Below are 57,671 nucleotides of genomic sequence, written 5' to 3' on the forward strand. Positions count from 1 at the left end.
TCACCGGGGTCCAGGTGTTCCTCGTCGTTCCGCAGACCACGGAACAGGCGTACGTCGACGCCCTGGTCACCGCGGTCGAACGGGCCATGGTGGCGGCCCTCGCGCTCGCTGTGGTGCTCGCGCTTCTCGCCGCCCGCGGGGTGCTGGTGCCGGTGCGGAAACTGCGGCTCGCCACCCGCAGGATCGCCGAAGGGCGCCTGGACACCCGGCTCGCGGTCAACGGCTCGGACGAACTCGCCGACCTGTCCCACACGTTCAACGAGACGGCCGCCGCGCTGGAGGCGTCGGTCGCCGAGTTGCGCGAGATGGAGTCCCGGGCCCGCCGTTTCGCCGCCGACGTCTCGCACGAACTGCGCACCCCGCTCGCCGCCATGTCCGCGGTCACCGACGTCCTCGACGAGGACGCCGCCCGACTGGACCCGGACACGGCCACCGCGGTCCGGCTCATCAGCGAGGAGACCGTCAAACTCGCCCGTCTCGTCGACGACCTGATGGAGATCTCCCGCTTCGACGCGGGCGCGGCGGTGCTGCACCTGGACGAGATCGACCTCGCCGAGTCGATCCGCCGCACCCTCGCCTCCCGCGGCTGGACCGACACGGTGGAGACCGACCTGCCGCCACCGGACGCGGTCCGCGGCAGCGTCGACCCGCGCCGCCTCGACGTGGTCGTCGCCAACCTGGTCGGCAACGCGCTCAAGCACGGCGGCCGTCCGGTGCGGGTACGCCTGAGCGCAGGTGACGCGGTGGCCGTCATCGAGGTGCGGGACAGCGGACCCGGCATCCCGGCCCACGTCCTGCCCCATGTCTTCGAGCGGTTCTACAAGTCGGACACCGCCCGGATCCGCTCCGAGGGCAGCGGCCTGGGTCTCGCCATCACCGCCGAGAACGTCCGCATCCACGGCGGCACCGTCCACGCGGCCAACCACCCGGCGGGCGGCGCCGTCTTCACCGTAGAACTTCCGCTGCGGCGGGACGAGTCCCCCGAGGAGAACCCGTCATGAAGGCCCTGCGCCGCGTGCCGCTGCTGGCGCTCCTCGCGCTCACCTCCTGCGGGATCCCCGCGACCGGGGTGGTGCAGGCCGGCGGCCCCGCGAGCGGGACCCTCCCGCAGACGCCGGTCTACTTCGTCGAGAAGAACGGCGCCCTCGCCGCGGTGCCCCGCACGACCGAGCTGCCCGGTGATCCCGAGGCGGCGCTGCGGCTGCTGATGGCCGGCCCGCTGGAGGGGGAGGGGCGCCTGGGCGGCCTGCTCACCGACGTACCGGGCCTGCCGACCTCCGCCGCCCTCCCCACGGCCACCGCCGAAGCGCCCGGCGAGCCCTCGTCGGACGCCCCGACGGTGACCGTCGAGGGGAGCACGATGACGATCGAACTCCCTCCGGGCATGGACACGTTGAGCGACACCGGGGTGCGGCAGATGATCTGCACGGCCGCCGCCGCGTACCGCCTCACGCGCCCGTCGGTCGACGCGGTCACCGCGGAGGTGGCCGACGGTGCCGGACGGCGGGTCAGGGGGTCGGACGAGGGCTGCCCCGATCGGTGAGGAGTCTTCCCGTCGCGGGAGTTTCCGTCTCGGTGGTGTCGGCCTCCTGGAGCTGGCTCAGGAGCTGGTTCTGGCCCGCCAGCAGTTCCGTGAGGATGCGGCGGGCGGCGCGCAGGAGTTCGGCGACGTCCCCGCCGGCGAGGGCGTAACTCACCGTGGAGCCCTCGCGGGTGGACACGACGATGCCCGAGCGCCGCAGCACGGCCAGCTGCTGGGAGAGGCTGGAGGGCTCGATGTCGATGTCGGCGAGCAGGTCGCGGACCGGCACGGGCCCGTGCTGGAGCAGTTCCAGGACGCGGATGCGCACGGGGTGGCCGAGCATGCGGAAGAAGTCCGCCTTGGCCTGGTAGAGGGGGACGTGCATGGGCGGCGCTCGCTCCCTGCCGGACGGTACGGGGTCGTCGGTGCCGATCCTGCTGGGCAGGGACGCCGGGCGGCCACGGATTGGGCTCATGTGGATGTGGTGACTTGAAGAAGTCTTCACATCGTGGGCGCACGGCGTCCCGGCCAGAAGCCGCGCTAGATCTCCAACTGCTCCTCCACGCGCTTGAGTTGGTGCCGGGCCATCGCCAGGTTCGAGCGGGACTTGTCGAGGACCAGGTAGAGGAACAGCCCGTTGCCGGTGCGGCCGGTCACCAGGCGGATGAGGTGGTACTGGTTCTCGAGCGTGATCAGGATGTCCTCGATGGCGCTCTTGAGCCCCAGCTGTTCCATGGTGCGGACCTTGGCGCGGATGACGTCGGTGTTGCCGGCCGCCGCGACCGTCGGGTCCAGGTCCTTGCCGCCGCCCAGGGTGCCCAGCGCCATTCCGCTGGTGTAGTCGACGACCGCGGCCGCCACCGCCCCTTCGGTCCCGGCCATCATCTCCTTCAGCGACACTTCCACACTCGCCACGGTGCCTCCCCTTGTGCCTGTGGGTCGCGGCGGACCCGTGCTCGGGCCCGTCCGCCGGATTCCGGGACCGTATGCGCGGAGCGGCGGGCCGGGCGCGGGGGTCTTCGGGACTGCCTCCCGTTGACCGATCGCCATACCGAGAGGACCGCCTGCGGGGCCACAACTGGCCTTCCAGGGGCGGAAGATGACGCCTGGAGCGGACTCCGCGCTTCCTGGGTCTTTACAGGGTGCGGGCCGCCAGGAGCGTGACGTCGTCCTCGGACTTGGCGGGGGCCAGCCGGTCGAGGACGGTGTTCAGGATGTCCGGCAGGGGATGCCCGGCCGCGATGGGCGTGCCGGCCAGTGCGGCGAGGCTCGTGTCGATGTCCTCGCCGCGCCGCTCCACGAGCCCGTCGGTGTAGGCCAGCAGCAGGGTGCCCGCCGGCATCGGACAGTGCCGGCTCTCGTATCCGCCGGACCCCGTGCCCAGGGGAGGGCCGACCGGCAGGTCCGCGAGCTCGGGGAGGGCGCCGGGCCGGACCAGCAGGGGCGGGACATGGCCGGCGGTGGCCAGGACTGCGTGTCCGGCGGCGGGGTCCAGGAGGGCCAGCACACAGGTGGCGACACGGTCCAGGTCGAGCGCGTGGGCGGTGCGGTCCGCCTCGGTGAGCAACCGGTCGGGGGCGAGCCCCTGCAGGGCCAGCGCGCGCAGCAGCGAACGGTACTCGCTCATGGCCGCGGCGGCCCGCACCCCGTGCCCCATGACGTCCCCGACCACGAGCAGGGTGCGTCCGGAGGGCAGCGCCACGGCGTCGAACCAGTCGCCGCCCACCTCGGCGCCCCGCCCGGCGGGCAGATAACGGCTGGCGATCTCCACGCCAGGGCCCGGTATGTGCGGGGTGGCCAGGAAGGCGCGCTGCATCTCCAGCGCGGTCTCGTGCTCGTGGGTGTAGCGCAGGGCGTGCCCGATGCCGGTCGCGGCCCGCGCGGTCAGCAGCTCCAGCAGTTCGACGTCGTCCGGCGTGAACTCGGGGGAGTGCGCCCTGCGGCCGAGCATGACCGCCCCGACGGGCTCGCCGCCGACCATGAGGGGCAGACAGGCCACGGAGTGCAGTTCCAGGGCGCGGTAGCGCTCCAGCCGCTGCCGGGTGGGGGCGAACATGCGCAGGGTGTCGTCGTCGGGCCGGTTGAGCACCACGGGCTTGTGTGCGGTCAGCACCTGGGACATCGACGAACTGGCCTGGTGGAAGATCACCTCGCCGCTTCTGGTCGCCGGGGTGAGCGGCTCGGGCAGACCGGGAGCGGCGGCCACCGCCATGCGCCGCAGCCGCACCGGGACGGGGGTGGCAGGGGCTCTGCGCGTGCCCTCGGGGTCGAGCACGTCCACGGCGGCGTAGTCGGCGAACCGCGGCACCAGCAGGTCGGTCAGGGCCCGGCAGGCCTCCGCCGCGTCGAGCGTGCCGCCGACCCGGGCGGCGGTCTCCTCCAGCAGCTCCAGACGCTCCCGGGCCCGACTGAGCGACTCGCGCTGCCGGATGCCCTCGGTGATCTCCATGACGACCGCGGCGACCCCGAGGATCTCGCCGTCCTCACCGTCGAGCCGGTGGAAGGCGCCGAGCCACCAGCGCGGCACGTCCACCGTGGGGTCGGGCACCCGGCCGTCGAACACGACCGTCTGCGGCCGTCCGGTACGGAGTACTTCGCGGGCCACCTCCGCCGAGGGCCCGGAGCCGGGGATCACCTCCGGCATGGGGCGGCCGAGGTGCTCGTCGACGGGCAGCCCGTTGAACTCGGCCAGGGTGTCGTTGAGGTACAGATAGCGCAGGTCGGCGTCCAGGACCGCGACGGCCGCCGGTGTCCCGTCCAGGAACCGGCGGGCCGTCCACAACTCGTCCAGTACCTGCCCCGTCCCCGCCGCCCGGGCCGCCTCCGACAGCTCCCGCAGCGTCCCCGAGGACAGGAAGGGGGCGGATCGCGCGGACGAGCGGGGGTGGGTCATCTGGTGTGATTCCTCGAAGATCCGGAGTCCGATTCGTCATACTTATGGCGTATTGGACCACATTCCGAGGTGTCACGGCTATGAGCTGTGTCTCATCCGCCGCTCACCAGCTTCTCGAAGAAGAACTCGTGCTTGAGGAACGACGTCTCGTGCTCCGTCCCCGGATAGGGCGGGACGAGCTGCGCGGCCTGGAAGAGCCGCCAGCCGTCCTCCAGGGCGGCGACACCCGTCTCGTACGGCGGCTCGTCGCTGTCCCCGGTCGTGGGACGGGTGGCGCCCGTGCCGTCGTAGCGGGCCCAGCCGACGACCCGCGAGTCGAGCGCGGAGGTGTCCAGGTACAGGACGAGAACCTGCTGGCGCACGGTGGTGGACATGGTCACGCCTGGCTCCTTCGTGCGGCGGGCCGGTTGGCGATACGGGTGGCCCAGTACTCGATGTCGAACGCGGGATCACCGGACAGGGCCCGCCACAGCCTGATCCGGTTGAGGATCTCCAGTCGACCGGTGGCCTGCTCGTACCAGGGGAAACCGCGCCCCAGCTCCTCCCGGACGGCGGGCGCGTCCAGGTCCGCCGTGTCCCACAGCCGCACCTGGGGCACGGTCGGATTGAAGCGGATCTTGTACATGTGGCGGACGATGTCGCTGTCGTTGCGCCGCCCGCCGTGCCAGATCCCGTGGTGCAGCAGCACGACCGTGCCGGCCGGGCAGGTCAGCCGGGTCTGGCCGCGCAGGTTCTGGTAGCGGCCGGTGTCGGACTCGTTGGTGCGGCGCAGATGGCTGCCGGGCACGATGAGCGTGCCACCCATCTCGGCGGTGACCTCCTGCGGGTAGTACATGAGCTGGACGTCGAACGCGTCGGGCCGCAGATCGATGACGGCGTCCCCGTGCAGCGGCTGCGCGCTGCCCTCGCGCGGCTCACGGATGTGCACGTAATGGTGGTCGACGGTCGGATCCGGGCCCACCAGACTCTCCAACGCCCCCGCGACGGCGGGCAGTTCGACGAGCCGGCGGGCGAAGGAACCCTCGGGGAACGCCTTCGGCACGGGAGTGCCGTACGGCACGGAGGGCAGCCCGGCGGTGAAGACCGCGAGTGCCTCCTCGTTCATCTCCGGGGGCACGATGCCGTCCAGGCGCAGAAAGCCGTGGGCCACGAACCGCGCCACCTGGGTGGAGTTCAGCAGCTGTCGTGTGGTTGACATACGGCAACCGTAGGAACAGCCGCCCGGATGGTCGTGGGCTGTAATCGACGACCACTGGTAATTTTCCACCATGACCCGCCACGTCGACCTGGCCCTCGACCTGCCCCCGCACGTGGAGAACGCGGGCATCGGCGTACACGGCTCCGCGGGCCCCCACGACGTGTTCCGCCTCCCGCGCCTGTGGCAGCTCCATCTCTACGGCTACTCGGGCGCCCTGGAGCTCGGCGGCTCCCGGCACCCGATCCGCCCCGGCCATGTGAGCCTCGTCCCGCCCGACACCGAGGTGCACTTCCACTACGACGCCACGCGCTGCGAGCACCTGTACGCCCACTTCAGGCTGCCGGGCGGGGGCGAGCGGCGCCGGGTCCCGGTGATGCAGGACGCCGGCGCGGACGCGGCCGTACTGACCGGGCTGCTGCGGCAGACGGTCGCGGCGAGCACGCAGTCCCCGGCCCGGGCCTCCGCCGAGCTGTGGACGGTGCTGTGGCGCACGACCGGCCTGGCCGGCACCGGTGAGGACCGGGCCCGGCACCCCGCGCTGCGGACGGCGATCGCGCACATCGAGGAGCACCTGGCCGGCCCCCTGACCGTGCCCGGCATCGCCCGTGCCGCCGGGGTCTCGCACACCCACCTGACCCGGCTGTTCCGCGAGGACACCGGACACACCGTCGTCGCCTACATCCGGCGCCGTCGCATGGAACGCGCGCGGCACCTGCTCATCGCCTCGACGCTGGCCATCCCGGCGATCGCGGCGACCGTCGGCATCCCCGATCTCCAGGCCTTCAACAAGACCTGCCGCAAGGAGCTGGGGGCCTCGCCACGGGCCGTACGGGAGCGGCACGGCTAGAGAACGGCGCGCTCCGCTCGAGAACGCGCCGCGCCGTCATTCCTTCCCGGTGAGCAGTCGCCGGGGGTTGGCGATCCGGAAGGCGTAGGCCGCCGCTCCGCCGAGCCCGTGGCCGGGGTGCTGCGGCGGCTCCGCGTACGGCCGGTCCGAGCCCTGGACCACGGCTTCCACGCCCAGGGCGCGCACGACGGACTCGACCGCGCGCGGCCCGTACGAGGACGTCTCGACGAACACCGACGGGTCCGGCTGTGTCCCGCCGCCCCCGCGCGCGGCGAACCGCTCCCCGTGCAGCGGCGCGAGCCCGGCCAGCAGCGCGAAGCAGACCCGCAGCCGTGGGTGGCGGGGGCGGCCGTAGGCGCGGAAGGCGAACCAGGCGGCGTGCATCTGCTGGACGTAGGGGACCATCGCGGGCCACCACCCGGGCCCCTCGGAGCCACCGGCCGCGGGTCCGGGGTGGACGAACAGCGGCAGGTCGCGCTCCTCCAGCAGATCCAGCAGGGGCGCACACCGGGCGTAACCGGCCGCGTCCATCAGGGCGTTGGCGGGCAGCTGGAGGCCGACGAACCCCTGGTCGAGGTGACCGGCCGTCGCCCTGGCATCGATGTCCCGCACACAGGCGGCGGCCCACGCCCCGAACGGCTCGGGCAGCGCGGCCGCGCCCTCGTGATAGGCGTCGAGCAGCGGCCGCGCCTCGGCCCCGGGCAGCCACTCCACGCCGATCGGCGCCGAGAGGGAGACGAGCGCGAGGCCGAGGCCGTCGGTGGCGGCGAGTTCCGCGCGCAGGGCCACGTCGTGGTCGGCGGGCGGCAGGTCGTAGGGCGGCTCACCGTCCAGGTACAGCGTCCAGCCGTCCAGGTACGGCGGCTCGCGACGCGCCCTCAAGGCCGTCACCAGCGACGGGCTCCACAGATGCTGGTGCACGTCGACATTGGTCATGGCGCTCCTCCCACCCAGGCCCGCGATGTGCTCCGACTCCGCGGACCCCCATGATCTCGTGGGCCACCGCCCCCACGTCCACCCCGCGGGGGTTTGTGGTTCAGCGAGTTCCGGATGCCGAGCCGATCTCCACCACGCGGGCCCAGGCGGGCGGTGAGTCCGGTTCGTACTCGGGATTGTTCTCGCGTCGCGGCCGGCTCCTTACCGGCCGGGGGAACAGACCGATGACGGTACGGCATGAGGGCTGTGCGGCCGGCCAGGGTGTCTGTCCGTCGGTCAGGGCCACGACGACGTCCGGCCGGGGTCGCGAGCGCAGCGCCTTCTCGAAGCCCGTGCGCAGGTCGGTGCCCCCACCGCCGACCAGCGGGATGCCCTCGGCCCGGCACAGCGGACGGACCACCCCGGCCGCCGCGTCGCACGAGAGGACGTGGACCAGGTCACGGCGGCCGCCCACGGCACGGGAGATCGCGGCGACCTCCAGGAGCGCACTGCCCAGTTCTCCGTCGCTGACCGAGCCGGAGGTGTCGATGATCACGCAGACCCGGGGCGGCCGGCGCCGCAGGCTCGGCAGGACCGCGCCGGGCACCCCGGCCGAGCGCCGCGACGGACGGCCGTAGCTGTAGTCGTCGCCCGAGCCGGACCCCGAGACCGCCGAGCGAAGCGCCGCGCCCAGCAGGTCCCGCCACGGCTGGGACGGATGGAACGCCTCTTCCGCCCACCGCTGCCAGCCCTGCGGGGTGCTCCCCGGACGCGCCTTGATGCCCTGCGCCACCCGGAAGCGGACCGCGTCCCGCTCCTGCTCGCTCAGCCCGTCCGCCCCGTCGGGGCCCAGGTCCCACGCGCGCTCCAGACCGTCGGCACCGCTGCCGCAGTCCAGCCAGGACAGGTCAAGGGTGAGCGCACCGAGGCTGATCCCGCCCACGTACTCCTCCATGAGCTGACCCTCGGGCAGCTTCAACCGCCACGGCCGCACGGCACCTTCGGGCTGAACCAGGCCGTCGCCGTACACGTCGTCGTTGATCTCGCAGTCCGCGGCGATGTTCATCCGCAGCCGGTCCCCGACCCCGGTCAGCCCGCGCTCCCGGGCGAGGCGGTCACCGCGCCCGTGGTGGTCGCGCAGCAGGTGGGACACCTCGTGCACCCACACGCCCGCCAACTCCTCCACCGGCATCCGGTCCACGAAGGCCGGGGAGACGTAGCACCGCCAGTGCCGGTCGACGGCCATCGTCGGCACCCGCTTCGACTCGACGGTGTGCAGGGCGAACAGCGCGGTGGCGAGGTACGGGCGGGCCCGGGCGGCGTGGAGACGGGCGGCGAACAGCTTGTCGCGGTCCAGGCGGCCCCCCTCCTCGGACGGGTGAGCGCTCATCTCCTCGGACGTGCTGGTGTTCATCTCTTCGGGGGTGTTCATGGTCATCGCCGGCCCTTGGAGGCGGCCGCCGCCCGGTCCGCCCGCCGGGACAGCGCCACCGTTCCGGCGAGCCTCTCGATCGTGGCCGGCACGTCCCAGTCCTGCTGCCGCAGCGAGGCGAGCGTGGTCGCGGGCACGACCACCAGGTCCGGGGCCCCGGTCTCCAGCGCCCGGACCAGCACCGCCCACGCCGCGTCCCAGCGGCCACGGTCCGGACGCGCGCGTACGGCCGCCACCACACCGTCGAGCACGGCCTGCCGCAGGTCGCCCCGCTCGGGCAGGACAGCCCCCGCCGGGTCGGCGAGCACGTCCTCCGGGTCCGGGAGGTCGAGCCGGTCCAGGCTCGCCAGCAGCTCCAGGCCCGGGCCGTCGCCCACCGTGCCCCGGACCAGCAGGGAGAGCACGTCCCGCGCGGAGCCGGCCGCGGTCGCGAAGGCGACCAGGGACAGCGTCATGTCCCAGCTTCGCGGTGACGGCCAGGGACCGCCCCGCCGGGTCTCGTTGGTGGGCAGCCGGTGCACGAGCGTGGGCCGCGCGGCGAGCAGTCCGCACACCGCGCGGCGGGCGAACTCCACGGCCTCCGGCAGCTTCCGCGGATCGAGCCGCGGCAGGGTGGCCCGCGGCCAGGTCCCGCCGAGGCCGCGGACGACGACCTCGTGGTCGTGGGTCCACTGGAGATGGACGAACCGGTTGGCCAGCGGCGGGCTCAGTTCCCAGCCGTCGGCCGCCGAGGACCGGGGGTTGGCGGCGGCCACGATCCGTACCCCGGGCGGCAGTCGGAGCGCGCCGATCCGCCGTTCCAGGACGAGCCTGAGCAGCGCGGCCTGGACGGCGGGCGGCGCGGTGGACAACTCGTCCAGGAACAGCAGTCCCCGGCCGGCCCGCACCAGCCGCACCGCCCAGTCCGGCGGGGCCATCGGAACGCCCTGGGTCGCGGGATCGTCCCCGACCACGGGCAGCCCCGAGAAGTCGGACGGCTCGTGCACGCTGGCGATCACCGTGGTCAGCGGCAGGTCCAGTGCGGTGGCGAGCTGGGTCAGGGCCGCGGTCTTGCCGATGCCCGGCTCACCCCACAGCAGCACCGGCAGATCCGCGGCCACGGCCAGCGTGAGGGCCTCCAGCTGGGAGTCGGGGCGCGGTTCGGTGGTGGAGTCGCGCAGGAGGGTCAACAGGTCGGCGGCGATGTCGAGTTGGGAGGCGGGGGCAGGGCCGGTCATGGGCATGAGTGATCACCTGTGGGCTAGGAGTGAGTGGGTGAGAGAGCGCGGGGCGGCTTTCCCCGGCCGGGGAATCAGTTCGCGTGCCGCGGATGGGTACGCCGGTTCCGGGAGTCGCGTCCGCTCGGACGCGGGCGGAACCAGGCGGGCCCGGGTCCTGTCAGGCCCGCCCTGAACAGGCCGTAGGTGATGCGCTGCAGCGCGGCCGCCTCCAGTGCGTCCCGTAGGGGACCGGTGCGCAGCAGCGCCTCGGGCCCGAGCAGTCCCTCCACGACGGCCAGCGCGCCGGCGGTGTCGCCGTGCACGAGACGTTCGCGCACGCCGTCCAGACAGTGCGGACGGCGGTGTGCCTCGTCGATCGCCTGGAGGCAGGGGAGCGGGGTGCCGGTCAGCGCGACCAGCAGTTCCTCCCGCCGGATCTCGTCCGGGTCGTGGTCCAGCGGGGCCAGCACCCCGTCGACCAGGCCGATCCGGTGGCGGGCCCCCCGGCACTCCACGAGACGCGGTCCGGCCCGGTCGGGGGCGCGGGGCGGTCCGGTGGCCGTGCGGTCCGGTGCCAGCGCGGCGGCGACCAGGGGGTGCAGGCGATCCGCCGAGATCGCACCGGCGCGCAGCAGCCGGAGGTCGGGCAGCACCCAGGTCGCCGCGTCGGGCAGGACGGGAAGCGCGGAGACGACATCGGCCGAGGGTGCCGACACGGGACGGATCAGGTCGTCGTCCGTGGCGAGCTCCAGCACCAGCCGGTGCCGTCCGCCCCACCGCACCAACAGACAACCAGCGGCCCGGCCTTCGGCTGAGAGCAGTATCCGCGCCTCGGCCCCCCAACGGTCGACGGCACAGTCGGGCGGTACGGCCAACTCCGGTGCAGTCAGGGATGGTTGACGGGTAGCCGACCCGAAGGAGGGCTCACCGGCTCCCGACCGCGCCCGCAACTCCCCGGCGCGGCCCGCATCCCACAGATGCCGGTGCAGGTCCAGGCGGAACCGTCGGTTCGGACGCGGATGCGGATGCCCTACGGCGTCGGCGGTGGACCGGGACCACAGGGCGAGGCTGATCCGCTGCCCGGCATCCGCCCAGGCGGGCGCGGTCCTGGCCACGAGATGCACAGGGCCCTCGACGGCCTCGTACCGCGCCAGGGTCAGGGTCACCCCGGGCCGCAGCAGCCCGTCAGGAGCGATCCTCGGCAGGTGCCAGCGCAGCAGGTCGGGAGCGAGGGCGCGGAGATCGGACCGGACCCGGGACGCGAGCTCCCGGCCGTGATCGCGTGCCGTCGCACGGAGGTTGAGATCGACGTCGAAGCCCGCGGCGGCACACGCCCCCGACCAGTCCCCGGTGAGGCGACGGGCGGTCGCGGTCTCGATCATGGAGGCCGGCACGGCGAACTCGCGCACGCGCGGCCAGAAGGACGTACGGATGTCCTCGTTCGCGGTCGAAGTGAGCATCAGCGCTCACCTTGCGCGGACGGGACCCCCCATCGTTCAGGAGTGTGAGTCGTCATCGTCGAGCAGCGTAGGCCGCCCCGCGCGCATCCTCCATCGGTTTTCCGCCGGGTTAGCCTGGGGCGTGATCGCATTCCTGCTCGGCGCAGCCACCACGTCGGCCGAACTCGCCGGTGACCCCCACCCGCGCCTGGCCGACCTCCGCGCGCACGAACCCGTGTCCTGGCTGCCCGCGCTGAACGGCTGGCTGGTGACCCGGCGCGATCTCGCGCTCGACGTGATGCGGGACGCCGAGACCTTCACCGTCGACGACCCCCGCTTCTCGACCGCCCGGATCGTCGGCCCGAGCATGCTCTCCCTGGACGGCGACGAACACACCCGCCACCGCGAGCCGTTCACCGCGCCCTTTCGCCCGCGTGCGGTGCGGGACGGATTCGTCGAGTTCATCGAGCGGGAGACCGACCGGCTCGTCACCGGACTCGAAGCGGCGGGCGCCGCCGAACTGCGCCGCGCCTTCGCCGGCCCGCTCGCCGTCGCCGTCGTCACCGAGGCGCTCGGACTGGTGGACGCCGGCACGGACACGGTGCTCGCCTGGTACGACGCCATCGTGCGGTCGGTCTCGGACATCACGGAGGGCCGCCCGGCGGAACCCGCGGGCCCGGAGGCGTACGCACAGCTGCGGCGAGCGGTCGAGGCCACCGTCGCGCAAGGGGCCGACTCCTCGCTCCTGACCTCCGCCGCCGGCCGGCTGGCGCTGCCGGAGGTCGCCTCCAACGCCGCCGTGCTGATGTTCGGCGGCATAGAGACCACCGAGGCGATGATCACCAACGCGCTGCTGCACCTCCTCCGGCACCCCGACCAACTCGCGCTCGTCCAGGCCGACTTCGCCCTGCTGGACAACGCGATCGAGGAGTCGCTGCGCCTCGAACCCGGCGCGGCCGTCGTGGACCGCTACGCCACCCGTGACCTCACCCTCGGCCCGGCCGCGATCCGCCGGGGCGACCTCGTCACCGTCTCCCTGACCGGCGCCAACCGGGACCCCGCGGTCTTCCCCGACCCCGACCGCTTCGACGTCCGCCGCCCGAACGCCCGCCTCCAACTGGCCTTCGCGCACGGCCCCCACTACTGCCTCGCCGCCCACCTGGCCCGTCTGGAGACCCGCATCGCGCTGCGGCACCTGCTCGACCGTCTCCCCGCCCTCCGCCTCGACCCGGACCATCCGGCCGCCCCCCACGGCCTGGTCTTCCGCAAGCCACCCACGCTGCATGTGCTCTGGGGCTGATCCGCGGCGGGAGTGACACTCAGCCGGTCCGCTTCACCTCCAGGGACAGATCGTTGTCGACCGTGTAGTACGGGCGCACGAGGACTTCGCCGGCCATGGCGCCGGGATAGACGTGGACATGCTTGCGGTCCGCCACGTCGTCCAGGAGGCGGGCGAGCCGGATCATCGGGGCTCCGGGAGCGGGTCGTACGAACATGTCCCAGATACCGCTGTCGAGGGTCTCGTCGTCAACCGTGAAGGAGAAGCTCCGGCCGTCCTCCGCGACCAGTGGTTCCACCGTGCGCACGGTCCCTTCGCCCCCTCGCAGCCGCAGCCGCACCTCGGCGCCGTCCACCAGCGAGGCGCCGTGCAGCCGGGCCGCGACCCTCAGCGTCGCGCCCGTGATGTCGACGCGGCCGGCCTCCGCGTGCGCGGGCCGCAGCCAGGTCCGCACCGCGAGGTAGCCGTCCTTGGTGACATAGGGGACCCGCACGGCCAGCGGCCCGCGCCGCTCACGCAGGTGTCCGTCGACGAGGACCCGCAGGTCACGGGGGCCCGGACGCAGACGCGTGCGCTCGGACCCGTCCAGCAGAAACACGTCCCACCGCCCCTCCGCGAGCACGGGTTCCGCGCCCAGTACGGCCTGGGTGCGGCCCTCGTCGGCGGAGTCCAGGTCGAGGACGTGCAGGGTCTCCTCGGGCTGCCCCTTCTTCGGGCGCAGCCGCAGCAGCAGTCCGTGCCCGTGGCCCGCGGGCAGCGCGAAGGTGATCCGGCCCTCCGCGTCGATCGCGCATCCGGCGCGTGGCGTCGTCATGACCGTCCCTTCCGTACGAGGCGCAGCGCGCCGCTCGCCGCGATCAGCGCGGTGTCCCTGGCGGCGGAGCCCCGGGCGGTCAGCGCTCCGCCCTGGCGCTGCCGCACGACCCGCCGGCCCGCCCGCCGCGCCGACACGGCCTCCGCGATGAGCCGCTCGGCCTGCTCGACCACGGGACCGGGAGCGAACCGGCGCGCGTTCTCCAGGGCCGCCCGGCCCATACGGCGGCGCAGCTCGGCGTCCCCGACCAGTTCCAGCAGGGCGGCGGCCAGCGCGTCCCGGTCCCCGACCGGCACCAGCCGGCCGTCGACCCGGTCCGCGATGATCTCGGCGGGCCCGTGCGGGCAGTCGGTGCTCACCACGGGCAGCCCGCAGCGCATCGCCTCGACGATGGTCATGCCGAAGGGCTCGAAGTCGGAGGTGGCCGCCCCGATCGAGCCCTTCACCCACTCCGCCTCCATGGGGGCCGCGGCCCCCATCAGGAAGACGTTGTTCCACAGGCCCAGGTCGGTGATGAGCCGCCGCAGCCGGTCCTGTTCCTCGCCCTTGCCGTAGATGCGCAGCTGCCAGTCCGGATGCTCGGCGGCGACCGCGGCGAAGGCCTCGACGAGAAGGTCGTACCGCTTCACCGGAACCAGCCGTCCGGCCGCGACCACCACCTTGGCGGAGCCGTCCGCGGCCGGCAGTCCGGGGTCCGGCACACTGTTGGGCAGTGCTTCCACCCGTACCCCGGGCAGCCGCATCCTGCGCCGGTAGGCGGCAGCGTCCGCCTCGGTGACCGTGGTGAGCACGTCGAGCCCCCGGTAGGCCCGGCGCAGCGCGGTACGCAGCCGGGGCGAGTGGTTGTCGAGGGTGAGGTGCTCCTGGCCGATGCGGGCCACCTGGGGTGGCGCCTGGCCGGCGAGATGCACGTTGAGCCCGGGGCGGGTGCCTATCACCGCGTCCGCGTCGATGGTGGCGAGGGCCTCCGCTATGCGCTGGTCGGTCAGTTCGCTGTACTGCCCGTACCGGTATTCCGAGCGCGGGAACACTTGCGCCGGTCTCTGATGCAACGGGTGATCCTTCTCCTGCCTCAGATCGACCAGCGGCCGCAGCGAAACCCGGGGATCCAGCACGAAGTTGGGCAGCTCCCGGTGCCGCAGCACGGAGACGATCTCCACCTCGTGCCGTTCGGCCAGGGCCTGGGCCAGGTTGAACGTGGTGGTGATCGTGCCTCCGATCGCGTAGGCGTTGTGGAGCAGGAAAGAGATCTTCATGCCGGGCTAGACCACCCGGCGTTGCCTACGGTTGACCCCCGTTACCCATTCGTGGTGTCCCCGCCACCGGGACGTCATGCCGTGTACTGGTATGCGGGATAAGTCAGATAGCCGTTGTCACCGCCCTGGAAGTACGTGGCCTCGTCGGCGGGGGCGATCGGCAGGTCGGTGCGCAGCCGTTCGACCAGGTCGGGGTTGGCGATGAAGGCGCGGCCGAAGCTGATGAGATCGGCGCCGAGCCCCAGCCAGTGGTCGGCCTCGGAGCGGCCGGTCTGCTTGGCGCCCATCGGCAGCACCGGGTTCATGACGAGCGCGCCCGGCCAGGCCCGGCGCAGGTCGAGAAGCGTCTCCTCGGGCGCGGTGGCCTCCAGATGGACGTAGGCCAGTCCCAGCCCGGCCAGCTCGGTCAGGAGCGCGGTGTACAGCTCGGGGACGTCCGACTCCTCGACTCCCCAGAAGCCGCCGCCCGGTGAGAGCCGGATCCCGGTCCGCTCCGCGCCCACGGCGTCCACGGTCGCGGCGGCCGCCTCGACGGCGAACCGGATCCGGCCGGCCACCGAGCCGCCGTAACGGTCCGTGCGCAGATTGGCGTTGGAGGACAGGAACTGCGAGATCAAGTAGCCGTTGGCGCCGTGCAGTTCCACCCCGTCGAACCCGGCGTCGACGGCGCGGCGCGCGGCCTCGGCGTACGACACGGCATGCTCGGGCACCTCCGCGGTGTCCAACGCCCGCGGAACCGGAGCGGGCTGCGGTCCGGTGGGTGTGAACACCTCGCCGGTGGCGGGGACGGCCGAGGGCCCGACGGGCCGCAGTCCGTTGGTGTCCGGGTGCGAGACCCGCCCGCCGTGCATGATCTGCGCGAAGACCCGGCCCCCGTTGGTGTGCACGGCCTCGGTCACTTGGCGCCACGAGGCCACCTGCTCGTCGGTGTGCAGCCCCGGTGTGCCCGGATTGGACTGACCGATCAGGCTCGGCTGCACCCCCTCGGTGACGATCAGGCCGGCCGTGGCCCGCTGGGCGTAGTAGCGCGCCATCGACGGCGTCGCCAGACCGCCCTCTGCGGCCCGCACGCGGGACATCGGGGCCATGACCACCCGGTTGGGCAGCTGCAGTCCGCCGAGCCGGAAACCGGTGAATAGCGTCGTCACGTCACATCTCCTTCGTGATCCGTCGTGCCCGTGTCCCGGGCACGCGGTTACGCTAAAACCTGACGTCGACGTGAGGGTCAAGTCCGTCAGGGAGGAACACGTGCGCATCGGGGAGTTGTCGGCACGGGCCGGGGTCAGCGTCCGGGCCCTGCGCTACTACGAGGAGCAGGGCCTGCTCACCAGCACGCGCAGCGGGAGCGGGCAGCGGCACTACACGGAGACCGCGGTCGAGCGCGTGGTCTTCCTCCAGCGGATGTACGCGGCCGGACTGTCCAGCCGTACGATCGCCGAGCTCCTGCCGTGCGTCGAGTCACCGAGCGAGGAGACGTCCGACGCGGCGCTCGTGCGGATGGCCGAGGAACGCGACCGGCTCTCCGCGCACATCGCGGACCTGATCCGCACCCGGGACGCCCTGGACGGCCTGATGGCTGTGAACCGGGCTCATCGGGAGACCCTCCGGACGGCGTGACAGGTTGAGATGGCCGTGACGGGTCGGTCCTGGGGGTGGCGTGCGGCGGGGGGATGTGCGACGCGGTTGGCCGAGGAACGCGACCGGCTCTCCGCGCACATCGCGGACCTGATCCGCACCCGGGATGCCCTGGACGGCCTGATGGCTGTGAACCGGGCTCATCGGGAGACCCTCCGGACGGCGTGACAGGCTGAGAGCACCGCAACAGGTCGGACCAAGGAGCCGCACGTGACGTACGACATCGCCGCCCTCCGCTCCCACTTCCCGGCCCTCGCCGCCGGGACCGCCCACTTCGACGGCCCCGGCGGCACCCAGACCCCGGAGCCCGTCATCCGGGCCATCGCCGACGCGCTCGCGCAGCCCCTGTCGAACCGGGGACGGATCACCCTGGGGGAGCGCAACGCCGAGCGGATCGTCACCGGGGCCCGCCGGGCCATGGCCGACCTGCTGGCGGCGGACCCGGCGGGCATCGTCTTCGGCCGCAGCGCCACCCAGCTCACCTACGATGTCTCGCGCACCCTCGCCAAAACCTGGGCACCCGGCGACGAGGTGGTCGTCACCCGCCTCGACCACGACGCCAACATCCGCCCCTGGGTCCAGTCGGGCGCCACGGTGCGGTGGGCCGAATTCGACCCGGGGACGGGGGAGTTGACGGCCGACGCCATCCGGGCCGTACTGTCCGGGCGGACCAGGCTCGTCGCCGTCACGGCCGCCTCCAACCTGATCGGCACGCGCCCCGACGTCCCCGCGATCGCCCGGGCGGCCCACGAGGTCGGCGCACTCGTGTACGTGGACGGCGTTCACCACACCGCCCACTCCCTCGTGGACCTGGAGAAGCTCGGCGCGGACTTCTTCGTGTGCTCCCCGTACAAGTTCCTCGGCCCGCACCACGGAGTCCTCGCCGCCCGCCCGGAGTTGCTGGAGACCCTGCGTCCGGACAAGCTCCTGCCCTCCACCGACGCCGTCCCGGAACGCTTCGAACTGGGCACGCTGCCCTACGAGTTCCTCGCTGGCACGGCGGCGGCGGTCGACTTCCTCGCCGAACGGCTGGACCCGGACGCCACCGGCAGCCGGCCGGAGCGACTGGCCGCCGGGTTCGCCGCCCTCGAAGCCCACGAACACGTCCTGCGCGCCCGGATCGACGAGGGCCTGGCCGCGCTCGACGGTGTCACCGTCCACTCCCGGGCCGCCGACCGCACCCCGACGGTCCTGCTCACCTTCGAGAACCACAGCACGGCCGACGCGTACGCGTTCCTCGCCGAGCGTGGCGTACAGGCCCCGGCCGGCTCCTTCTACGCCGTCGAGGCCTCCCGCCACCTCGGCCTCGGCGACACCGGCGGCCTGCGTGTCGGCCTCGCCCCCTACAACGACCTGGAGGACGTCGACCGTCTCCTGACGGGACTGACAGACTTCCTGAAGAGGTGAACTTCCCGAAGAGGTGAAGGGAGAGCCGCTCATGACCACGTTCCCCACCGCACGAGACGTACGGACCACCCCGGAAGGCCTGCTGTGGGAGCCCAGCGAACGCTGGGTGCGCGGCCGCAAGGGGGACGTCACGGTCGTCGACAGCCGGCGCCCCGTCCTCGTCTGGGAGCCCGACGTGCCGGTCCCGCTGTACGCCTTCCCGCGCGCCGACGTCCGCGAGGACCTGCTGCGCCCCGCGAAGAACCCGGCCACCGGCACCCACACCGGATCCCAGGTCTTCTACGACCTGGAGGTCGACGGCGAGCTCGTCGAGAACGCCGCCTGGACCTTCCCGGCCGCCGACCTCGCCGACCACATCGCCTTCGCGTGGTTCCGGCGCTGGGGGACCGGCCTCGACCACTGGTACGAGGAGGAGGAAGAGATCTTCGTCCACCCCCGTGACCCGCACAAACGCGTCGACGCCATGCCCAGCAGCCGCCATGTACAGGTGGAGATCGACGGGACGGTCGTCGCCGACACCCGGCGTCCCGTCCTGCTCTTCGAGACCGGCCTGCCCACGCGGTACTACATCCCCCGCGAGGACGTCCGCCTCGACCTCCTCGACGCCACCGACCACCACACCGCCTGCCCCTACAAGGGCACCGCCGGGTACTGGTCGGTGGGCGACCACGCGAACATCGTCTGGAGCTACCCCGACCCGCTCCCCGCCGTGGGTGCCGTCAAGGGACTGCTCGCCTTCTTCAACGAGGCCGTCGACATCACCGTGGACGGGGAGCGCCTGGAGCGGCCGGTGACCCCCTTCACCGGCACGGTGAAATGACCGGGGCCGCGGGCCGTCATCGCCGTCGTACCTGCGCAGATCATCCCCAAACCGTCCGCGACACGTGACCTGACTCTCATGGCCACCGGCGGCCTTTGCCGAGAACATGGGGGCGTCACCGGCAGGCCGAAGGGAACGGGAATGCTCCGCAAGGTACTGGTCGCCAACCGTGGTGAGATCGCGATCCGCGCGTTTCGCGCGGGATTCGAGGTGGGCGCGAGGACGGTCGCCGTCTTCCCCCACGAGGACCGCAACTCACTGCACCGACTCAAAGCCGACGAGGCCTACGAGATCGGCGAACCGGGCCATCCCGTGCGGGCCTATCTCTCCGTCGAGGAGATCATCCGCGCCGCCCGGAAGGCCGGCGCCGACGCCGTCTACCCCGGCTACGGCTTCCTCTCCGAGAACCCCGAGCTGGCCCGTGCCTGCGAGGAGGCGGGCATCACCTTCGTCGGCCCCAGCGCCGACATCCTCGAACTGACCGGCAACAAGGCCCGCGCGGTCGCCGCGGCCCGCGCCGCCGGCGTACCGGTGCTCGGCTCCTCGGCGCCCTCCTCCGACGTGGACGAGCTGGTCAGGGCCGCCGACGAGGTCGGCTTCCCGCTGTTCGTGAAGGCCGTCGCCGGTGGTGGCGGGCGCGGTATGCGCCGGGTCGAGGACCCCGCCCAGCTGCGGGAGTCCATCGAGGCGGCCGCGCGCGAGGCGGCCTCCGCCTTCGGCGACTCGACCGTCTTCCTGGAGAAGGCCGTCGTCGAGCCCCGCCACATCGAGGTGCAGATCCTCGCCGACGGGCAGGGCAACGTCATCCATCTGTACGAACGCGACTGCTCGGTTCAGCGCCGCCACCAGAAGGTCATCGAGCTCGCCCCCGCGCCCAACCTCGACCCGGACCTGCGCGACCGGATCTGCGCCGACGCCGTCCGCTTCGCCCGCGAGATCGGCTACCGCAACGCGGGCACCGTCGAGTTCCTCCTCGACCGCGACGGCAACCACGTCTTCATCGAGATGAACCCGCGCATCCAGGTCGAGCACACGGTCACCGAGGAGGTCACCGACGTCGACCTCGTCCAGGCCCAGCTGCGCATCGCCGCCGGAGCCACCCTCGCCGACCTCGGGCTCTCCCAGGATGCGGTGCGGCTGCACGGCGCGGCCCTCCAGTGCCGTATCACCACCGAGGACCCCGCCAACGGGTTCCGCCCGGACACCGGCCGCATCAGCGCCTACCGCTCGCCCGGCGGCTCCGGCATCCGCCTCGACGGCGGCACCACCCACGCCGGTACGGAGATCAGCGCCCACTTCGACTCGATGCTGGTCAAGCTCTCCTGCCGGGGCCGGGACTTCACCACCGCGGTCAACCGGGCCCGGCGTGCCGTCGCCGAGTTCCGCATCCGCGGTGTGGCCACCAACATCCCGTTCCTCCAGGCAGTCCTCGACGACCCGGACTTCCAGGCGGGCAACGTCACCACCTCGTTCATCGAGCAGCGCCCACACCTGCTGACGGCCCGTCACTCCGCGGACCGCGGCACGAAGTTGCTCACCTACCTGGCCGACGTGACGGTCAACAAGCCGCACGGCGAGCGGCCCGAGCTGATCGACCCGGTCTCCAAGCTGCCCAGGACGCCGGACATCGAGCCGCCCGCGGGCTCCAAGCAGAAGCTCACCGAGCTGGGCCCCGAGGGCTTCGCCCGCTGGCTGCGCGAGTCGCCGACCATCGGCGTCACCGACACCACCTTCCGCGACGCCCACCAGTCGCTGCTGGCCACGCGTGTGCGGACCAAGGACATGCTCGCCGTCGCCCCGGCCGTCGCCCGCACCCTGCCAGAACTCCTGTCCCTGGAGTGCTGGGGCGGCGCCACCTACGACGTCGCCCTGCGCTTCCTCGCCGAGGACCCGTGGGAACGCCTTGCCGCCCTGCGCGAGGCCGTCCCCAACATCTGCCTCCAGATGCTGCTGCGCGGCCGCAACACCGTCGGCTACACCCCGTACCCGACCGAGGTGACCGACGCCTTCGTGCAGGAGGCCGCCGAGACCGGCATCGACATCTTCCGCATCTTCGACGCCCTCAACGACGTCAGCCAGATGCGCCCCGCCATCGAGGCCGTACGCGCCACCGGCACGTCGATCGCCGAGGTGGCCCTGTGCTACACCTCGGACCTCTCCGACCCGAACGAGCGCCTGTACACGCTCGACTACTATCTGCGCCTCGCCGAGCAGATCGTGGACGCGGGCGCCCACGTCCTGGCCGTGAAGGACATGGCGGGCCTGCTGCGCGCCCCCGCCGCCGCCAAGCTCGTGTCGGCGCTGCGCCGTGAGTTCGACCTGCCGGTGCACATCCACACCCACGACACCGCGGGCGGCCAGCTCGCCACCTACCTGGCCGCGATCCAGGCGGGCGCCGACGCCGTGGACGGTGCCGTGGCGTCCATGGCCGGCACGACCTCTCAACCCTCGCTCTCCGCGATCGTCGCCGCGACCGACCACTCGGACCGACCGACCGGCCTTGACCTGCGGGCCGTCGGCGACCTGGAGCCGTACTGGGAGAGCGTCCGCCGCGTGTACGCCCCCTTCGAGGCCGGCCTCGCCTCCCCGACCGGCCGCGTCTACGACCACGAGATCCCCGGCGGCCAGCTCTCCAACCTGCGCACCCAGGCCGTCGCGCTCGGCCTCGGCGACCGCTTCGAGGACATCGAGGCCATGTACGCGGCCGCCGACCGGATCCTCGGCCACCTGGTCAAGGTCACCCCGTCCTCGAAGGTGGTCGGCGACCTCGCCCTCCACCTCGTCGGGGCCGGGGTGACGCCGAAGGAGTTCGAGGAGACCCCGGACCGCTTCGACATCCCGGACTCCGTGATCGGCTTCCTGCGCGGCGAGCTCGGCACCCCGCCCGGCGGCTGGCCCGAGCCCTTCCGCAGCAAGGCGTTGCAGGGCCGCGCCGACGCCAAGCCCGTCCAGGAACTGAACGCCGAGGACCGCGAGGGCCTGGAGAAGGACCGTCGCTCGACCCTGAACCGGATGCTGTTCCCCGCCCCGACCCGCGAGTTCGAGACGCACCGCCAGTCCTACGGCGACACCAGCGTGCTGGACAGCAAGGACTTCTTCTACGGCCTTCGCCCGGGCAAGGAATACGCCGTCGACCTGGAACCCGGTGTCCGGCTCCTCATCGCGCTGGAGGCGATCGGCGAGGCCGACGAGCGGGGCATGCGCACGGTGATGTCCACGCTCAACGGCCAGCTTCGGCCCATCCAGATCCGCGATGCCGCAGTCTCCTCGGACATCCCGGCCACGGAGAAGGCCGACCGCTCCAACACCGGCCATGTCGCCGCCCCGTTCGCCGGAGTGGTCACGCTCGCGGTCTCCGAGGGCGACGAGGTGGCGGCCGGGGCCACCGTCGCCACCATCGAGGCCATGAAGATGGAGGCCTCGATCACCGCCGCGAAGGCCGGCCGGGTCTCCCGCCTCGCCATCAACAAGATCCAGCAGGTGGAGGGCGGTGACCTGCTGGTCGAGATCGCCTGAGCCGGGACGGGATCGCCCGTGGGGAGTCCCCCCGCGGGCGGCCGGTGACCGGGAGGAGCCCTTGTCATGACAGTGCTGTACGAGATCAACACCCTTGTCTGGCTGGGCGAGTTGAGTCACCGCCACGGCCGTCCCGTCACCCTCGGAGACGTGCCCGGCGAGGTCTGGGACTCCGTCGCGCTCCCCGGCGTCGACACCGTGTGGCTGATGGGCGTGTGGGAACGCAGCCCGGCCGGCCGGGAGATCGCCCTGCGCGACCCGGGGCTCGTGGCCTCCTTCCGCGAAACCCTGCCCGACGTCACGGGCGCGGACATCGCCGGATCGCCGTACTGCGTACGCGACTACGTCGTGGACGCCCGGCTCGGCGGCCCGGACGGACTGGCCGCCGCCCGTGCCCAACTGGCCGCGCGCGGAGTGCGGTTGATTCTCGACCACGTGCCCAACCACGTGGCCCCCGACCACCCCTGGCTCACCTCGCACCCCGACCGTCTCGTCCAGGGCACCGCCGGCGACCTGGCCCGCGCTCCGGCCGACTTCCTCGAGGCCGGGGCCGGGGCCGGGGCCGGGATCTACGCCCGCGGCCGGGACCCGTACTTCCCGCCCTGGCCCGACGTCGTGCAGCTGAACGCCTTCAGCGACGCACTCCGGGAGGCGACCGTCGCGACCCTCGTGTCGATCGGCGACCAGGCCGACGGTGTGCGCTGCGACATGGCCATGCTGCTGATGAACGACATCTTCGAAAAGACCTGGGGGGACCGGGCGGGCCCGGCCCCCGCCGAGGACTTCTGGCCGTACGTCATCCCGCGCGTCAGGGCCCGCCACCCCGACCTCCTCTTCGTCGCCGAGGCCTACTGGGACCGCGAACAGCTTCTCCAGCAGCAGGGCTTCGACCACTGCTACGACAAGCGCCTCTATGACCGCCTGCTCCACGAGGACGCCGACTCCGTCCGCGCCCACCTGGGCGCCGACCCCGCCCACCAGCGCGGCCTCGTCCGCTTCCTGGAGAACCACGACGAACCGCGGGCCGCCGCCACCCTGCCGGGCGACCGGGGACGGGCGGCGGCCGTGGCCGTGGCGACGCTGCCCGGTGCCACGCTCTGGCACGAGGGCCAGTTCGAGGGTCGGCGGGTGCGGCTCCCCGTGTTCCTGCGCCGCAGGCCGCAGGAGCCCGTCGACGAGTCCCTGCGGGACTTCTACGGCCGACTGCTGCCCACCGCTGCCGCCGTACGCCGGGGAGACTGGCGGCCGGTGACACCGACGGGCCGGCCGGACGACGACACCCACCGCAACCTGCTGGCCTGGACCTGGACGCACGCCGACGCCCGCCACCTGGTTGTCGTGAACCACTCCGACCACCAGGCCCAGGCGAGGCTGACCCTGCCGTGGGACGACCTCGGGGGCCGCACGTGCCGTGCGACCGACCTGCTCACCGGGGCGGTGTACGACCGTGACGGAGACGAACTGACCGACTCCGGTCTGTTCGTGTCCCTGGACGCATGGGGGTGTCACGTCCTCGAGTGGTGAGGGCCAGGGCTCGGGCGTACCGTCGAACGGAGACCATGAGCACTGACCCGCAGGCGAGTTCTGCACCACGGACCACCCCACCGGACTCCGGCGGGGGCGGAAACGCCATGGCACTGCTGGTCATCGCGTCCTGCCAGCTCATGGTGGTGCTCGACATCACCATCGTGAACATCGCGCTCCCGGACATCCAGCGTTCCCTGGACTTCTCCACCACCAGCCTGGCCTGGGTGGTCAACGCGTACACCCTCACCTTCGGCGGGCTGCTGCTGCTCGGCGGCAGGACCGGCGACATCCTCGGCAGACGCCGCATGTTCGTCTGCGGTGTGCTGCTGTTCGTGCTCGCCTCGCTGCTCGGCGGGCTCGCCCAGAACGAGGGCCAACTCCTCGCCGCCCGTGCCCTCCAGGGCGTCGGTGGTGCCATCGCGTCCCCGACCGCCCTCTCCCTGGTCAGCACGACCTTCCGCGAAGGCCCCGAGCGCAACCGGGCCTTCGGCGTCTTCGCCGCGGTCTCGGCCGGTGGCGGCGCGATCGGGCTGCTGGCCGGCGGAGTCCTCGTCGAGTGGCTGAACTGGCGGTGGGTGCTGTTCGTCAACGTCCCCATCGGACTGCTCATCGCACTCGCCACGCCCCGCTTCATCCGCGAGTCCGAGCGGCATCCCGGCAACTTCGACATCGCGGGCGCGCTGACCGCCACCGCGGGCATGGTGCTGCTGGTGTACGGCTTCATCAGGGCTGCCCAGGAGGGCTGGCGGGACGCGTTCACGGTGGCCTCGTTCGCCGCCGCGGTGGTCCTCCTCGTGGTGTTCGTGCTGATCGAGAAGCGGTCCCGGCAGCCCATCACCCCGTTGCACATGTTCGCCGACCGCAACCGCGCGGGCACCTACGGCATCATGCTGTGCCTCGCGGCCGCGATCTTCGGCATGTTCTTCTTCCTGACCCTCTTCACGCAGAACGTCCTGGACTTCAGCCCGTTGGCGACCGGGTTCGCGTTCCTGCCGGTCAGCGCCGTCATCGCGGTCGGCGCCGGTCTCGCCTCGCGGTTCCTGCCCGTGTACGGGCCCAAGCCCTTCATGGTGGGCGGCGCGATCCTCGCGGCGGCCGGGCTGGCCTGGCTGACCCTGACCGACATCCACTCCACCTACGCGGGCAGCGTCCTCGGGCCGATGCTCGTCTTCGGCCTGGGCATGGGCATGGAGTTCGTGTCGCTGACCCTGATGGCGCTCTCCAACGTGCCCACCCCGGAGACCGGCGCGGCCTCCGGGCTCCTCAACGCCACGCAGCAGGTGGGCGGTTCGCTCGGTCTGTCCATCCTGGTCACCATGTTCGGCACGGCCAGCACCAACGAGGCGGAGAAGCAGGTGCCCCTCTTCCTCGCCGAGGCCACCCCGGCGGAACGCCGGCTGTTCGCCCGCACCGGAGTGCTCCCGGGTACCTGGGGCGACGAGGTCCTGACCGCCGGTGTCTCGGCCGCCTTCGTCGTGGCCGCGATCTTCGCGGTGCTCGCCGCGCTCATCGCCGTCGTGGTCATCCAGGTCCGCCCCTCCGACCTGGAACGCCTCAAGGGCGGGCCGCCGATGCCGTAGGGACGAGACCGAGCCGCTGGGCGTGCAGCACCGTGCTGACGCGGTCGTGCGTGCCGAGTTTGCGGTAGATGTTCGCGATGTGCTTGTGCACCGTCCGCTCGGATATCCCGAGCCTGCGGCCTATCGACACGGCGGTCAGGGCGTCGCCGAGCAGGAGCAGTACGGTCGTCTCCCGGGGTGTGAGCGCCAGGTCGGCCGCCTCCTCGGACGGGGCGTTGAGCCGCCGCAGGAGCTGCCGTTGCTGTTCGACGGCGGCCAGCAGCGGTTGCAACTGCTCGGCCAGACGCAGTTCGTCGTCGGTGAAGTCCCGCCCGGAGCGGTAGACCAGGCACCCGGTGACCGGGGTGGTCGACTGCGGCAGCGGAATCCCCAGCACGTGGTCGACGTCCAGAAGGTCGTCGAGCAGCCGGGCGGTCGGGCTCCCCGACCAGGAACGGCCGGCCACCCGGCGGGCCGTGACCGGCGCCCGGTCCGCTCTGCCCGCGTAGTGCCCGGCCAACGGGTAGCCCGCGCGCAGCAGTCCCGTCTCCTCGTCGCCGATCGAGGCGAACTCCGCGTCGGCCCCGGGGGACAGTCCCAGCGTGCCCTCGCGCTCGTTCCAGTCGTCCAGCTTGTAGATCAGGGCGTCGCCCCCGCACAGCACCGGTAGTTCGGCCGCGAGCAGGGGCCACAGCCGCTCAGGGGCGCGTTCGTGGAGCGCGGCCACGGCGACCGACAGCATCCGCTCATACGCAGTTGTACCCATACCGGCCCTGTACCTCGCTGACCCACACTTCATCCGAGCAACATCGACGTTCTCGGATGTACTCCAGCACATTGAAGCTCCGGCGGGCCGCAGTGGGGGGAGGGCGGCTCGTCGGATACGCCTGTCTCCCCGCGGGGACGGCAGCGCCGGCCGCGACGCGTGCGGGCCGCCGGCACGGGGGACCGGCGGCCCGCACGAAGCCGTGGCGCTACTGGTCCGGCGCCTCCAGGCCCCGGCCGGGTGCGGGCTCGGGGTTGAACACCGGGTGGTAGCTCTCCGGCGGCGCGAGATACGTGGCGGGCAGCCCGCTCGTGTCGATCAGGATCTGGTCCACGGCGATCGCCGGATCGACCATGAAGATCCTCAGCACATGCTCCCCGGCCTCGGCGACCGTCACGTCGGCGGTCAGCCGCTCGACTCCGTCCTCCACCTGACGGGCCCAGGCGTCACCCCGGTTGCCGGTCGCGACGGCCTGCCCGGACAGGACGGTCACCGGCCGGTCGTCGAGCCCGACGGCCAGCCGCCGCTGCCCGCGCTCGTCCAGCGAGGGCAACCGGAAGACGGTGACGGGGAAGGTGCCGGTGCTGGTGAACCGCACCCGGTACCGCAACTCCGGTGCCCGCGCGTCGAAGTCACCGGTGATCGGAGCCGCCGTGGGCGGAACGGCCTCGACGGCTCCCGTACGACGTCCCAGTCCGCGCACGGTCCGCCAGCGGCAGCCGCCGCGCGCCACCCTCCGGTCGGCATGTGCCGCGTCGATCGACACGTAACCGTGGGCTTCGACGAAGCCGCGCACCCGTCTGCGGCCGTTGTCCACCCGTAGTGGCACGTCATGGCGCTGCCCGGCGCCCGTGAAGACGACCGTGGCCTCCTGCGCCCCCTCCGGCGCGCGCTCCCAGTCGATCTCCACCCACACCCGCCGCTGCTCGGTCAGCGAGCCTCCCGAGACGCTGAGCACCACCCAGGGGTGACTGGCCTCGGCGACCCAGTCCAGCGGCAGGAAACCGGTGTTGAAGACGTCGACGAAGCGCTGGTCACGGGTGTACGAGGAGAACGACAGCGGCCGGGCGGCCCCGGTCTCGTTGCCCTCGGCCGCCACCCCGAGCCCCGAGGTCTCCTGCCGGGTCACCCTGGTGACGGCCGGGCGTCCCGGCGCCTTCGGGATCTGGGACGGATACGGATTGACGATCCCGTCCCATTTCCCGCCCGCCACCTCGGTGTTGTACCGGTTGGTGAGCGCCGCCTCCGCCGTGTGCGCGGCCAGCGCGAGGTCCGCGAAACGGTTGGTGCCGGCCCCGCGGCCCTGCCGTGCGGCGAGCGCGTTGCGATCCGCCCAGTAGTACTTCAGGTTCATCAAGTAGGCGCCGTGCACCGGGTATTCGACCAGCTCGTAGAAGGCGTCCCGGTACACCTCCGGGAGTTCTGCCCCCACCGCCCGTACCCGCGCGAGGAGTTGGTCGTACGCCGCCATCCGGCGCCCCGCCTCGTCGCCGTGGTGGACGACGGACACGAGTCCCGCCGCGATGAACTCGGGGCGCAGCTCCCCGGCGAGCCGGTAGTACTCGGTGCGGATCGCGGCGATCTCGTGGGCGTGCCGGTGCCCGAACTGCCGCCCGGCCCACTCGGCGAGGAAGTCCTCGACCTCGCCCGCCTCCCAGCGGTTCACGTCCCAGGCCATGTCCATCGCGAAGGACAGGCCGGTCTCGATCGACTTGAGGTCACCGACGTTGAAGATCCACATGCGGTCGGTGCCGTGCTCGTACACCCGCCGCAGCTCCTGCCACACCTTGGCCACCTGGGTCGTGTCCAGCCACAGATAGCTCTTCGGGCGGCCCCAGTAGGAGAGGTGGTAGTAGATCCCGTTGCCGCCCGGCCGCGCCCGCTCCGCCTCGGTCGGCAGCTGGCGCATGTTGCCGTGGTTGTCGTCCGGCCAGATCAGCGTGACGTCGTCGGGGACCTGGACGCCCGCGTTGTACAGGTCCAGGACCTCCTTGTACGGGATGAAGATCTGCGGCTCGGCCGCGGCCCCGACCTCCTCGGCGAGGATCCGTCGCTGGTCGGCGATGATGTCGTTCATCACCACGACCTTCTCCGGGATCGTGGTCGCGTACTTCGTCTCCAGCGCGCTGTCGTGCAGACCGCGCATGCCGAGCGTCCAGCTGCTCTCGTACGCGGCGTTCTGTCGCGCGCGGGCTCTCCAGTAGTCGGAGATCACGGCGGGGTTGACCGTGTAGTCGTACACCGGCGCGCTGCCGTCGGGGTTCGGGTGCTCCGCGATCCACGGCTCCCACTCGTGGACGCCGTTGCGCAGCAGGGCCTCGGGGTGGCTGGAGCCGACGACGATGCCGTAGCGGTCGGCGAGTTCGGGGTTCTCGCGGTACTTGTTGAAGAAGTCGGAGTACGGATGCATCGCGGGCCACAGGTAGTTGGCCTTCAGGCGCAGCAGCAGCTCGAAAACGCGCCGGTACGTCTCGGGGCCGATGTTCTTGTCGGTCTCCTGGGTGCGATGGGACCACGTGGTCAGGTTCTGCTCGTCGTTGATGAAGACGCCGCGGTAGCGGACCGAGGGTTCGTGGCGGGTGAAGGGTCCCGAGGGGACGGTCACCGTGTCCCGGCGCTCGACGGGGACGTCGGCCCACCAGTACCAGGGGGAGACGCCGATGCGTTCCGAGGTGTCGTAGATCCCGTAGACGGTTCCGCGCCGGTCGCTGCCCGCGATGACCAGGGCACGGTCGATGCCGGGCAGCGGACGCTCGATCACCTGGGTCACGGACGCCTCCCAGCGGCCCTTCACCCGGGAGACGTCCAGGCGGCCCTGTGCGGCGAGGCGGTCGATGGCGGGGCTCGCGCCGAGGGTGCCCACCAGGACGAGCAGGGGGGCGCTCCGGGGCAGCGTGCGCAGCAGGTCGGGTCTCGTCCCGGAGACGCGCTCGACATCCGCCTGGAGGTCGCCCGCGGCGCGCACGACGGCGGGGTCGTCCGCCGCGTCCACGAAGATGCCGACGGCCGTGCCTCCCGTGGCCAGCGCGAAGTCGGGGCGGCCCGAGGAGGCCGCCTGGGCGTTCGCCGGGATCAGGCCGGGGAGGAAGGGGGCCGCGCCGACGGCGGCCATTCCCTGGAGGAAGGACTTGCGGGTCCATTGCTGGTGCGGCACGAGACGCACTCCCAGGTTGGCATGGTCAGGCCAGAAAGCGCTTTCTCCGGAACCCTAGGCGAGGTGCTCGGGAGGCGTCCAGAGGCGTGCGTGAAGGGAGTGCCGTGCCGGGGGCTCCCGCGGCGGCGGTGCGGGCCGGCGCGGGGGCGGGGCGGAGTCAGGCGGGTCAGGCGGGTCGTATGGCGCCCCGGATGATCGACTCGCCGGTCGGGTAGATCGACTCCTCGCGGATGGACGCTCCCGGGCCCGGGGCGTGGATCATCATGCCGTTGCCGGTGCACAGGCCCACATGGCTGAAGTCGTCGTGGAAGAAGACGAGGTCACCGGGTTGCATCGCGTACAGCGGTACCGCCGTGCCGGTGCTCGCCTGACCGACGCAGGTGCGGGGCAGGGAGACGCCGGCGACCTTCCAGGCGGCCTGGGTGAGACCGGAGTTGTCGTACGACCCCGGGCCCGCCGCGCCCCAGACACACGGCTTGCCGATCTGGGAACGGGCGAAGGCGAGGACCTGGATGACCTTCGAGTCGTAACCGGGGTCGGGGGTGGGGAGCTCGGGTTCGTTGACGGGGAGGGCGGGGGCCGGGGCCAGGGTCAAGGATGCGGCGGCGGGGGCCGGCGCCGGGGCCGGCTGGGATGTCTGCCAGGCCTGCTCGGGAGTGCGGGGGGCCGGGATGGCCGGGATGCTCTGAGTCGAGGTCGGGGCGGACGGGGTGGTTCGGGCGATGTCGACCGGCGGGGGTGCGATCGTCGCGAGGGGGGCGGTGAGGGCGGAGTACTCGGGGTTTCCCGTGGTCTGTTGCGCGGCGTACTCCGGGAAGACTGTGGTGTTCTGTGCGGAGTACTCGGGGAAGCCCGTGGCGGCCGGCGCGGCGTACTCAGGTAGCCCGGTGCCGAGTTGACCGCTGTAGTCCGCGAAGCCGGTGGTGGTCTGCGCGGTGTACTCGGGCAGGGCGCTGCTGAGCTGCCCGGACTGGTCGGGGAATCCCGTGCCGGGTTGCGAGGTGTACTCGGGGATACCGGTGGTGGTTCGCGCGATGTAGTCCGGTAGGCCGGTGTCGGCTTGCGGGCTGTACGTCGGTATCGCGGTGCCGGGCCGTGGTGCGTATTCAGGCACACCGGTGGGGAGCTGCTGCGCGAACTCGGGCGCAGCGGTGAGGAGTTGGGGTGCGTACTCCGGGACTCCGGCGCCGAGCTGCGGGCTGTACTCGGGGTACGTCGGTATCGCGGTGCCGGGTTGGGTTGCGGATTGCGGGGTGTACTCGGGCGCAACGGTCAGGAGTTGCGGCGCGTACTCCGGGACGCCGGTGACGGGTTGAGGGGGGTACGGGGTGTACTCCGGGACCCCCGTGGCCGGTTGAGCGGCACGCACGGTGGGGATTTCGCCGGTGCCGGTGAGGTCCTGCGGGGCCGGTTCCGAGGCCCATGAGGGCGTCTGGGCCGCGGGGAGGGCGGCCGGGGCCGGTTCCGGTGCGCTGGGCAGGGCGAGCATCGGTCGGGCGGTCAGCTCGGGCCGTTCGGCGGCCGGCTTCGGTTCGCGTGCCGTGGAGGCGTCCGCCGGCCGCTGGCGCCGTGGCTCGGCACGGCGGGCGGCGGTGCGGTCGGAGGGCAGGACCGCCGCGACCATGGGGCCCGTCTTCGCTCGGGCACTGCCGTACCACTGCTTGGCGATGTCGTCGAGGGCGGGATCGCCGCCTGCCCTGCTCCCACCGCCTGCCCTGCTCCCACCGCCGGTCGACGAACCGGTGCGGCCGCGGGTGCTCGACGCCGTTCCGGCCGCGCGCGTGGCGTTGTAGGTGCCGGAGTCGTTCTCGGCCCGGTCGTAGAGGTTGGTGACCCGTCGGCTCACCTCGTCATGGCTCGGCCCCTCGTCGGCCGCGGCGTTCCCGGTCTGCGAGAGGAGGGCCGCGGAGGCCATGGCCGCCGTGGCGAGGGCGGAGTTGCGCTTGGCCGGGAGGCTGAATCCTCCATTGCGCGATGTTCGATCCGGCGCCATGAAAGTCATGCCCCTTCCGTCGTGCTGCTCGCCGTCAACTTAGCCAACTTGTGAGGCTCGCGTGAAGATTGAAGTGTGAAAAGCGTGAGATGTAACTGTGACCTTCGTCGCGTACGGGCCTCTGCTCGCGGTGAGGATCAGCGTTTGCCCTGCTGGGCGCGCCATGCCTCGTAGTGGTCGAGGACCGTCTCCTCGACCGGGCGGTAGACGAGGCCCAGTTCGTTCACGCTGCGGCTGTTGTCCACGCGGAAGCGGATGCCGAGATGCTTGCGGATGTAGTCCTGGGTGAGTCCGAAGGCGGGGCCTAGGACGCGCACCGGCCAGTGGGGGAGCGCGGTGCGCGGGATGCGCAGGCCGCGGGGGTATCGGGTACGGATGATGCGGGACATCTCGTGGAACGACGTCATGGTCTGCGCGGCCAGGATGTAACGGCCCTTCGCGTCGGGCTTCTCCGCCGCCGCGATGTGGGCGTCGGCCACGTCACGGACGTCGACCGTGGTGAAGCTGAAGTCCGGGGCGCCGTAGAAGAAGTAGCCCTTGAACAGCTCCTCCAGGAGGAAGAGGCTGCCGGACTCGGAGGCGGGCGTGAGCGAAGGGCCCAGGATCAGACCGGGGTTGACGGACACCATGCGCCAGCGGCCCTGCGCGGCCTCCGCGTCCCAGGCAGCGCGTTCGGCGACCGTCTTGGCGTAGTGGTACGGGTTGTTCTCCACCGTGCTGCTGGTGTTGAAGTACTCCTCCGACAGGATCTGACCGTCCATGGCCCGTACGTCGGCGTAGTCACCGAAGATGGCGCCGACCGTGGAGGTGAACACCAGCCGCTCCACCGTCGGCGTGCGCTCGATGCCGGCCAGGACGTTGCGGGTGCCGGTCAGGGCCGGGTCGACCATGTCCTTCTGCCCGTCCTTGATCTTCTCCGGCATGAAGAAGGGCGAGGCCACATGGAAGACCACGCGGCAGCCCGCCATGGCCTCGTCGAAGGAGCCCTCCTTGAGGAGGTCCGCCTCGAACAGGGAGAGTCGGCCGGGGAATTCGCCCTGCATGTCCCGTAGCGGGCGCGCCTTCGCCGAGTTCGCGAGACTGCGCACGGTGGCGTGCACGTCGTAACCCCGCTCCAGCAGCCGACGTACCAGATGGCTGCCGACGAAACCGCTGCCACCGGTCACCAGGACTCTGCCCATGCCCTCGCTCCTCCACCCAGGGGGTGACATTGAAGCACCGGCGGATCTTCGGCGGGAGGGTCATCCTTGCCACGTCCGCCCCGTCTGCGGAGTCGGTGTCCGTGCCGTGAGGGCGCCTGACAACAGCGAGACAGGTCGGAACCCACTCAGTCTGATCTGTGCGTGGCGTCCTGAGGTTCCGGGATGAAACTCCGCGGCGGCGCCTGGACCGTGCTGAGCCGCAGCCGGTGACCAGGCACACCGCCTCGCCGACCGGGCGGATGCCATCGCGCGAAGCGACTTCTCGACTGCCGCCATCGACGGCCGCGAAAAAAGACAGGGCGCCCGGGTTCACCGGGCGCCCTGTCTCATGGGGGTCCTGTCACCAACGGGGGAGCCGGAGTTCGTAGTCCGGCTGGAACCGTCGCATGTATCCGGTGTCGTCCCGGCTGCGTACCCCGGAGTCGACGTAGCGGCGGTGCAGCCGTTCCAGGGCGGCGGGGTCGAGTTCCACGCCGAGACCGGGGCCGGTCGGGACCTTGACCTCGCCGTCGCGGAACTCCAGGACACCGGGGCGGATCACGTCGTCGGCGTGGTTCCACGGGTAGTGGGTGTCGCAGGAGTGGTCGAGGTTGGGGATCGCCGCAGCCACATGGGTCATGGCGGCCAGGCTGATGCCCAGGTGCGAGTTGGAGTGCATGGAGAGGGCGAGGCCGAACGCCTCGCAGACCGCGGCCAGTTCACGGGTGCGGCGCAGGCCGCCCCAGTAGTGGTGGTCGGTCAGCAGTACCTGGATGGCGTTCTGCTCGACCGCGGGCCTGAGATGCTCCCAGGCGATCACGCACATGTTCGTGCCCAGCGGCATCGGCGCGTCCTTCGCCACCGCCGCCATGCCCTCGATGCACCTGGTCGGGTCCTCCAAGTACTCCAGGACTCCGTCCAGTCGGCGGGCGACGTACTTCGACGTCTCCACCGTCCACGCCACGTTGGGGTCCAGGCGCAGCGGCTGCCCGGGGAAGGCCTCCGCGAGCGCCTTGATCGCGGCGATCTCCTCGTCGGGCGGGAAGACACCGCCCTTCAGCTTGAACGACCTGAACCCGTACCGTTGCTGCATCAGCCGGGCCTGCTCCACGATGCCGGCCGGGTCCAGGGCCTCGCCCCACTCGTCGCCGACCGCGGCGCGGCCGTCGAGGGCCGGGTGCTCGGCCCACTTGTAGAAGAGGTACGCGGCGAACGGCACCGAGTCCCGGACCGTCCCGCCGAGCAGGTCGCTGACCGGGCGGTCGAGCAGCTTGCCCTGCGCGTCCAGGCACGCCACCTCCACCGCGGAGGTGGTCCAACCACGCTCGTGACTGGAGGGAACCGTCGGCAGCAGAGCGGCGTCGATCGCGGCGCCGACGGCCGTCGTGTCGAAGACGTCCCTGCCCACGACGACCTTGGCGGCCGCCTCAAGACGCTCCAGGCGGGCGACCCCGCCGGGGGACTCGCCGAGCCCCACCGTGCCGTCCTCCAGAACGAGTTGCAGGATGATCCGCAGGGCGAGGGGCTCGTGAACGCCGTTGGAGTTGAGCAGCGGTGGGTCGCGGAAGGCGATCGGGGTGACGATCAGCTCCTTGATCCGAGTCGGGTCGCTCATGCGCCGACCACCTCCAGGCCGTGATCGATGAGTTCGGACAGCCGCGCGATGTGCTCCGGGGCGGGATCGACCAGGGGCGCCCGTACGCCACCCACGTCCAGGCCACGCAGGGCGACTCCGGACTTGACCAACGCCACGGCGTACCCCGGTACCTCGTCGCGGAGTTGGACGAGGGGGCCGTAGAACTCGTCGAGGAGCGTCTCGACCAGCGGGCGGTCGCCCGCGGCGAGCGCCCCGTGGAAGGCGAGGGCGATCTCGGGCGCGAAGGCGAACACGGCGGAGGAGTACAGCGAGACACCGATGCCCTGGTAGGCGGGCGCGGTCATCTCCGCCGTGGGCAGGCCGTTGAAGAACTGGAAGTCCTCCGTGCCGGGCACGGCGCGCACCGCGCGCACGACGCGGTGCATCCGCTCGATGTCGCCGAGCCCGTCCTTGAGGCCGACGACCTTGGGGAGTGCGGCGATCTCGGCGGCCGTCTCCTCGGTGAGGCGGGCGGTGCCGCGCTGGTAGAAGACGACGGGCAGGTCGCTCGCGGACGTGACCTCCTCGACGTAGCGCACCAGGCCCTGCTGCGGGGCCGTCACCAGGTAGGGCGGGAGCAGCAGGATGCCGTCGGCGCCCGCCCGGGCGACACGGGCCGCGTGGTCGCGGGCGACCGGGACGGGGCCGCCCGCCGCGGCCAGGACCGGGACCCGGCCCGAGGTCGTCTCGACCGCGACCCGGGTGGCCCGCTCGATCTCCTCGGGCGTCAGCGCGTGGAACTCACCGGTGCCGCAGGCGACGAACACGCCGCCCGCACCGGCCGCGACACCGTTGTCGATGTGCTGGGCGAGCCGTTCCTCGTCCAGCGAGCCGTCCGCGGCGAACGGCGTCACCGGGAAGAACAGCACTCCTTGGAACTTCATGTCTCCCTCAAACGTGGGGGGTCGGGGTCAGCCCTTCGTGGCACCGGCGGCGATGCCGGTGACCAGGGAGCGCTGGAGAAGCAGGTAGACGATCAGGCTGGGGATCAGGGCGATGACCGCGCCGGCGAGGACCACACCCGAGCCGACCACGGGGTCGGTGCGCAAGGTGGCCAGGGCGACGGTGACCGTGTAGTCGGTGGGGTCCTTGGCGGCGATCAGGGGCAGCAGGTACTGGTCCCAGATCATGATGAACCCGAGGACGCCGGCCACACCGAGAGCGGGCCTGCACAGCGGCAGGATGATCTGCCACAGCATCCGCAGTTCGCCCACGCCGTCCAGGCGGGCCGCCTCCTCGATCTCGACGGGGATGTCCCGCATGAACTCGGTCAGCATCATCACCGAGAAGCCCCAGGCGCCCAGCGGCAGGATGACACCCCAGACCGTGCCCTTGAGGTCCACGTGGACCACCGGTACGTCACCGAGGACCAGGGACAGCGGGATCGCGATGACCTCCTCGGGCAGCATCAGCGTCATCATGAACAGCATCATGATCAGCGCCTGACCGCGGAACCGGTGCCGGGCCAGCGCGTACGCGGCGAGGGTGCACACCACCAGCTGGAGGAGCAGCCCGCCGCCCGCTATGACCAGCGAGTTGCCGAGGTAGTCCCACAGGCCCTGGGCGCCCGCGACCTTGAAGTTCGACAGCGTGGTGTCGTGCGGCAGGAACGACAGCGAGGAGCCGCTGGGGTGGGTGGTGAAGGCGCCCGAGACGATGGTGAGGAACGGCGCCGCGAAGATCGCGAGGGCGATCACGCAGAGCAGGATCCTCAGGCCCCAGGCGAGACCGGGCCTGTCGTTCCAGCCGAGGGCGGTGTCGAAGCGGGCCGGGGTGGTCCGCTGTGCCTTGGTGGTCCGCCCGGCCGGGGTGTCAGGGGCCGCCGGCCGGGCGGAGTCGATGACGGGGGCGCTCATCGCGCTTCTCCCCTCTTGCGGAGGTGATTGACCGTGACGGTGAGCAGCAGCGTCACGCAGAGCAGGACGACCGAGGCCGCCGAGGCGCCTCCGATGTCGTTGCGGGTGAAGCCCAGGGTGTAGGCGCGGGTCATCCAGACGTCGGTCGACCCCGCGGGGCCGCCGCCGGTGAGGACGTAGACCTCGGTGAACACGCGCAGTCCGCGGATCGTGGCGAGCGTGAGCACGATCATGAGCGCCGGACGGATCGCGGGGAGCGTGACGTACCGCAGCCGCTGCCACAGGGAGACCCCGTCCATCGCCGCGGCCTCGTACAGCGAGCGGTCGACGCCCGCAAGTCCGGCGAGGAAGATCACCATGTTGTAGGGGGCCCAGATCCAGATGCCCATCACCATCGTCGAGTACAGCGCGATGTTCGGGTTGTCGAGGAACTGGACGGTCCCGAGGCCGAGGAAGTGCAGGCCGCTGTTGAGCAGGCCGTCGGAGGTCGGGTAGTACATCAGCCGCCACAGCTCGCCGACGACCGCGGTGGCCGTGACGGCGGGCAGGAAGACGGCGGTGCGGAGGAGCTTCAGCGAACGTGCCTGGCCCTCCAGGAGCAGCGCGAGGGCGAGCCCGAGCACGATCGCACCGACCGCCTGGCCCATGCCCAGGATCAGGGTGTGCCCGATCGCGTCCTGGAAGCGGTGGTCGGTCAGGACCCTCGTGTAGTTCTCGAGGCCGATCCATTTGTCGCCGAGGAAGGGCCGCACGTCGAAGAAGCTGAGCCAGATGCCCTTGGCCATCGGCCAGAACTTGAACACCAGGGCGAGCAGCAGACCCGGGGTCAGGAAGAGCCAGGGGACGACGGCCTTCTTGTCGATGGCCCTCTTGGTGAGGCCTCTGCGCGCTGTGGGCGCGGGGACGGAAGCGGTCATTTCAGCAGGTCCTGGTCCTTGAGGTCACCGGCGAGCGTGTCGTTGAGCTCCTTGAGCCGGGAGCGGACGTCACCGCCGCAGTACGTGAAGATCGAGTTCAGTGAGTCGGCGGTGTCCTGCTTGATCGGGGCGAAGTCCGGCGCGTTCGGGAACTGCTCGGAGGCGTCCTCGTAGGCCTTCTGTACGACGCTCCAGCGGACGTCGTTCCTGACCTTCGCCGCGTCCAGCGTGGAGTTGACGGGGATGCGGACGACGGGTTGGTGGCCGTCGACGCTGGTCATGGCGATCTTCTGGCCCTCGGTCGAGATCAGGAACGCGGCCAGCGCCCGTTCCTGGCGGTCCTTGCCGGTCTTGGCGCCGAGGTAGACGTCCTCGCCGTCGGCCAGCGCATCACCGCCGGCCGGGCCCGCGGGGGCGGGGACGACCTCGTACGTGTCCTTGCCGGGCGTGGCGTCGAAGGTGGTGATGTTGTACGGGCCGGTCATGTACATCCCGGCGTTGCCGTCCTGGAAGTTGGTGGCCGTCCCCGTGACGGCGGTGATCGCGCCGGGCTGGACGACACCCTTCTCGCCGCAGAAGAGGTTGTCCTTCATCCAGGTCACGGCGTGCACCGCGGCGGCCGAGTCCATGGCCGGGGTGTACTTGCCGTTGCCGGCCGACTGGATGATCTGGGCTCCGCCCTGCCACAGGAAGCTCGCGCCCCACCAAGCGGCATAACCGTTCTGGGCGCTGGCCGGCGCGACGATGCCGTAGGTGTCGGCCTTGCCGTCGCCGTCCGGGTCCCGGGTGACGAAGGCCTTGGCGACGGAGAGCATCTCCTGCCAGGTCGTCGGCGCCTTCAGCCCGAGCTTCCTCAGCCAGTCCTTGCGGATCATCAGGGTCTGGGCCTGACGGGAGTAGGGGATGCCGTAGTGCTTTCCGTCGACGCCCACCGTGGAGGACCAGGACTTGGGGGTGATCTGGTCGCCGCCCGCGATCGACGCGGGGTCGATGGGCTTGAGCAGACCCTGACTCTGGTAACTGCCCATGAGAGCCGTGTCGTTGATCATGACGTCCGGCAGGTCCTTGGTGGACGCGCGGCTCTGGAGCTGCTGGTCGAAGTTGACGACCGGCTGGTAGTCGATCTTGATGCCGGTCTTCCTGGTGAAGGCGGCGAAGACCCGGTCGTAGGTGGCGGCCGAGTCCGGATTGCTCCGGGTCCAGACCTCCAGCGTGTTCGGATCGCTGCTGCCCGCACTGTCGGACCCGGAACCACAGGCGGCCGTTGCGAACATCAGTCCCCCGACGGTGGCTGCGGCGGCCAGGCGGCGTCGTCGTCGGCGTTCGCCCATGGACACTCTCCGTTCATATCCGTGAACCCGCTTCACGAATCTAAATGATCGGCCAAGCTACGGATTGTTTCTTCCATATGTCAAGACATGGCTGGGAGTCTTCACAGAGGCTGTGCACGAGCTCTCTTCGGGAAGGCTGGGGCGAAGACGGTGACGAGAGGGACCAGGGAGGCGCAGGTGTACGACGACGGCGAGGGCCCGGGTGCGGCGGCCGCGCGGCTCACCGGCCGCACGGCGACGGACGAGCGGCCGTTGTCCGGCGCGCTCGCCGAGGTGGCCCTCGACGACGGCCGCGCGGTGATGGTGAAGCGCGCCCACAGCGCCGAGGAGGCCCGGGCGGAGGCCGCGGGCCTGCGCTGGCTGACCGAGGCCGGCACGGTCCGGGTGCCGACCGGGCACGGCCAGGACGGCCCCTGGCTGGTGACCGACCTGATCGCGAGGGGACGGCCGAGCCGGGAGACGGCACTGGATCTGGGCCGGGCGCTGGCCGGGCTGCACCTCGCCGGGGCGCCCGCCTTCGGCTCGGCGCCGCCCGGCGGTCCCCGGGAGGCGTACATCGGGCGGGCGCCGATGCACAACGTCGAAGGCGCCGAGTGGCCGCAGTGGTACGCCGAGCACCGGGTGCTTCCGTACCTGCGGCGCGCGGTGGACGACGGCACGATCACACTCTCGGAGGCCGAGGTGATCGAGCGGCTCTGCGCCCGGCTGCCCGACCTCGCGGGCCCAGCCGAGCCTCCGGCTCGGCTGCACGGCGACCTGTGGAACGGCAACGTGCTGTGGGGCGCCGACGGCCACGCCTGGCTCATCGACCCGGCCGCGCACGGCGGCCACCGAGAGACCGACCTCGCGATGCTCCACCTCTTCGGCTGCCCGCACCTGGACGAGGTGCTGCGCGGCTACGAGAGCGCGGCGCCGCTCGCCGACGGCTGGTCCGACCGCATCGGGCTGCACCAGCTGTTCCCGCTGCTGGTGCACGCTGTGCTGTTCGGGCGGGGGTACGCGGAACAGGCGCTCAGCACGGCGAAGGCGGCCCTGGAACGGTGAGTCCACCGGTCCGGGCCGCCTGCCGGGTGACGTCGACGACGAGGAGAGCGAAGGAACTGGAGCTCTTGGAAAGCCGGTTTTGCAGACCGGTAGAAGGAAGCTCCTTCATGGCCTCGTGCGTGACGTCGAGGGCGAGGAAAGCGGAAGGACTGGAGATCCAAGCCCCATGGGGGCTCATCGAATGGAGAAGGAAGCCCTTCCATGGCCTCGCCACGCGCAACCGTAACAGTCACTCGGGGATCAAGTCGCGCAGGTTTTCCGGGGTGATGACGACCGAGTCCGGGTGCAGCCCCTCGGGCCGCTCCAGGCCGATGTAGGTCACGGGGCCGTCCGGCACCGACCCGGCGTCCCAAGTCGCCACGTCGGTACCGCCGTTCGCCATCAGCGAGGTCAGATACCCGACCGTGAGCTGTTCGCGCTCGACGATGCCGCGCACCAGCGTCGCGACCGATACCTGGTTGTCCTCCACGCGGTTGTACGCCGGCTGCCCCTTCAGGTACAGGTGCAGCCACTTGGCGTGCCAACTCCCGTCCTGCGCACGCCGGAACGCCAGCGGCAGCGCCACCCGGCCGGGACCGCGCAGCTCCGACTTCATCCGCACGGTACGCGCCTCGAAGGGGCGGCCCCGCTGCTCGCCCTCGCGCAGCATGAACCCGAAGAACGACTCCTCGGCCTCCTCGAACTTCTCCCCGGAGTAGATGTTCACCTGCGGCACGATGTACGTACCCCGCACCGCCCCGAGCCGCAGGTTGATGAACTCCGAGGCACCGTCCGGGGCGTTGGTGATGTCACCCGAGTGCTCGCCCTCCACCTCGCGGAGATTGGTGTACGACAGCCAGGACACCGTCTCGTAGTCCGCGTCCAGCAGCAGCGCCGACAGGTCGTAGTCGGTGACCCGCTGCGTCTGCTTCCAGTACACGAAGAACCGCAGCAGCTCCCCGTCGACCGGCGAGACCGAGCCGCGGGGCAGCACCCCGAGTCCGGCCGAGGTCGCCCGCCCGCTGAGCGGAAGCGCCACGTCGAGGACGTCGGGGTCGACCAACAGCCGCTCCGGGGACGGGAGTCGACGGCCGATCTCCGCGTCCAGAGCGGCGATCAGACGTTCCCGTTCCGCCTCCGGCACGACCCCACGTGTGTCGTCGGCGACGTGCGCGCGGCCGAGACGGTTGACGAACACCCGCTTCCGGCCCGACTCAGCGGCCCGGTTGTGCAGGTACTCACGCACCGACAGGACGACCCGTCCGGAGACCTCGGGAGTGACCTCCTCGACGACGGCCACCACGGCGTCCCGCTCCTGCTGCGTGCGCGCGGTGCGCAGCAGCCGGTCCAGCGCACGGAACAGCCTGCCGGGCGCGGACCTGAGCAGCTCCGCCGCTCCGGTGACGTCGTCCGCGCCGAGCAGCGCCTCCACTCGGGCGTCGAAGGTGTACGCCTTCTGCTCGCCCCGGGCGACGGCGAACACCTCGGCGGCGCGCGGCCACTGGGGGTACTCGTGCGGGTGCAGACGCTCGCCGAGCCGCTTGAACGCCTCGCGGTGTGCGAGGACGTCGGCGAGTTTGGCGGGAGTCCGGGCGACGACCTCGTCCAGCCCCGCGAGCAGGGCGCGGCGGACCGGGCGGGACAGCTTGCGGAACCGGGTCGGTTCCTGAAGGCTCACATCCCCGCCCGACAACGCGCAGGCCAGCCGCAGCACATCGGTCACGGTGTCCAGCAGCAGGCCCGAACCCGCCTTCATCCGGGCCTCGTTGACGACGGCACGGTTCTCCCGCACCGGGATCGTCTCGGGCTGGGGACCGTCCGCGCAGTGCCCGGCGAGCACCTTGAGATCGGCCAGATGCTCGTCCCCGAGCGGCGTGGTGCTGCCGGCCAGCGCCAGGTACAGGGCGCTGACCTCGTCTTCCAGGGATGCGCCCAGGTGCAGGACGGTGAGCCGGTCGCCGACCGCTGCCGTCAGCTCGTCGTGCGCCGCGAGCATCTCGTCGTACGTGTGCCGGTAGGTGCCGTACGACGGCAGGGTGAGCAGGTTGACCACGCCGTTGCGCAGCTGGGCGAGGACGCCGGAGCGGGCCTTGCCGTCCTCCAGGGCCTCGCGGACGCAGCGCATCCAGAACTCGAAGGTGTCCGGGACGTTGGCCGGGAAGTCCTTGAAGTAGACGTTGTGCCGCACATGGTCGCCGGCCATCTCGCGGACGGTGGCGAGCGTGCGCACGGCGGTGTCGACGACCGTGCTCCCGGACAGCCCCGACAACGTCCTCAGCGCGTCCGCCGACAGCTTGAAGCCGACGGACATCAGCGCGGCGTCGAACTGCCGCGCGGCGACGTCACCCTCACCGGCGGGGCCCGCGGGAGCGGGCAGCCGGAGGGCATGCCGAATGACCAGGGAATCGAGACGGTGGACCATGCCGGAATGGTCGCAGAGGTGTTCGATCCGGCGCACCGGAGTTTTCGGGCCCCGGGCCAGTGCGGGCCGCGGCCCAGTGCGGGCCCCGGGCCGGTCAGGCCTCCGGGGTCAGGACTCCCCGTCCTGCTTCTTCTCCTTGATGCGCGCCGCCTCCTTGCGGACCTCCGCCTGGGTGGCGCGCTCCTTCTCCAGCCACTCGGGACTCTCGTCCCGCAGCGCCTCGATCTGCTCGGTGGTGAGCGGCTCGGTGACCCCGCCGCGCGCGAGACCGGCGATGGAGACGCCCAGCCGGGCCGCGACGACCGGACGGGGGTGCGGGCCGTTGCGTCGCAGGTCCTGCAACCACTGGGGCGGGTTCGCCTGGAGCTCGTTCAGCTCGGCGCGCGTGACGACACCCTCCTGGAACTCTGCGGGGGTGGCGGGGAGGTACACACCCAGCTTCTTCGCCGCGGTCGCGGGCTTCATCGTCTGGGTGTTCTGGTGCGACGTCATGGAGTCCAGACTATCGGCCGCGCACGAGACCTCCGACCACAGTGGGTAACCTTGCCGCGTGACAGACTCGCCAGAACCCCCTTCCTTCCGGCTCGCGTACGTCCCCGGGGTGACGCCCGCCAAGTGGGTGCGGATCTGGAACGAGCGCCTCCCCGACATCCGCCTGGAGCTCGTCCAGGTGGCTCCCGCGGAGGCCTCCGACGTGTTGCGCGACGGCGGAGCGGACGCCGGTCTCGTTCGGCTGCCGGTCGACCGTACGGTGTTCAGCGCGATCCCCCTCTACACCGAGACCTCGGTCGTCGTGGTCCCCAAGGACCACGTGGTGACCGCGGTGGAGGAAGTGACCGTGGAGGACCTGGCGGACGAGGTCGTCCTCCACCCCCTCGACGACGTCATCGGCTGGGACCGGCCGCCCGGTGAACCGGCCTTCGAACGCCCGGCCACCACGGCGGACGCGATCGAGCTCGTGGCGGCGAACATCGGCGTGCTCGTCGTCCCCCAGTCCCTGGCCCGGCTCCACCACCGCCGCGACCTCACCTACCGCCCGCTCACCGACGCCCCGCAGTCCGAGATCGCCCTGGCCTGGCGAGAGGACGCGACGACGGACATGGTCGAGGACTTCATCGGCATCGTCCGGGGGCGGACGGTCAACAGCTCGCGGGGCCGCACCCAGCCCGAGCCGGAGCGCGGCCAACGGCCCGAGAAGGGTGGCGGACGCAAGCCGGCGGGCGCGGGGAAGGGCACCGCGCGGGGATCTTCCGGCGCGGGCAAGGGGTCCCGTGGAGGCTCCGGCCGGTCCGGTGGGTCCGGTGGGTCCGGTGGCTCCAAGGGCGCGGGGGCTCGACGGGGCAAGCCCAGGCGCAGGGGGTAGCGTCCGGAGCCCGGCGCCCCGTAGGCAGCCCTCACGGCAGCGGCATGCGCGGGGCACCCCGTCAGCCGCTGGAGCCGTCGGTGTCGCCGGAGCCGTCGGCGAACACGCCATCGGTTCCGAAAGCGATCCTCGCGAACCGTTCCCCCATCCGTCGATGCGTCGCCGCGTCCGGATGCAGGTCGTCCGGCAGCGGCAGCTCCGCCGAGTCGTCCTCGCCGTACAGCTCACGCCCGTCGAGGTAGTGCAGGTGCGGATCCTCGGCGGCCCGCTGCTTCACGATCCTGGCCAGTTCCTCCCGGATCACCTGAAGGGTCAGCTTCCCGCTCGCGCGTTCCGCCGGGTCGCCCAGTGTCCTGAACCGCAGGCGGCCCTCTCCGAGCTCGCCGACGTCCGGGAAGCAGGGACCCGGAGTGTCCTCGTGCATCGGGCACAGGATGGGCGAGACGACCAGCAGGGGCGTGTCCGGACGGCCCTCGCGGATCGTGTCGAGGAATCCGTGGACGGCCGGACCGAAGGCGCGCAGCCGCATCAGGTCATGGTTGACGATGTTGATGCCGATCTTGACGCTGATGAGGTCGGCGGGGGAGTCCCGCAGGGCCCGGGCGGTGAACGGGTCGAGGAGCGCGCTCCCGGCGAGGCCCAGGTTGATCAGCTCCACTCCGCCCAGTGTCGCGGCGACCGCGGGCCAGATGCCCGTCGGGCTCGCCGCGTCGGAGCCGTGACTGATGGAGCTGCCGTGGTGCAGCCAGACCCGGCGGTCACCGCGGGGCGCGGGCTCGACGGGCGCGTCGGTGCGCAGGGCGATCAGCTCGGTGGTCTCGTTGTGCGGCAGCCAGATCTCGACGTCCTTGATCTCGCCGGACAGCCCGTCGAAACGGACGGTCCCGGGCGGTCCGGGCCGGGCCTCGGACGTCCCCGCGGTCATGTCGACGGTGATGACGTTGCCGTCGCGCACACTGCCCTGCCCGGCCGGCCGGCCGTCGACGACCAGGTCGTACACCCCGTCGGGCCGGGGCGGCGCGCCGACATAGGCCCGCTTGGTCGGCAGGGTGTCCAGCTCCACCGCGGTGGCCCGGGTGCGGAAGGCCAGCCGTACGCCGGAGGGCTGGGACTCGGCCATGGCGAGCTGGTCGTCGGTGTTCTGGGCGCGGGCCCGGGCCGGCAGCCGGTGCGGCAGCACCCCGCGCTCGGTGTGTTCCACGTCGAGGGCGCCGCGCAGCAGGTCGGCGGTGACGGGGGTGGTGATCCAGTCGTGCATGTTCCTCAGCCTGTCGGTCGGTCAGGGGCGGGCCAGTTGCGCAGGAGGGTGTCGAGGGCGTCCAGGATCCGCGTCCAGGACTCCTCGGAGTCGGGAGAGCTGTGGCTGAACCCGCCTGCCCCCTCCAGGCTCGCGTAGCCGTGGAAGGTGCTGCCCAGCAGTCGTACGGCGTGGGTCTGATCGGGTTCCGGCAGGTCGTAGCCGCGCAGGATGGCGCGCATCATCTGCGCCTGCCGTACGCCCGCGCTGGCGGCCGCGGTCTCGGGGTCGAGCCTCAGCCGGGCGGCCGCGGCACGTCCCGGGTGGGCACGGGCGTAGTCGCGGTAGACGTTGGCGAAGGCGGTCAGGGCGTCCTTGCCGGCCCGTCCGGCCACCGCGTCGGCGGAGAGGTCCGCGAGCTCCTCCAGGGCGAACAGGGCGATCCGGGTCTTGAGGTCCTGGGAGTTCTTCACGTGCGAGTACAGGCTCGCGACCTTGACGTCGAACCGCCGGGCGAGCTCCGAGACGGTCACCCGCTCGAAGCCCACCTCGTCGGCCAGCTCCGCGCCCGCCCGGACCAGTCGCTCCGTGCTCAGCCCTACTCGCGCCATAGCCGTCCTCTCGTTTGCCAGAATCGATTATGCATTTGCCTAAAGCATTTAGGCAAACTAGCGTGGCCTTATGGAACCGTTGACCGAGCGAGAGATCCGTGCCGCCTTCGTGAACTGCACCAAGGGCGAGGCGAAGCGGCTGAACATGCCGCGTGACCTGGCGGAGCAGCCGTGGGAGGACCTGGACTACCTCGGCTGGCGTGATCCGCAGGCCCCCGACCGCGCCTACCTGGTGGCCGTCCTTGACGGCCGCCCCACCGCCCTCGCGCTGCGCCGCTCGACCGCCGGTTCCTGGCAGGCTCGGCGCAGCATGTGCTCGATGTGCCTGACCACCCACTCGGGCGGGGTTTCCCTGATGGTCGCCCCGAGAGCGGGCAAGGCGGGGCAGCAGGGCAACTCGGTCGGGGCGTACATCTGCGACGACCTGGCCTGCTCGCTGTATGTGCGCGGGAAGAGGGACGCGGGCGCCGGCGCCCGGCTGCACGAGACGCTCACCCTGGACGAGAAGATCCGGCGGACGGTGACGAACCTCGCCGCCTTCGTCGCCAAGGTGACGGGCGCGTAAGTCGCCCGCGTCCTCGGGGAGTTCAGGAGAGGCTCGGGGAGTTCAGGAGACGTACGTCGCCCGCTGCGCCGTGTTCGCCACCCTGCGGACCGCCGACCGCACTCGGGCGACGAGCGCACTCGGGCGACGAGCGCGTTCCTGGTGGCGAAGGACGCCCCCGCCCGTCAACTCCGGGCCGTGCGCCCGACCGACTCCACCAGGGGCAGCAGCCGGTGCGCGACCCGCTCCCGAAGCGCCACCTCGGTGCGTGTGCGCACCACTCCCGGCAGGCTGATCACCTTCTGGATCACGTCCTCCAGATGCGCGTTGTCCCGCGCCACGACCCGCGTCAGCAGATCCCCGCCACCCGCGATCGAGAACGCCTCGACGATCTCCGGTACGGCGGCCAGCGCGTCCCCCACGTCGTCGAGCCGCCCCTGGGTCACCTCGATGTGCACGAACGCCAGCACCGGATGACCGAGCGCGGCGGGCGACAGCGAGGGCCCGGTTCCGGTGATCACGCCGTCCCGCTCCAGCCGGTCGAGGCGCGCCTGCAGGGTGCCCCGCGCGACCCCGAGGATCCGCGCGTACTCCCGCACGCTCGTCCGCGGCCGCTCCAGCAGCAGCCGCAGGATGCGGGTGTCGAGCTCGTCCACGGCCATGGCGTACGACCTCCTCGTGCCTGGTCCTTTGGCCCGCCGATGGACGCCCCGGGACCGCTTTCCCTGTACCAATGGACCAGCATATGCGGCCCCGCTTGAGCCGACAGCGGCAAGGATGCTGCAATGTGCCCGTCGATGGCGCTGCGGACCCCGCGGCGCCTTTTCCATGCCGGTGTATCCGGTGTCCGAGGGATTCAGGGGGCGGTACGTGCTGAAGAGGGTGTTCATGGCGGCGGACCCGGGCCGGGTCCGGTTGCGCTTCGCCGCGCGGGCGGTGCTCGGCATCGGCCTCGCCGTCGTGGTGTGCGGCCTCGCGGGCCACTCGCTCGCCGGTGCCGTCACCGGTGGCCTCGCCGCGCTGCTCGCCCTGTTCACCGTCACGGACGCCACCGTCCGGGGGCAGGCGCTCACCACGGCCCTGCTGCCCGTCGTCGGCCTTCCCGTCCTCACGGCCGCGGCCGAGCTGCACGACCACCCGGTCGCCCGCGACCTCACCTTCCTCGCCGTGGTGGGCGCGGGTGTGTACGCCCGGCGCTGGGGCCCGCGCGGACACAGCCTCGGCGTCTTCGCGTTCATGACCTTCTTCGTGGCGCAGTTCCTGCACGCGACCACCGACCGGCTGCCCGAGCTCCACGCCGCCGTGCTGCTGTCCGTGGTCACGGCGGCCGCGGTCCGCTTCGGCCTGTGGTGCTACGAGCGCCGACTGCCCCCGGCCTCCGTGCCGGCCCCGCCCGCCGGCACCGGCCTCGCCCGCGCCACCACCCGCCAGGCGGTCCAGGCCATGGCGGGTGCCGGCTTCGCCCTCGTCGTCGGCCAGCTCGTCTCCGGGCAGCGCTGGTACTGGGCCGTCGGCGCCACCTGGTGGATCTTCGTGAACACCGCTTCCCGTGGCGAGACCCTGGTGCGCGGCTTCCGCCGCGTCCTCGGCACGGTGATCGGCATCGGCCTCGGCCTGCTCGTCGCCGTACCGCTGGAGGGGGCACCGGGGCCCACGGCCGTCCTGGTCGCCGTCTGCGTCTTCGGCATCTTCTACACCGCCGCCGTCTCGTACACGTGGATGATGCTCTGGGTCACCCTGCTCGCCGAGCTCCTCTACGGCCTTCTCGGCGTCCTGAACCCCGGCCTGCTGGCGCTGCGGCTCGCGGAGACCGGCGTGGGCGCGGTCGGGGCCGTCCTGGCGGTGCTGTTCGTCCTGCCGATCACCACCCACAGCGTCACCGACGCCTGGATCCGGCGCGCCCTGCGCTGCGTCCACGCCTGCACCGCCGAGGCCGCGGCCCGCCTCGCGGGGGTGCCGGGTGCCGACCCGGGCGGCCGGGTGACCGAACTGGAACAACTGCTCGGCAGGGTCCGTCTCTCGGTGGCCCCGCTGGTCCACCCCCTCAACCCCGTGCCGGCCCGCAAGAGGCGTGCCCGCCACGTTCTCGCCCTCCTCGACGGCTGCGCTCGGGAGATCCGGGGCCTGGTCGCCGTCGCCGCCGACCCCGAGGCCTCGCACGACGCCCGCCTGACCATCGCGTGCCGACGGGTGGAGGCCGCTGTGGAGGCCCTCACGGACGGCAGGGACTTCCCGGTGGCGGACCGCCCCCTCGCCGAGGAACCCGCACTGGCCCATATGCACGGACTGGAACGAGCGCTCGCGGAGCTGGCGGCACCCCTGCGGTCCCCGTCCGGTTCGCCGCTGGTCGGAGCCTGACGCACCCCGCCATATCCGTGACGGCCCCGTGAATTTCCCCGGAGTTGGTCTAGACCGGTAGTGATCGACTGCTACCGTCGCCCCGGACGGCACGGACCGAGAGGGGACGACTGTGGCAGACGGCGGGCGGCGACGGGCCTACATCGGGTCGTTCACGGCGGCGGGAGGCCCCGGCATCGTGACGGCGACGGTGGCCCCGGACACGGGTGCGCTGAAGGTACTGGGCGGACTGAACGGCGTACCCGATCCGTCGTATCTCGCCCTGTCGACCGACAGGGGCGTGCTCTACGCGGTCAGTGAGACGGCCGAGGGCGCGGTGGCCGCGTACCGGGTGACCGGCGACCGCCCCGAGCCGGCCGGCCCCCCGGTGGCGGTGGACGGGAACGGGCCCACGCACCTCGCCGTGCACGCCGGACACGTCCTGACCGCCAACTACGGCTCCGGCAGCGTCACCACCGTGCCGCTGCGCGCCGACGGCTCCCTCGCGAGCGCCCCCTCCGGAGTGCTCCGGCACACCGGCTCGGGCCCGCACGCGCCCCGCCAGCTGGGCCCGCACGCCCACCAGGTGCAGCCCGACCCGAGCGGACGGTGGATCGTCAGCGTCGACCTCGGCACGGACTCCGTACGGGTGTGCACCCTGAGGGACGGGGTGCTCGACGTGCACCGCGAGATCGCCCTGCGCCCCGGCTCGGGGCCGCGCCACCTGGCCTTCCACCCCGACGGCACCCGCGCCTATGTCCTCAACGAGCTCACCCCGACCCTCACCGTCTGCCGCTGGGACGCCGAGGAAGGCTCCCTGAAGCCCCTGAACGAGACCCAGGTGCTCGCGGGCGCCCCGGCGGGCGATGCGTACCCGTCAGGAGTCGTCACGTCCCCCGACGGCCGCTTCGTGTGGACCGCCACCCGCGGCGAGGACGTCCTGTCCACGTTCGCCGTCGAGGGCGACGACCTGCGGCTGGTCGGCACGGTCGTCTGCGGCGGCCACTGGCCCCGGGACCTCGCCGAGTCCGGCGGATTCCTGTACGTGGCGAACGAGCGCTCCGGCGAGGTGACCTGGTTCGCCGTGGACCCGGCGACCGGCCTGCCCAGGTACGAGGGCACGATCGAGGTACCGGCCGCCTCCTGCGTGATCTTCGGCTGACCCGGGACGCGCACGCCGAAGGGCCCGCTCCGACGGATGGAGCGGGCCCTTTCGGTGGCGCGGTCGCCGCGCCTGCGCTCAGCGCACCGGGGCGCCCTGCGCCTGCTGCGGGGCGATGCCCAGCGCGGTCGTGTACTTGGCGAGCACGAGCTTGCCGATCGCCGGGTAGGGACCGAGCGGATCGGCGGCGGAGCAGCCGGCCTCCCTGGCGGCGTCCTCGATCACGGCGGGGTCGATCTCCGGCCCTATCAGGTACGGCGCGAGCGCCAGCTGCTGCGAGCCGGAGGACCGCAGCTGTTCGGCGATGGACGCGATCGAGCCGTCCTGGTCGAGCGCCGCCGCCATCACCGGCACGGCCAGCCGCGCGGCGAGCAGCATGCCGGTGATCCCGGCCGCCTGCACGGCCTCCTCGCCGCCCACCGCGCCGAGGATGATGCCGTCCGCGGCGGTCGTCACCGCGAACAGGCGCGCGCGGTCGGCGCGGGCCAGCCCGGCCTCCGACAGGCGTACGTGCAGCGCCTCGGCGAGCAGCGGGTGCGGGCCCAGCACATCGGTGAGGTCGGCCGCGATCCGGCTGTCCATCACGGCCTGGCGGATCCGCCGCAGCAGCGAGCTGTCAGGACCGGCGAGCAGCGGCACGACGACGGCGACGGGCCCCTCGGGCTCCTTGACGTCCACCCCGGCGGCCTTGGCCTGCTCGTAACGCGCGGTGCGCTCGCCGGCGGTGTGGGCCAGCACGGCCTGGAGCGTGGGGAACTCCGAGTCGTCTCCGTCCAGGTAACCGATCCGCGCGTCCAGGCCGGGCAGCTCGGAGCGGGCGATGCTCACGACCTCCTCGGCGAGGCTGCGCGTGGCCGCGCCGGGCGTGCCCGGCACCGCGAGGACGAGCGCGGGCGCGCCCTCGGGAGCCGCCAGCGGCTCGGGTCGGCGGTGCCGCCCGGGCTGGCGAGGTCGCGGCATTCGTACTGGCAGGCCGGACGCGGGTCCAGTGGGGGAGCTCATGGCGACGCATGTTACTGGCTTCCTGGGCTTCCCTGTTCGGGGAGGGTGCAGGTGAGCGGTATCCGTCCGGTTTTGTCTGATGAGTTACGTCCGCTTCAGCCCCTCTTTGGGGTCACCACGTACAACATCGCCTCGTCGTGGGGCAGGTCGAGCGCATTGTGCGCCAGTTCTGTGGCGATCTGCACGGATCCGTCCAACGGTCCGCCCGCCGCCGGGACCCGCCGCGCGTGCGGCAGCCGTCGCTCCAGCTCCTCCTCCAGTGGTACGAGCAGGGCGGCACCCATCCTGAACAAGCCACCGGTGAGGCTGACATGCGCCTGGCCCTCCGCCGGACAGACCGCGGCCGCGGAATCGGCCATGTGCCGGGCCGCCTCGCGCAGGATCCCCCTGGCCACCGGGTCGCTCTCGGCGCAGTCGGCCACCCGGGGCGCGAACGAGGCGAGCACGGCGGGCCGGTCCGCACGCGGGTAGAGCCGGCCGGGCAGCTCCCGCACCGGTCCGAACGACTCCTCGGCCCGGGCCAGCAGCGCCGCCGACCCCCCGGGCCTCCCGTCGTGGGCACGCAGGGCGGCCTCCAGCCCGGCCCGCCCGATCCACGCGCCGCCCCCGCAGTCGCCCAGCAGATGTCCCCAGCCGTCCGCCCGGCGCCAGGACGTGAGGTCGGTGCCGATCGCGACGAGACCGGTACCGGCGGCCACGACCGCACCCGGGCGCGGTCCGAGTGCGCCGGTGTAGGCGGTCACCGCGTCCGCGACGAGCGCGACGGTCCGTACCCCGAACTCCCGCTCCAGCGCGGTGGGAAGCTCGGCCCGCAGGGCATCGCCCAGGGTCGCCATGCCGGCCGCCCCGACGACGGCGGTGCCGAGCCTGCTCACTCCCGCTTCCGGCTCCAGGGCCCGGACCAGGGGCACCAGTTGCTCCATCAGATGCCCCGGGTCGATACCGCGCGGCCCCGTCCGGACCGGTACCCGCGACGTTCGCGGGGCCGTGGTCCCCCGGCCGGGGACGCCGATGACGACCCGCAGGCCGGAGCCGCCGGAGTCGACGGCGAGGAACCCGTCCCCCGCACCGGTGCCGTTGAGTGACAAGCTCCCCGCCTTCCCGATGACCGGCCGCGCGCTCTGACCGACCGGCTCGAAGGTCTCGACGGGGAGGAAGAGTAACGCCCGTGGGGCCGCCCGCGCGGGGAGGCTTGCCTGGGCATGCGGGGTGTCAGTGTGTGCCAGTAGAGTGACGCGCCGTGGCACCACGACCCTTGCATGAACTTGTCGAAGCAGGCTGGGCGAAGGCTCTTGAACCTGTGGCCGAACGCATCGCGGCCATGGGGGACTTCCTCCGGGCCGAGATAGCGGCCGGCCGGACCTATCTGCCGGCCGGGGCGAACGTCCTGAGGGCCTTTCAGCAGCCCTTCGACGGCGTCCGCGTCCTGATCGTCGGCCAGGACCCCTATCCCACGCCGGGAATGGCGATCGGGCTGAGCTTCGCGGTGGCGCCCGAGGTGCGTTCGTTGCCGGGCAGCCTGGAGAACATCTTCCGGGAGATGCACTCCGATCTCGGGCTGCCCAGGCCGTCCAACGGCGACCTCACGCCGTGGACCGAACAGGGCGTGCTGCTGCTCAACAGGGCGCTGACGACGGCCCCGCGCAAGCCCGGCGCGCACCGCGGACAGGGCTGGGAGGAAGTCACCGAGCAGGCCATCCGGGCGTTGGCGGGGCGCGGGAAGCCGCTGGTGTCGATCCTGTGGGGGCGTGACGCGCGCAACCTCCGCCCCCTTCTCGGCGACCTCCCGGCGATCGAGTCGGCCCATCCGTCACCGATGTCGGCGGACCGCGGCTTCTTCGGTTCGCGCCCGTTCAGCCGCGCCAATGACCTGCTGGTCGGCCAGGGCGGACAGCCGGTGAACTGGCAACTGCCGTAGAGCGCCGCGGTCGTCCCGCCGTGCCCCCGAGGATCAGGTCAGGACGAGCTCCAGAACCGTGACGGACAGCGGCGGCAGCGTGCTGGTGAACGCCGCCGCGGCCCCGGTCACCGTGCTCGTCCTGGGCACCAGCGCGGCGGGATCGGTCAGCGTGTTCGTGGCGGTGCGCGAGGGACCGGTCAGCACGGTGGCGGTGGCGTTCTTCCTGACTCCCTTGACCAGGCCCTTCAGTTCGACCGGCACCTCCACCTTCTGCGTCCCGGAGTTGACGACCGCGACGTAGAGACGGTTCCCGGCACGGGTGGCCACGGTCGCGAGGCCGGGGAGCGCACGCGCGGTGGCCGGCAGCACCGTGTCGCCCAGCCTGCTCGTCAGCATCTGCTGCGCCCAGTAACTGGGGGAGACGTAGCTGTTCAGGTTGTCGTAGGCGATCAGGTTGGTCGCCCAGACGTTGTTCTTGACGTGGGAGAAGAGCGGTGCGTAGCACTCCATCAGGACCTGGTCCGAGTTGCGGATCAGACCGGCCAGCCAGGCGGCGTCGCCCAGTGCGGCGTTCAGGTCGGGTGTGGGACGGCCCTCCTGTGCGGCCCACTCACCGACGAAGACCTTCGTCGAACCGCGGTCCCGGTTGTCGTACTTGTGCGTGGCGGCCTGCGCGGCGGACGGCGCGAGGTAGTAGTGCTCGTCGATCAGGTCCGGCGTGCGGCTCGTGACCGTCGTCGAGGCGATCAGCTTCAGGTGCGGGTACTTCGCCTTGATCGCGTCGTGGAAGGCCGCGAACCGCTCGTCGTAGGAGCCGGAGGAGTCGAACCAGTCCTCGTTGCCGATCTCGACGAACTCCAGCGGGAACGGCTTCGGGTGGCCGTCGGCCGCACGCCGGGCGCCCCACGGGCTGGTGACCGGGCCCGTGACGTACTCGATCTCGTCGAGGGCGTCCTGGATGTACGGCTTCAGCGCGTCGCCGGTGACGTGTTCGCCCCTCAGCGCGTATCCGGCGAAGACGGCGAGGACCGGCTGGGCGCGCAGGTCCTCGACCCACTCCAGGTATTCGAGGAGTCCGAGCCCGTCCGTGGACCAGTAGCCCCACGCGTCGTCCATGTGACCGGGGCGCTCCCAGACCGGACCGATGGTGTTCTTCCAGTTGAAGCGGGTCGCGATGGTGTTGCCCTCCAGGAAGTTGCCGCCGGGGAAGCGCAGGAACTTCGGTTTCAGGGCGACCAGTTTCTCCATCAGGTCGACGCGCAGACCGTTGGGCCGGTGGTTGTAGGTGGGCGGGAACAGGGACACGTGCTGGAGCCACAGCGTCTCGCCCGCGGCGGCCGGGTCGGCGGTGGTGACGGTCAGTCTCGCGTCACCGGTGACGGGGGCGCCCGCACCGGTGCGCAGGGTCAGTTCGAAGGGGCGGTCGGGGAAGGCGGTGCCGATGCGGGGCAGGTGGGCGGAGGCGTACACCGTCGTGCCGTCCGCCGACTCGACGGTCACCGTGAGCGGGCCGATCCGGCGCGACGCCTTGGCGAACAGCCGGGCGGTGTAGGTGGTGCGGGGCCGCACGGGTATGCCCCAGAAGCCGTCATTGGCCACCCCGGCCCGGTTCCCGGCACCGGTGCCGCTCGGCAGCACGACCTTGAGGGAGCGCTTGAGGACGTCGTTGAGGGGGGTGGCGGTGTCGAGCGCGAGGGTCGTCCCGCCGACGGCTGACCAGTGCACGGGTGCGGTGTCGTCGGCCATCATCGAGCGGTTCTGCACCAGCTCGGCGTAGATGCCGCCCTCGCCGGAGTGGTTGATGTCCTCGAACATCAGGCCGGGAAGGATGGGGGAGACGGCGTGTGCGGGGTGGGCGACGTCCACGCTCAGCAGCGGTGTCGTGGTCTCCACCGGCACTCCGGCCAGTGTCGCGACCTGGTCGGAGGTCAGGGCGGTGGGGAACAGCTGTACGTCGTCGATCAGGCCGTGCCACTGGTCGACCTGCCCGCCGCCGTAGAGCGCCCTGCCGACGGCGGTGGCGCCGGTGCCGGCCCAGCCCGCGGTGTAGGCGGTCTCCCCTTCCAGCACACCGTTGACGTAGAGGCGGGTGACACCGGCCGAGGGGTCGCTGACGCCGACCAGATGGGTCCAGGTGCCGACGGTGGGGGCCGAGGCGGCGGCCGCCACGGCGGCGTTCTGGGTGGCGTCCGAGTCGAGGCGGGCGAAGGCGAAGGTGCCGGTGTCGTCGCGTAGCCCCAGGTAGAAGGCGCTGACGACCTTGCCGTCGATGCTCACGGCGGTCTGATAGCCGCCCAGTTGAGCGAGGTTGACCCAGGCGGCCACCGAGAACGCCTGCGAAGTGTCGACGACGGGCCCGGACGCGGTGGCGTTGCCGCCGCCGGTGAGGCTGAGGCTGTGGGCGCCGACCTTGCCGGTGTCCCAGGCGGCCGCCCCCTGGAGCGTGGCGGTGCGGCCGTTGCCGGACGAGTCGGCGGCGGAGGTTCCGGAGCCCTCGTCGAAGGTCCAGTGCGCGGCCGCCGCGGGGAGGGCCACGGCAGCGGCGTCCGCGGTCGTGCCGGAGCCCTCGGCGGCCGAGGCGGGAGCGGCGGGAGTGGCGGCGAAGGTACCCGCCAGGGACGCGGCACCGAGGGCGGTCAGGACGGTCCTGCGGGACGGTCCGGGTTGTGAGGGCATGCGGAAGTTCCTTTGCTCATCGGACGAATCGACGATCGACGGGACGCCGCGGGCGCCGCGGGCGCCGCGGGCGGCCGGGAGGGTGCTTCGCGCAGCGGGGGAGCAAGCCCGTGGCGAGGAGGGGGCGCGGGCCCGTCGGCGGGGAGGGCCGACGGGCCCGCGGTGAGCGCGTCTGGCCGGTCAGGGCGCGATGTCCCACTGCTGGCAGGTGTTGTCGAGCTGCTGCCACTGGCGGACCACCGTGCCGTTGGCCGTTCCGCAGTTCGTCACGTCCAGCGTCATGCCGGTGTTGACGTTGCTGATGGTGTAGTGGCTGCCGACCCTGGTGACGTCCCACTGCTGGCAGGTGTTGCCGAGCGAGGCCCACAACTGGACGGCCGTGCCGTTGCTCTGCGCACAGTTCTTGTCGTCCAGGACCGTGCCGCTGTTGACGTTGGTGATGGTGTAGTGGCCGTTGCCCGCGCCGGCGAACTTCCACTGCTGGCAGGTGTTGCCGAGCGAGGACCAGAGGTCTACCGAAGTCCCGTTGCCGGTGCCGCAGTTCACCGCGTCCAGGACCTTGCCGGAGTTGGTGTTGGTCAGCCGGTAGGCGGTGCCGGCGACCGGGAAGGTGGCTGCCGGGGTGGTGTAGCCGACGGAGGTGATGTTGGCCTGTACGGCATTGTCGGCGGCGTCGGTCGGGTAGCCGGAGGTCATGACGCCCTCGAAGAAGGAGCCGTCGGACCCGTTGCTGTTGTCACCGCCGGTGCCGAGGACGATGGCGCCCTCCAGGTGCATCGGGGTGTACCCGCCGAGGTTGGGCAGGGCCCCGTTGTACCAGGTGGTCAGGGAGCCCGACTGGGCGTTGCCGCCCTTGATCGCGTAGGTGGTCGTGCCGTTGTTCTTCTCCAGGGCGGTGACGAACTCGCTGGAGTTGCCCTTGTTGTTCGCGTTCGAGCCGTTGCCCCCGAAGAAGAGCCCGTTCTCCAGATCCGCCTCGACCCAGGGGCCCGATCCGGCGCCGGAGCACGAGAACCAGCACTCCGTGCCGAAGTTGATCGCGTCCATGTGGCCGTTGCCGGTGTCGTTGCCGGACGTCTCGGCGTTGCCGTAGTCGAAGCAGCAGCGGTTGTTCACGTGGTGGCCGCTGGTCACCATGTACGCGCCCTCGGGGGAGCTGCCGGTGGCGATGCCGGTGGTGCTGTTGTCGCGGTAGCCGACGCCGGCGGACACGAAGACGCCGTACGCCGCGTGACCGCCGACCGTCACCGGCAGGGCGTTGGCGATCGCGCCGACGTCCTGCCCGCCGTTGCCGCCCGGGCCCTCGATGGTGAGGTCGTTGTGGTTCGGGCTCTGGTCGTAGATCTTCGTGATGACGCAGGTCGTGCCGGAGCAGAAGGAGTCCTGCGCCGCGGCGTTGGCGTAGCCACCCGCGCTGAGCACGCCGATGTTGGTGGTGGCCGAGTCCGAGGCGCGCTTCACCTGGTAGAGAGAGCCGTTGTAGGAGGCGTAGAGCGCCCGGGTGGTGCTGTGCGCCGCGGCGCACGGTGTCCCCGCGGAGGCGTAGATGTCGCAGGGCAGGGACGAGGCTGCCTGGGCCGTGCCCGCGATGCCGACCATCCCGGCGAGGATCCCCCCGATGAGGGTGAGGACCGCCCCCACGGTGAGCAGGAGCCCTCTCAGGCGTCGGCCTGTCACTCGACCTGTCACTGTGAACCTCTTCCGTTCGTTCTTGTCTCGCCCGGCGCCGAAGGCTCCGGCCGATCTGGATGTGGGCGCTAACAACGCGGGCCCTCGGGTGTCGTCACTCGGTCGAACCGCGCGCGAAGGGGGAGGGGGAGAGGGAAGCGGATTGCGAGCTACGCCGGTCATTCGGTGCCGCTGGGAGCATCACGGCAGGTCAGAGTGGGGGACTGGAAACAAGTTGAAGACCTGTGCGGGTGTCGATCTCGCGTGGCCGCAGAAGGAACGATCGGTTCCGCGCCCCGTCTTTTTACGGCCGGATTAATACGAGGTCAACACCGTTCGACAGTCAAGAGTGCGGAAACAAAACCTGTGCAGTCTGTTTACCCGGGTGGGTCACCACGCCGAAAGAGATCTTGCGAGCCAAGGTAATGGCAGGTCAGAAGGCTTGCGCGTCAAGGCATAGGACTCGCAAAACGCGCCTGGGGGGTCCCTGGGCAACCTTGCCCCCGAAGAATGTGTGCGCTAACAATTCGTCCACCGAACAACGTGACGGCGCGTGAGGAGGCGGAGCATGGACGTGGATCGCGCACCGGTGATGGCGGACGTGGCCCGGATCGCGGGTGTCTCGCACCAGACCGTCTCGCGGGTCCTCCACGACCACCCCAACGTGCGGGCCACCACCCGGGAGCGGGTGCTGGCAGCCGTCCGCGAACTCGGTTACCGGCCCAACGCAGCCGCCCGCACCCTGGCGACTCGCCGCACCCGCACCCTGGGTGTGATCAGCTTCAACACCACGCTGTACGGCCCGGCCTGCATGCTCTACGGCATCGAGCAGGCGGCCAGACAGTACGAGTACTTCGTCACCGTGGCCGCGGTCGGCACGCTCGACCGGAGTTCGGTACTTGACGCCGTCGACCGGCTGCGCAACCAGGGCGTGGAGGGCATCATCGTCATCGCACCGCAGACCGCCGCGGTGGGCGCACTGGCGAACGTGCCTGCGGACGTCCCCCTGGTCGCGGTGGGCTGCGGCACCCACACCGCGCTGGCCTCGGTCGCGGTGGACAACGAGGCGGGCGCCGAACTCGCCACCTCCTATCTGCTCGACCTCGGCCATCGCACGGTGCACCACCTGGTCGGACCGCGTTCCTGGCTCGACGCACAGGAGCGCGAGGCCGGCTGGCGCGGCGCCCTGGAGAAGCGGGGGGCTCCGGTGCCCCGCGCGCTGGCAGGCGCCGACTGGACGGCCCGCACCGGTTACGAGCACGGCCAGCGGATCGCCGCCGACCGCGAGGTCACCGCGGTGTTCTGCGCCAACGACCACATGGCCCTCGGCCTGCTGCGGGCCGTGCAGCAGGCCGGGCGCCGGGTGCCCGAGGACATCAGCGTCGTCGGTTTCGACGACATGCCGGAGACCGAGTACTTCGGCCCGTCGTTGACCACCGTCCGCCAGGACTTCGACGAACTCGGCCGGCGTGCGCTGCGTGCGCTGATCGAGATCGTCGGTGACCCGGACGCCGGGATCCCGGCATCCGGCGACAGGCCCCACATCGTCATACCGCCCAGCCTTGTGGTGCGGACCTCGGCGACCCGCCCACGACATCGAACGGAAAGCACGACATGACAGCGTCCCGCTAGCC

The 57,671-nt window shown here is 71.8% G+C and carries 46 protein-coding genes and 2 pseudogenes (1 of these 48 only partly in view); 18 read left to right on the forward strand and 30 right to left on the reverse strand.

Annotation, left to right across the window (positions count from 1 at the left end; all coding sequences use genetic code 11):
• A protein-coding gene (locus D1369_RS36185) for a HAMP domain-containing sensor histidine kinase (RefSeq protein ID WP_240436117.1) crosses the window boundary here: on the forward strand, positions 1-1,001 show its 3' portion. It extends 460 nt beyond the left edge of the window; 1,001 of the gene's 1,461 nt are visible here — the last part of the coding sequence; its start codon lies off the left edge, out of view; the stop codon is at positions 999-1,001.
• Positions 998-1,543, forward strand: coding sequence for a hypothetical protein (locus D1369_RS36190; protein ID WP_007380263.1), 546 nt, complete (start codon positions 998-1,000; stop codon positions 1,541-1,543). The genes D1369_RS36185 and D1369_RS36190 overlap by 4 nt, the downstream gene beginning before the upstream one ends.
• Here D1369_RS36190 and D1369_RS36195 read toward each other — a convergent pair.
• From D1369_RS36195 to D1369_RS36215, 5 genes are all read right to left on the reverse strand, one after another.
• Entirely contained in the window at positions 1,509-1,907 is a 399-nt protein-coding gene (locus tag D1369_RS36195) for a metalloregulator ArsR/SmtB family transcription factor (protein ID WP_007380262.1), read from the reverse strand. The genes D1369_RS36190 and D1369_RS36195 overlap by 35 nt on opposite strands.
• A 155-nt stretch (positions 1,908-2,062) precedes the next feature.
• Entirely contained in the window at positions 2,063-2,437 is a 375-nt protein-coding gene (locus tag D1369_RS36200) for a hypothetical protein (RefSeq protein WP_007380261.1), read from the reverse strand.
• 220 nt (positions 2,438-2,657) lie between these two features.
• Positions 2,658-4,415, reverse strand: a complete 1,758-nt coding sequence (locus D1369_RS36205) for a SpoIIE family protein phosphatase (RefSeq protein ID WP_118082846.1) — start codon at positions 4,413-4,415, stop codon at positions 2,658-2,660.
• Between the two features lie 92 nt (positions 4,416-4,507).
• Positions 4,508-4,789 carry a hypothetical protein gene (locus D1369_RS36210; RefSeq protein WP_202477309.1) on the reverse strand — a complete coding sequence of 94 codons (282 nt, stop codon included), beginning with the start codon at positions 4,787-4,789 and terminating at the stop codon, positions 4,508-4,510.
• 2 nt (positions 4,790-4,791) lie between these two features.
• Positions 4,792-5,613, reverse strand: a complete 822-nt coding sequence (locus D1369_RS36215; RefSeq protein ID WP_007380258.1) for a phytanoyl-CoA dioxygenase family protein — start codon at positions 5,611-5,613, stop codon at positions 4,792-4,794.
• Positions 5,614-5,683: 70 nt separating this feature from the next.
• Between D1369_RS36215 and D1369_RS36220 the strand changes: the two genes are divergently transcribed.
• Positions 5,684-6,460 carry an AraC family transcriptional regulator gene (locus tag D1369_RS36220; protein ID WP_118082847.1) on the forward strand — a complete coding sequence of 259 codons (777 nt, stop codon included), beginning with the start codon at positions 5,684-5,686 and terminating at the stop codon, positions 6,458-6,460.
• A 36-nt stretch (positions 6,461-6,496) separates the two neighbouring features.
• On the opposite strand, the gene D1369_RS36225 is transcribed toward D1369_RS36220, so the two are convergent.
• The 4 genes from D1369_RS36225 to D1369_RS36240 form a co-directional block, all read right to left on the reverse strand.
• A complete protein-coding gene (locus D1369_RS36225; RefSeq protein ID WP_118082848.1) occupies positions 6,497-7,396 on the reverse strand; it encodes an amidohydrolase family protein in 900 nt (299 codons plus the stop codon).
• Positions 7,397-7,496: 100 nt separating this feature from the next.
• Complete coding sequence (locus D1369_RS36230; RefSeq protein WP_007380256.1) at positions 7,497-8,765, reverse strand: VWA-like domain-containing protein; 1,269 nt, start codon at positions 8,763-8,765, stop codon at positions 7,497-7,499.
• Between the two features lie 44 nt (positions 8,766-8,809).
• Entirely contained in the window at positions 8,810-10,030 is a 1,221-nt protein-coding gene (locus D1369_RS36235) for a MoxR family ATPase (protein ID WP_118082849.1), read from the reverse strand.
• Positions 10,031-10,098: 68 nt separating this feature from the next.
• Entirely contained in the window at positions 10,099-11,466 is a 1,368-nt protein-coding gene (locus D1369_RS36240; protein WP_118082850.1) for a hypothetical protein, read from the reverse strand.
• Positions 11,467-11,587: 121 nt separating this feature from the next.
• On the opposite strand from D1369_RS36240, the gene D1369_RS36245 reads away from it, so the two are divergent.
• Positions 11,588-12,745: a cytochrome P450 gene (locus tag D1369_RS36245; RefSeq protein WP_007380254.1), complete on the forward strand. Its 1,158-nt coding sequence runs from the start codon at positions 11,588-11,590 to the stop codon at positions 12,743-12,745.
• Positions 12,746-12,764: 19 nt separating this feature from the next.
• On the opposite strand, the gene D1369_RS36250 is transcribed toward D1369_RS36245, so the two are convergent.
• The 3 genes from D1369_RS36250 to D1369_RS36260 all read right to left on the reverse strand — a co-directional run bounded on the left by D1369_RS36250 (position 12,765) and on the right by D1369_RS36260 (position 15,942).
• The gene (locus D1369_RS36250) at positions 12,765-13,538 is read right to left on the reverse strand and encodes a hypothetical protein (protein ID WP_118082851.1); all 774 of its coding nucleotides are present in this window, start codon (positions 13,536-13,538) and stop codon (positions 12,765-12,767) included.
• Entirely contained in the window at positions 13,535-14,794 is a 1,260-nt protein-coding gene (locus D1369_RS36255) for a glycosyltransferase family 4 protein (protein ID WP_118082852.1), read from the reverse strand. Before D1369_RS36255 ends, D1369_RS36250 begins: the two co-directional genes overlap by 4 nt.
• 74 nt (positions 14,795-14,868) lie before the next feature.
• Positions 14,869-15,942: an alkene reductase gene (locus D1369_RS36260; RefSeq protein ID WP_007380251.1), complete on the reverse strand. Its 1,074-nt coding sequence runs from the start codon at positions 15,940-15,942 to the stop codon at positions 14,869-14,871.
• Positions 15,943-16,042: 100 nt separating this feature from the next.
• On the opposite strand from D1369_RS36260, the gene D1369_RS36265 reads away from it, so the two are divergent.
• From D1369_RS36265 to D1369_RS36295, 7 genes and pseudogenes are all read left to right on the forward strand, one after another.
• Positions 16,043-16,411, forward strand: coding sequence for a MerR family transcriptional regulator (locus D1369_RS36265; RefSeq protein ID WP_037903075.1), 369 nt, complete (start codon positions 16,043-16,045; stop codon positions 16,409-16,411).
• 63 nt (positions 16,412-16,474) lie between these two features.
• Positions 16,475-16,597 (forward strand): annotated as a pseudogene (locus tag D1369_RS36270) (MerR family transcriptional regulator); the annotation flags it as partial.
• Between the two features lie 42 nt (positions 16,598-16,639).
• The gene (locus tag D1369_RS36275; RefSeq protein ID WP_118082853.1) at positions 16,640-17,836 is read left to right on the forward strand and encodes a cysteine desulfurase-like protein; all 1,197 of its coding nucleotides are present in this window, start codon (positions 16,640-16,642) and stop codon (positions 17,834-17,836) included.
• Between the two features lie 31 nt (positions 17,837-17,867).
• The gene (locus tag D1369_RS36280; protein ID WP_037899090.1) at positions 17,868-18,656 is read left to right on the forward strand and encodes a DUF427 domain-containing protein; all 789 of its coding nucleotides are present in this window, start codon (positions 17,868-17,870) and stop codon (positions 18,654-18,656) included.
• A gap of 141 nt (positions 18,657-18,797) precedes the next feature.
• Positions 18,798-22,172, forward strand: a complete 3,375-nt coding sequence (locus D1369_RS36285) for a pyruvate carboxylase (protein ID WP_007380247.1) — start codon at positions 18,798-18,800, stop codon at positions 22,170-22,172.
• 66 nt (positions 22,173-22,238) lie between these two features.
• Positions 22,239-23,696: an alpha-amylase family glycosyl hydrolase gene (locus D1369_RS36290; RefSeq protein WP_007380246.1), complete on the forward strand. Its 1,458-nt coding sequence runs from the start codon at positions 22,239-22,241 to the stop codon at positions 23,694-23,696.
• Between the two features lie 107 nt (positions 23,697-23,803).
• The gene (locus D1369_RS36295) at positions 23,804-25,279 is read left to right on the forward strand and encodes an MFS transporter (RefSeq protein WP_037899089.1); all 1,476 of its coding nucleotides are present in this window, start codon (positions 23,804-23,806) and stop codon (positions 25,277-25,279) included.
• Here D1369_RS36295 and D1369_RS36300 read toward each other — a convergent pair.
• The 9 genes and pseudogenes from D1369_RS36300 to D1369_RS36340 form a co-directional block, all read right to left on the reverse strand.
• Positions 25,254-26,024: a LuxR C-terminal-related transcriptional regulator gene (locus D1369_RS36300; protein WP_007380244.1), complete on the reverse strand. Its 771-nt coding sequence runs from the start codon at positions 26,022-26,024 to the stop codon at positions 25,254-25,256. The two genes, D1369_RS36295 and D1369_RS36300, sit on opposite strands and share 26 nt — an antisense overlap.
• A 208-nt stretch (positions 26,025-26,232) precedes the next feature.
• Positions 26,233-29,178: a glycosyl hydrolase 115 family protein gene (locus D1369_RS36305; protein WP_240436118.1), complete on the reverse strand. Its 2,946-nt coding sequence runs from the start codon at positions 29,176-29,178 to the stop codon at positions 26,233-26,235.
• A 166-nt stretch (positions 29,179-29,344) separates the two neighbouring features.
• Positions 29,345-29,707 (reverse strand): annotated as a pseudogene (locus D1369_RS44195) (C40 family peptidase); the annotation flags it as partial.
• A gap of 1,601 nt (positions 29,708-31,308) precedes the next feature.
• A complete protein-coding gene (locus D1369_RS36315) occupies positions 31,309-32,352 on the reverse strand; it encodes an NAD-dependent epimerase/dehydratase family protein (RefSeq protein WP_007380241.1) in 1,044 nt (347 codons plus the stop codon).
• 361 nt (positions 32,353-32,713) lie between these two features.
• On the reverse strand, positions 32,714-33,967 hold the full coding sequence (locus D1369_RS36320) for a glucarate dehydratase family protein (protein WP_007380240.1): 1,254 nt from the start codon (positions 33,965-33,967) through the stop codon (positions 32,714-32,716).
• Complete coding sequence (locus D1369_RS36325; RefSeq protein ID WP_007380239.1) at positions 33,964-34,872, reverse strand: 5-dehydro-4-deoxyglucarate dehydratase; 909 nt, start codon at positions 34,870-34,872, stop codon at positions 33,964-33,966. The genes D1369_RS36320 and D1369_RS36325 overlap by 4 nt, the downstream gene beginning before the upstream one ends.
• A gap of 27 nt (positions 34,873-34,899) precedes the next feature.
• Positions 34,900-35,844 (reverse strand): carbohydrate ABC transporter permease, encoded by a 945-nt coding sequence (locus D1369_RS36330; RefSeq protein ID WP_007380238.1) that lies wholly within the window; start codon positions 35,842-35,844, stop codon positions 34,900-34,902.
• A complete protein-coding gene (locus D1369_RS36335) occupies positions 35,841-36,761 on the reverse strand; it encodes a sugar ABC transporter permease (protein WP_007380237.1) in 921 nt (306 codons plus the stop codon). Before D1369_RS36335 ends, D1369_RS36330 begins: the two co-directional genes overlap by 4 nt.
• On the reverse strand, positions 36,758-38,092 hold the full coding sequence (locus tag D1369_RS36340) for a sugar ABC transporter substrate-binding protein (RefSeq protein ID WP_037899085.1): 1,335 nt from the start codon (positions 38,090-38,092) through the stop codon (positions 36,758-36,760). The genes D1369_RS36335 and D1369_RS36340 overlap by 4 nt, the downstream gene beginning before the upstream one ends.
• Positions 38,093-38,269: 177 nt before the next feature.
• On the opposite strand from D1369_RS36340, the gene D1369_RS36345 reads away from it, so the two are divergent.
• The gene (locus tag D1369_RS36345; protein WP_118082854.1) at positions 38,270-39,136 is read left to right on the forward strand and encodes a fructosamine kinase family protein; all 867 of its coding nucleotides are present in this window, start codon (positions 38,270-38,272) and stop codon (positions 39,134-39,136) included.
• A gap of 229 nt (positions 39,137-39,365) precedes the next feature.
• Here the strand turns inward: D1369_RS36345 and D1369_RS36350 are convergent, their stop codons facing one another.
• Both D1369_RS36350 and D1369_RS36355 read right to left on the reverse strand, forming a co-directional pair.
• The gene (locus D1369_RS36350) at positions 39,366-41,537 is read right to left on the reverse strand and encodes a TerD family protein (protein ID WP_007380233.1); all 2,172 of its coding nucleotides are present in this window, start codon (positions 41,535-41,537) and stop codon (positions 39,366-39,368) included.
• 108 nt (positions 41,538-41,645) lie between these two features.
• Positions 41,646-42,029: a DUF5997 family protein gene (locus D1369_RS36355; RefSeq protein ID WP_037899083.1), complete on the reverse strand. Its 384-nt coding sequence runs from the start codon at positions 42,027-42,029 to the stop codon at positions 41,646-41,648.
• A gap of 58 nt (positions 42,030-42,087) precedes the next feature.
• On the opposite strand from D1369_RS36355, the gene D1369_RS36360 reads away from it, so the two are divergent.
• Entirely contained in the window at positions 42,088-42,900 is an 813-nt protein-coding gene (locus D1369_RS36360) for a LysR substrate-binding domain-containing protein (RefSeq protein ID WP_007380231.1), read from the forward strand.
• Between the two features lie 61 nt (positions 42,901-42,961).
• Here D1369_RS36360 and D1369_RS36365 read toward each other — a convergent pair whose 3' ends face one another.
• Both D1369_RS36365 and D1369_RS36370 read right to left on the reverse strand, forming a co-directional pair.
• Positions 42,962-44,158 (reverse strand): GDSL-type esterase/lipase family protein, encoded by a 1,197-nt coding sequence (locus tag D1369_RS36365; protein WP_007380230.1) that lies wholly within the window; start codon positions 44,156-44,158, stop codon positions 42,962-42,964.
• 5 nt (positions 44,159-44,163) lie between these two features.
• Positions 44,164-44,748 carry a TetR/AcrR family transcriptional regulator gene (locus D1369_RS36370; protein ID WP_007380229.1) on the reverse strand — a complete coding sequence of 195 codons (585 nt, stop codon included), beginning with the start codon at positions 44,746-44,748 and terminating at the stop codon, positions 44,164-44,166.
• Positions 44,749-44,818: 70 nt separating this feature from the next.
• Between D1369_RS36370 and D1369_RS36375 the strand changes: the two genes are divergently transcribed.
• Positions 44,819-45,313, forward strand: a complete 495-nt coding sequence (locus D1369_RS36375; RefSeq protein ID WP_007380228.1) for an FBP domain-containing protein — start codon at positions 44,819-44,821, stop codon at positions 45,311-45,313.
• Between the two features lie 164 nt (positions 45,314-45,477).
• Here the strand turns inward: D1369_RS36375 and D1369_RS36380 are convergent, their stop codons facing one another.
• A complete protein-coding gene (locus D1369_RS36380) occupies positions 45,478-45,954 on the reverse strand; it encodes an Lrp/AsnC family transcriptional regulator (RefSeq protein WP_007380227.1) in 477 nt (158 codons plus the stop codon).
• 208 nt (positions 45,955-46,162) lie between these two features.
• Between D1369_RS36380 and D1369_RS36385 the strand changes: the two genes are divergently transcribed.
• Together D1369_RS36385 and D1369_RS36390 are read left to right on the forward strand one after the other, a co-directional pair.
• Positions 46,163-47,650: an FUSC family protein gene (locus tag D1369_RS36385; protein WP_118083168.1), complete on the forward strand. Its 1,488-nt coding sequence runs from the start codon at positions 46,163-46,165 to the stop codon at positions 47,648-47,650.
• 112 nt (positions 47,651-47,762) lie between these two features.
• Positions 47,763-48,791 (forward strand): lactonase family protein, encoded by a 1,029-nt coding sequence (locus D1369_RS36390; RefSeq protein ID WP_118082855.1) that lies wholly within the window; start codon positions 47,763-47,765, stop codon positions 48,789-48,791.
• 78 nt (positions 48,792-48,869) lie between these two features.
• Here D1369_RS36390 and D1369_RS36395 read toward each other — a convergent pair whose 3' ends face one another.
• Both D1369_RS36395 and D1369_RS36400 read right to left on the reverse strand, forming a co-directional pair.
• The gene (locus D1369_RS36395; RefSeq protein WP_118082856.1) at positions 48,870-49,793 is read right to left on the reverse strand and encodes a hypothetical protein; all 924 of its coding nucleotides are present in this window, start codon (positions 49,791-49,793) and stop codon (positions 48,870-48,872) included.
• 95 nt (positions 49,794-49,888) lie between these two features.
• The gene (locus D1369_RS36400; protein WP_007380224.1) at positions 49,889-50,881 is read right to left on the reverse strand and encodes a BadF/BadG/BcrA/BcrD ATPase family protein; all 993 of its coding nucleotides are present in this window, start codon (positions 50,879-50,881) and stop codon (positions 49,889-49,891) included.
• A 152-nt stretch (positions 50,882-51,033) separates the two neighbouring features.
• Here D1369_RS36400 and D1369_RS36405 point away from each other — a divergent pair, with 152 nt between their 5' ends.
• Entirely contained in the window at positions 51,034-51,711 is a 678-nt protein-coding gene (locus D1369_RS36405) for a uracil-DNA glycosylase (RefSeq protein ID WP_007380223.1), read from the forward strand.
• A 33-nt stretch (positions 51,712-51,744) separates the two neighbouring features.
• Here the strand turns inward: D1369_RS36405 and D1369_RS36410 are convergent, their stop codons facing one another.
• Positions 51,745-54,369: a LamG-like jellyroll fold domain-containing protein gene (locus D1369_RS36410; RefSeq protein ID WP_118082857.1), complete on the reverse strand. Its 2,625-nt coding sequence runs from the start codon at positions 54,367-54,369 to the stop codon at positions 51,745-51,747.
• Positions 54,370-54,549: 180 nt separating this feature from the next.
• Complete coding sequence (locus tag D1369_RS36415) at positions 54,550-56,046, reverse strand: arabinofuranosidase catalytic domain-containing protein (RefSeq protein ID WP_342364915.1); 1,497 nt, start codon at positions 56,044-56,046, stop codon at positions 54,550-54,552.
• Between the two features lie 559 nt (positions 56,047-56,605).
• Between D1369_RS36415 and D1369_RS36420 the strand changes: the two genes are divergently transcribed.
• A complete protein-coding gene (locus tag D1369_RS36420; RefSeq protein WP_037899080.1) occupies positions 56,606-57,655 on the forward strand; it encodes a substrate-binding domain-containing protein in 1,050 nt (349 codons plus the stop codon).
• The last annotated feature ends 16 nt before the right edge of the window (positions 57,656-57,671 follow it).

This window comes from Streptomyces sp. CC0208 (assembly GCF_003443735.1).
GTDB classification, from domain to species: domain Bacteria; phylum Actinomycetota; class Actinomycetes; order Streptomycetales; family Streptomycetaceae; genus Streptomyces; species Streptomyces sviceus.

What these genes read in the sequence shown, in the direction of transcription:
- D1369_RS36210 (WP_202477309.1), bottom strand. Translation starts at nt 4,789, where the DNA reads ATGTCCACCACCGTGCGCCAGCAGGTTCTCGTCCTGTACCTGGACACC.
- D1369_RS36340 (WP_037899085.1), bottom strand. Translation starts at nt 38,092, where the DNA reads ATGGGCGAACGCCGACGACGACGCCGCCTGGCCGCCGCAGCCACCGTC.
- D1369_RS36190 (WP_007380263.1), top strand. Translation starts at nt 998, where the DNA reads ATGAAGGCCCTGCGCCGCGTGCCGCTGCTGGCGCTCCTCGCGCTCACC.
- D1369_RS36195 (WP_007380262.1), bottom strand. Translation starts at nt 1,907, where the DNA reads ATGCACGTCCCCCTCTACCAGGCCAAGGCGGACTTCTTCCGCATGCTC.
- D1369_RS36285 (WP_007380247.1), top strand. Translation starts at nt 18,798, where the DNA reads ATGCTCCGCAAGGTACTGGTCGCCAACCGTGGTGAGATCGCGATCCGC.
- D1369_RS36350 (WP_007380233.1), bottom strand. Translation starts at nt 41,537, where the DNA reads ATGGTCCACCGTCTCGATTCCCTGGTCATTCGGCATGCCCTCCGGCTG.
- D1369_RS36325 (WP_007380239.1), bottom strand. Translation starts at nt 34,872, where the DNA reads ATGAAGTTCCAAGGAGTGCTGTTCTTCCCGGTGACGCCGTTCGCCGCG.
- D1369_RS36280 (WP_037899090.1), top strand. Translation starts at nt 17,868, where the DNA reads ATGACCACGTTCCCCACCGCACGAGACGTACGGACCACCCCGGAAGGC.
- D1369_RS36300 (WP_007380244.1), bottom strand. Translation starts at nt 26,024, where the DNA reads ATGGGTACAACTGCGTATGAGCGGATGCTGTCGGTCGCCGTGGCCGCG.
- D1369_RS36205 (WP_118082846.1), bottom strand. Translation starts at nt 4,415, where the DNA reads ATGACCCACCCCCGCTCGTCCGCGCGATCCGCCCCCTTCCTGTCCTCG.
- D1369_RS36365 (WP_007380230.1), bottom strand. Translation starts at nt 44,158, where the DNA reads ATGCACGACTGGATCACCACCCCCGTCACCGCCGACCTGCTGCGCGGC.
- D1369_RS36240 (WP_118082850.1), bottom strand. Translation starts at nt 11,466, where the DNA reads ATGCTCACTTCGACCGCGAACGAGGACATCCGTACGTCCTTCTGGCCG.
- D1369_RS36335 (WP_007380237.1), bottom strand. Translation starts at nt 36,761, where the DNA reads ATGACCGCTTCCGTCCCCGCGCCCACAGCGCGCAGAGGCCTCACCAAG.
- D1369_RS36295 (WP_037899089.1), top strand. Translation starts at nt 23,804, where the DNA reads ATGGCACTGCTGGTCATCGCGTCCTGCCAGCTCATGGTGGTGCTCGAC.
- D1369_RS36320 (WP_007380240.1), bottom strand. Translation starts at nt 33,967, where the DNA reads ATGAGCGACCCGACTCGGATCAAGGAGCTGATCGTCACCCCGATCGCC.
- D1369_RS36235 (WP_118082849.1), bottom strand. Translation starts at nt 10,030, where the DNA reads ATGCCCATGACCGGCCCTGCCCCCGCCTCCCAACTCGACATCGCCGCC.
- D1369_RS36355 (WP_037899083.1), bottom strand. Translation starts at nt 42,029, where the DNA reads ATGACGTCGCACCAGAACACCCAGACGATGAAGCCCGCGACCGCGGCG.
- D1369_RS36225 (WP_118082848.1), bottom strand. Translation starts at nt 7,396, where the DNA reads ATGACCAATGTCGACGTGCACCAGCATCTGTGGAGCCCGTCGCTGGTG.
- D1369_RS36420 (WP_037899080.1), top strand. Translation starts at nt 56,606, where the DNA reads ATGGACGTGGATCGCGCACCGGTGATGGCGGACGTGGCCCGGATCGCG.
- D1369_RS36290 (WP_007380246.1), top strand. Translation starts at nt 22,239, where the DNA reads ATGACAGTGCTGTACGAGATCAACACCCTTGTCTGGCTGGGCGAGTTG.
- D1369_RS36380 (WP_007380227.1), bottom strand. Translation starts at nt 45,954, where the DNA reads ATGGCCGTGGACGAGCTCGACACCCGCATCCTGCGGCTGCTGCTGGAG.
- D1369_RS36250 (WP_118082851.1), bottom strand. Translation starts at nt 13,538, where the DNA reads ATGACGACGCCACGCGCCGGATGCGCGATCGACGCGGAGGGCCGGATC.
- D1369_RS36375 (WP_007380228.1), top strand. Translation starts at nt 44,819, where the DNA reads ATGGAACCGTTGACCGAGCGAGAGATCCGTGCCGCCTTCGTGAACTGC.
- D1369_RS36230 (WP_007380256.1), bottom strand. Translation starts at nt 8,765, where the DNA reads ATGAGCGCTCACCCGTCCGAGGAGGGGGGCCGCCTGGACCGCGACAAG.
- D1369_RS36255 (WP_118082852.1), bottom strand. Translation starts at nt 14,794, where the DNA reads ATGAAGATCTCTTTCCTGCTCCACAACGCCTACGCGATCGGAGGCACG.
- D1369_RS36395 (WP_118082856.1), bottom strand. Translation starts at nt 49,793, where the DNA reads ATGAGCTCCCCCACTGGACCCGCGTCCGGCCTGCCAGTACGAATGCCG.
- D1369_RS36315 (WP_007380241.1), bottom strand. Translation starts at nt 32,352, where the DNA reads ATGGGCAGAGTCCTGGTGACCGGTGGCAGCGGTTTCGTCGGCAGCCAT.
- D1369_RS36410 (WP_118082857.1), bottom strand. Translation starts at nt 54,369, where the DNA reads ATGCCCTCACAACCCGGACCGTCCCGCAGGACCGTCCTGACCGCCCTC.
- D1369_RS36370 (WP_007380229.1), bottom strand. Translation starts at nt 44,748, where the DNA reads ATGGCGCGAGTAGGGCTGAGCACGGAGCGACTGGTCCGGGCGGGCGCG.
- D1369_RS36215 (WP_007380258.1), bottom strand. Translation starts at nt 5,613, where the DNA reads ATGTCAACCACACGACAGCTGCTGAACTCCACCCAGGTGGCGCGGTTC.
- D1369_RS36330 (WP_007380238.1), bottom strand. Translation starts at nt 35,844, where the DNA reads ATGAGCGCCCCCGTCATCGACTCCGCCCGGCCGGCGGCCCCTGACACC.
- D1369_RS36220 (WP_118082847.1), top strand. Translation starts at nt 5,684, where the DNA reads ATGACCCGCCACGTCGACCTGGCCCTCGACCTGCCCCCGCACGTGGAG.